This window comes from Metabacillus sp. SLBN-84, assembly GCF_053629595.1.
Map to the genome: position 1 here is coordinate 57672 of NZ_JBRJIP010000001.1, position 57671 is coordinate 115342.

48 protein-coding genes, 5 tRNA genes, 5 rRNA genes, 1 other RNA gene, 1 pseudogene and 1 other annotated feature (2 of these 61 cut by a window edge) are annotated in these 57671 nt (G+C 46.6%); of the genes and pseudogenes, 22 read left to right on the forward strand and 38 right to left on the reverse strand.

Annotation, left to right across the window (positions count from 1 at the left end):
• From RKD52_RS00310 to tadA, 11 genes are all read right to left on the reverse strand, one after another.
• Positions 1-1828, reverse strand: a 23S ribosomal RNA gene (locus tag RKD52_RS00310) (it extends 1103 nt beyond the left edge of the window).
• A 121-nt stretch (positions 1829-1949) separates the two neighbouring features.
• A tRNA-Ala gene (locus RKD52_RS00315) sits at positions 1950-2025 on the reverse strand.
• Positions 2026-2037: 12 nt separating this feature from the next.
• Positions 2038-2114, reverse strand: a tRNA-Ile gene (locus RKD52_RS00320).
• Between the two features lie 151 nt (positions 2115-2265).
• A 16S ribosomal RNA gene (locus tag RKD52_RS00325) occupies positions 2266-3803 on the reverse strand.
• The 16S and 23S rRNA genes sit together here with 2 tRNA genes alongside, the layout of an rRNA operon.
• Positions 3804-4061: 258 nt before the next feature.
• On the reverse strand, positions 4062-4328 hold the full coding sequence (locus RKD52_RS00330) for a pro-sigmaK processing inhibitor BofA family protein (protein ID WP_454098220.1): 267 nt from the start codon (positions 4326-4328) through the stop codon (positions 4062-4064).
• A 64-nt stretch (positions 4329-4392) separates the two neighbouring features.
• The gene (locus RKD52_RS00335) at positions 4393-4614 is read right to left on the reverse strand and encodes a YaaL family protein (protein WP_029286411.1); all 222 of its coding nucleotides are present in this window, start codon (positions 4612-4614) and stop codon (positions 4393-4395) included.
• Positions 4615-4638: 24 nt separating this feature from the next.
• The gene (recR, locus tag RKD52_RS00340; RefSeq protein WP_029286413.1) at positions 4639-5235 is read right to left on the reverse strand and encodes a recombination mediator RecR; all 597 of its coding nucleotides are present in this window, start codon (positions 5233-5235) and stop codon (positions 4639-4641) included.
• A 10-nt stretch (positions 5236-5245) separates the two neighbouring features.
• Positions 5246-5572 carry a YbaB/EbfC family nucleoid-associated protein gene (locus RKD52_RS00345; RefSeq protein ID WP_369736196.1) on the reverse strand — a complete coding sequence of 109 codons (327 nt, stop codon included), beginning with the start codon at positions 5570-5572 and terminating at the stop codon, positions 5246-5248.
• A 17-nt stretch (positions 5573-5589) separates the two neighbouring features.
• Complete coding sequence (gene dnaX / locus RKD52_RS00350) at positions 5590-7296, reverse strand: DNA polymerase III subunit gamma/tau (protein WP_454098221.1); 1707 nt, start codon at positions 7294-7296, stop codon at positions 5590-5592.
• 177 nt (positions 7297-7473) lie between these two features.
• Positions 7474-7739: signal recognition particle sRNA large type (gene ffs / locus RKD52_RS00355), an RNA gene on the reverse strand.
• Positions 7740-7824: 85 nt separating this feature from the next.
• Entirely contained in the window at positions 7825-8316 is a 492-nt protein-coding gene (gene tadA / locus RKD52_RS00360; RefSeq protein ID WP_369736194.1) for a tRNA adenosine(34) deaminase TadA, read from the reverse strand.
• 64 nt (positions 8317-8380) lie between these two features.
• On the opposite strand from tadA, the gene RKD52_RS00365 reads away from it, so the two are divergent.
• Both RKD52_RS00365 and RKD52_RS00370 read left to right on the forward strand, forming a co-directional pair.
• The gene (locus RKD52_RS00365; RefSeq protein ID WP_454098222.1) at positions 8381-8926 is read left to right on the forward strand and encodes an isochorismatase family cysteine hydrolase; all 546 of its coding nucleotides are present in this window, start codon (positions 8381-8383) and stop codon (positions 8924-8926) included.
• Between the two features lie 68 nt (positions 8927-8994).
• Complete coding sequence (locus RKD52_RS00370; protein ID WP_369736192.1) at positions 8995-10281, forward strand: LysM peptidoglycan-binding domain-containing protein; 1287 nt, start codon at positions 8995-8997, stop codon at positions 10279-10281.
• 36 nt (positions 10282-10317) lie between these two features.
• Here RKD52_RS00370 and RKD52_RS00375 read toward each other — a convergent pair whose 3' ends face one another.
• From RKD52_RS00375 to hppD, 4 genes are read right to left on the reverse strand one after another with little or no spacing between them, the layout of a single operon-like run.
• Positions 10318-11466 carry a homogentisate 1,2-dioxygenase gene (locus RKD52_RS00375; protein WP_454098223.1) on the reverse strand — a complete coding sequence of 383 codons (1149 nt, stop codon included), beginning with the start codon at positions 11464-11466 and terminating at the stop codon, positions 10318-10320.
• Positions 11467-11470: 4 nt separating this feature from the next.
• The gene (locus RKD52_RS00380) at positions 11471-12382 is read right to left on the reverse strand and encodes a fumarylacetoacetate hydrolase family protein (RefSeq protein ID WP_454098224.1); all 912 of its coding nucleotides are present in this window, start codon (positions 12380-12382) and stop codon (positions 11471-11473) included.
• Positions 12383-12386: 4 nt separating this feature from the next.
• Positions 12387-12995 (reverse strand): flavin reductase family protein, encoded by a 609-nt coding sequence (locus RKD52_RS00385; protein ID WP_454098225.1) that lies wholly within the window; start codon positions 12993-12995, stop codon positions 12387-12389.
• 18 nt (positions 12996-13013) lie between these two features.
• Entirely contained in the window at positions 13014-14129 is a 1116-nt protein-coding gene (gene hppD / locus RKD52_RS00390; protein ID WP_454098226.1) for a 4-hydroxyphenylpyruvate dioxygenase, read from the reverse strand.
• 256 nt (positions 14130-14385) lie between these two features.
• On the opposite strand from hppD, the gene RKD52_RS00395 reads away from it, so the two are divergent.
• The 3 genes from RKD52_RS00395 to RKD52_RS00405 all read left to right on the forward strand — a co-directional run bounded on the left by RKD52_RS00395 (position 14386) and on the right by RKD52_RS00405 (position 16850).
• Positions 14386-15027 (forward strand): deoxynucleoside kinase, encoded by a 642-nt coding sequence (locus RKD52_RS00395; RefSeq protein WP_282035412.1) that lies wholly within the window; start codon positions 14386-14388, stop codon positions 15025-15027.
• A complete protein-coding gene (locus RKD52_RS00400; RefSeq protein ID WP_029286435.1) occupies positions 15024-15692 on the forward strand; it encodes a deoxynucleoside kinase in 669 nt (222 codons plus the stop codon). Before RKD52_RS00395 ends, RKD52_RS00400 begins: the two co-directional genes overlap by 4 nt.
• Positions 15693-15833: 141 nt before the next feature.
• Complete coding sequence (locus RKD52_RS00405; RefSeq protein WP_454098227.1) at positions 15834-16850, forward strand: hypothetical protein; 1017 nt, start codon at positions 15834-15836, stop codon at positions 16848-16850.
• 124 nt (positions 16851-16974) lie between these two features.
• On the opposite strand, the gene RKD52_RS00410 is transcribed toward RKD52_RS00405, so the two are convergent.
• The 6 genes from RKD52_RS00410 to guaB all read right to left on the reverse strand — a co-directional run bounded on the left by RKD52_RS00410 (position 16975) and on the right by guaB (position 23469).
• Positions 16975-17067, reverse strand: a tRNA-Ser gene (locus RKD52_RS00410).
• Between the two features lie 120 nt (positions 17068-17187).
• Positions 17188-18465: a serine--tRNA ligase gene (serS, locus tag RKD52_RS00415; protein ID WP_454098228.1), complete on the reverse strand. Its 1278-nt coding sequence runs from the start codon at positions 18463-18465 to the stop codon at positions 17188-17190.
• Positions 18466-18516: 51 nt separating this feature from the next.
• Positions 18517-18737: a binding site (T-box leader), on the reverse strand.
• Between the two features lie 52 nt (positions 18738-18789).
• A complete protein-coding gene (pdxT, locus tag RKD52_RS00420; RefSeq protein WP_369736184.1) occupies positions 18790-19380 on the reverse strand; it encodes a pyridoxal 5'-phosphate synthase glutaminase subunit PdxT in 591 nt (196 codons plus the stop codon).
• A gap of 21 nt (positions 19381-19401) precedes the next feature.
• Positions 19402-20286 carry a pyridoxal 5'-phosphate synthase lyase subunit PdxS gene (gene pdxS / locus RKD52_RS00425; RefSeq protein ID WP_029566299.1) on the reverse strand — a complete coding sequence of 295 codons (885 nt, stop codon included), beginning with the start codon at positions 20284-20286 and terminating at the stop codon, positions 19402-19404.
• A gap of 189 nt (positions 20287-20475) precedes the next feature.
• The gene (locus RKD52_RS00430) at positions 20476-21831 is read right to left on the reverse strand and encodes a serine hydrolase (protein WP_454098229.1); all 1356 of its coding nucleotides are present in this window, start codon (positions 21829-21831) and stop codon (positions 20476-20478) included.
• 171 nt (positions 21832-22002) lie between these two features.
• The gene (gene guaB, locus RKD52_RS00435) at positions 22003-23469 is read right to left on the reverse strand and encodes an IMP dehydrogenase (RefSeq protein WP_454101111.1); all 1467 of its coding nucleotides are present in this window, start codon (positions 23467-23469) and stop codon (positions 22003-22005) included.
• 114 nt (positions 23470-23583) lie between these two features.
• On the opposite strand from guaB, the gene RKD52_RS00440 reads away from it, so the two are divergent.
• Entirely contained in the window at positions 23584-24546 is a 963-nt protein-coding gene (locus RKD52_RS00440) for a YaaC family protein (protein WP_454098230.1), read from the forward strand.
• Between the two features lie 450 nt (positions 24547-24996).
• On the opposite strand, the gene rrf is transcribed toward RKD52_RS00440, so the two are convergent.
• From rrf to RKD52_RS00520, 16 genes and pseudogenes are all read right to left on the reverse strand, one after another.
• Positions 24997-25112, reverse strand: a 5S ribosomal RNA gene (gene rrf / locus RKD52_RS00445).
• Positions 25113-25202: 90 nt separating this feature from the next.
• Positions 25203-28133, reverse strand: a 23S ribosomal RNA gene (locus RKD52_RS00450).
• A 119-nt stretch (positions 28134-28252) separates the two neighbouring features.
• Positions 28253-28328, reverse strand: a tRNA-Ala gene (locus RKD52_RS00455).
• 12 nt (positions 28329-28340) lie between these two features.
• Positions 28341-28417 (reverse strand) — tRNA-Ile (locus tag RKD52_RS00460).
• Positions 28418-28568: 151 nt separating this feature from the next.
• Positions 28569-30106: ribosomal RNA gene (locus tag RKD52_RS00465) — 16S ribosomal RNA — on the reverse strand.
• 265 nt (positions 30107-30371) lie between these two features.
• A complete protein-coding gene (locus RKD52_RS00470; protein ID WP_454098231.1) occupies positions 30372-31421 on the reverse strand; it encodes an HD-GYP domain-containing protein in 1050 nt (349 codons plus the stop codon).
• Positions 31422-31527: 106 nt separating this feature from the next.
• Complete coding sequence (gene gyrA / locus RKD52_RS00475; RefSeq protein ID WP_454098232.1) at positions 31528-34047, reverse strand: DNA gyrase subunit A; 2520 nt, start codon at positions 34045-34047, stop codon at positions 31528-31530.
• Between the two features lie 285 nt (positions 34048-34332).
• Entirely contained in the window at positions 34333-35706 is a 1374-nt protein-coding gene (locus RKD52_RS00480) for a copper amine oxidase (RefSeq protein ID WP_454098233.1), read from the reverse strand.
• Positions 35707-35833: 127 nt separating this feature from the next.
• Positions 35834-36088, reverse strand: coding sequence for a spore coat protein (locus tag RKD52_RS00485; RefSeq protein ID WP_203289294.1), 255 nt, complete (start codon positions 36086-36088; stop codon positions 35834-35836).
• A gap of 136 nt (positions 36089-36224) precedes the next feature.
• Positions 36225-38147, reverse strand: coding sequence for a DNA topoisomerase (ATP-hydrolyzing) subunit B (gene gyrB / locus RKD52_RS00490; protein ID WP_454098234.1), 1923 nt, complete (start codon positions 38145-38147; stop codon positions 36225-36227).
• A gap of 56 nt (positions 38148-38203) precedes the next feature.
• On the reverse strand, positions 38204-38458 hold the full coding sequence (gene remB, locus RKD52_RS00495) for an extracellular matrix regulator RemB (protein WP_454098235.1): 255 nt from the start codon (positions 38456-38458) through the stop codon (positions 38204-38206).
• A 19-nt stretch (positions 38459-38477) separates the two neighbouring features.
• Positions 38478-39588, reverse strand: a pseudogene (gene recF / locus RKD52_RS00500) (DNA replication/repair protein RecF).
• A 45-nt stretch (positions 39589-39633) separates the two neighbouring features.
• Positions 39634-39852 carry a S4 domain-containing protein YaaA gene (yaaA, locus tag RKD52_RS00505; RefSeq protein WP_029282910.1) on the reverse strand — a complete coding sequence of 73 codons (219 nt, stop codon included), beginning with the start codon at positions 39850-39852 and terminating at the stop codon, positions 39634-39636.
• Positions 39853-40057: 205 nt separating this feature from the next.
• The gene (gene dnaN / locus RKD52_RS00510; protein WP_454098236.1) at positions 40058-41194 is read right to left on the reverse strand and encodes a DNA polymerase III subunit beta; all 1137 of its coding nucleotides are present in this window, start codon (positions 41192-41194) and stop codon (positions 40058-40060) included.
• 256 nt (positions 41195-41450) lie between these two features.
• Positions 41451-42797, reverse strand: a complete 1347-nt coding sequence (gene dnaA, locus RKD52_RS00515; RefSeq protein ID WP_029282914.1) for a chromosomal replication initiator protein DnaA — start codon at positions 42795-42797, stop codon at positions 41451-41453.
• Positions 42798-43058: 261 nt separating this feature from the next.
• Positions 43059-43670, reverse strand: coding sequence for a hypothetical protein (locus RKD52_RS00520; protein WP_454098237.1), 612 nt, complete (start codon positions 43668-43670; stop codon positions 43059-43061).
• A 68-nt stretch (positions 43671-43738) separates the two neighbouring features.
• Between RKD52_RS00520 and rpmH the strand changes: the two genes are divergently transcribed.
• The 11 genes from rpmH (at position 43739) to RKD52_RS00575 (ending at position 53799) form a co-directional block, all read left to right on the forward strand.
• Positions 43739-43873 (forward strand): 50S ribosomal protein L34, encoded by a 135-nt coding sequence (rpmH, locus tag RKD52_RS00525; protein WP_029282916.1) that lies wholly within the window; start codon positions 43739-43741, stop codon positions 43871-43873.
• 166 nt (positions 43874-44039) lie between these two features.
• Positions 44040-44414 carry a ribonuclease P protein component gene (gene rnpA / locus RKD52_RS00530; RefSeq protein ID WP_454098238.1) on the forward strand — a complete coding sequence of 125 codons (375 nt, stop codon included), beginning with the start codon at positions 44040-44042 and terminating at the stop codon, positions 44412-44414.
• 106 nt (positions 44415-44520) lie between these two features.
• Positions 44521-45297, forward strand: a complete 777-nt coding sequence (gene spoIIIJ / locus RKD52_RS00535; RefSeq protein WP_454098239.1) for a YidC family membrane integrase SpoIIIJ — start codon at positions 44521-44523, stop codon at positions 45295-45297.
• Positions 45294-45914, forward strand: a complete 621-nt coding sequence (gene jag / locus RKD52_RS00540; protein WP_454098240.1) for an RNA-binding cell elongation regulator Jag/EloR — start codon at positions 45294-45296, stop codon at positions 45912-45914. The genes spoIIIJ and jag overlap by 4 nt, the downstream gene beginning before the upstream one ends.
• A gap of 259 nt (positions 45915-46173) precedes the next feature.
• Positions 46174-47559 carry a tRNA uridine-5-carboxymethylaminomethyl(34) synthesis GTPase MnmE gene (gene mnmE / locus RKD52_RS00545; RefSeq protein ID WP_454098241.1) on the forward strand — a complete coding sequence of 462 codons (1386 nt, stop codon included), beginning with the start codon at positions 46174-46176 and terminating at the stop codon, positions 47557-47559.
• A 60-nt stretch (positions 47560-47619) separates the two neighbouring features.
• The gene (gene mnmG, locus RKD52_RS00550) at positions 47620-49509 is read left to right on the forward strand and encodes a tRNA uridine-5-carboxymethylaminomethyl(34) synthesis enzyme MnmG (protein ID WP_454098242.1); all 1890 of its coding nucleotides are present in this window, start codon (positions 47620-47622) and stop codon (positions 49507-49509) included.
• 19 nt (positions 49510-49528) lie between these two features.
• The gene (gene rsmG / locus RKD52_RS00555; RefSeq protein ID WP_369734857.1) at positions 49529-50245 is read left to right on the forward strand and encodes a 16S rRNA (guanine(527)-N(7))-methyltransferase RsmG; all 717 of its coding nucleotides are present in this window, start codon (positions 49529-49531) and stop codon (positions 50243-50245) included.
• Positions 50246-50372: 127 nt separating this feature from the next.
• Complete coding sequence (noc, locus tag RKD52_RS00560) at positions 50373-51239, forward strand: nucleoid occlusion protein (RefSeq protein WP_342826968.1); 867 nt, start codon at positions 50373-50375, stop codon at positions 51237-51239.
• Positions 51240-51414: 175 nt separating this feature from the next.
• Complete coding sequence (locus RKD52_RS00565; RefSeq protein WP_029282932.1) at positions 51415-52176, forward strand: ParA family protein; 762 nt, start codon at positions 51415-51417, stop codon at positions 52174-52176.
• Positions 52169-53023 (forward strand): ParB/RepB/Spo0J family partition protein, encoded by an 855-nt coding sequence (locus tag RKD52_RS00570; RefSeq protein ID WP_369734858.1) that lies wholly within the window; start codon positions 52169-52171, stop codon positions 53021-53023. Before RKD52_RS00565 ends, RKD52_RS00570 begins: the two co-directional genes overlap by 8 nt.
• 74 nt (positions 53024-53097) lie before the next feature.
• Complete coding sequence (locus RKD52_RS00575; RefSeq protein WP_454098243.1) at positions 53098-53799, forward strand: DUF554 domain-containing protein; 702 nt, start codon at positions 53098-53100, stop codon at positions 53797-53799.
• Positions 53800-53801: 2 nt separating this feature from the next.
• Here the strand turns inward: RKD52_RS00575 and yyaC are convergent, their stop codons facing one another.
• Entirely contained in the window at positions 53802-54425 is a 624-nt protein-coding gene (gene yyaC, locus RKD52_RS00580) for a spore protease YyaC (protein ID WP_454098244.1), read from the reverse strand.
• A gap of 172 nt (positions 54426-54597) precedes the next feature.
• Between yyaC and RKD52_RS00585 the strand changes: the two genes are divergently transcribed.
• The 5 genes from RKD52_RS00585 to ssb form a co-directional block, all read left to right on the forward strand.
• Positions 54598-55488, forward strand: coding sequence for a mechanosensitive ion channel family protein (locus RKD52_RS00585; RefSeq protein ID WP_454098245.1), 891 nt, complete (start codon positions 54598-54600; stop codon positions 55486-55488).
• Entirely contained in the window at positions 55485-55682 is a 198-nt protein-coding gene (locus tag RKD52_RS00590; protein WP_029282942.1) for a DUF951 domain-containing protein, read from the forward strand. The genes RKD52_RS00585 and RKD52_RS00590 overlap by 4 nt, the downstream gene beginning before the upstream one ends.
• A gap of 234 nt (positions 55683-55916) precedes the next feature.
• Positions 55917-57017: a redox-regulated ATPase YchF gene (gene ychF / locus RKD52_RS00595; RefSeq protein WP_454098246.1), complete on the forward strand. Its 1101-nt coding sequence runs from the start codon at positions 55917-55919 to the stop codon at positions 57015-57017.
• A gap of 113 nt (positions 57018-57130) precedes the next feature.
• Positions 57131-57418, forward strand: coding sequence for a 30S ribosomal protein S6 (gene rpsF, locus RKD52_RS00600; protein WP_369734863.1), 288 nt, complete (start codon positions 57131-57133; stop codon positions 57416-57418).
• Positions 57419-57456: 38 nt separating this feature from the next.
• Positions 57457-57671, forward strand: the start of a protein-coding gene (gene ssb, locus RKD52_RS00605; RefSeq protein WP_426864868.1) for a single-stranded DNA-binding protein. The gene runs 319 nt beyond the window's last position; 215 of the gene's 534 nt are visible here — the first part of the coding sequence; its start codon is at positions 57457-57459; its stop codon lies off the right edge, out of view.

The following is a 57671-nucleotide window of genomic DNA, read 5'->3' on the forward strand; positions in this document are numbered from 1 at the left end:
AGACCTGTGTTTTTGCTAAACAGTCGCCTGGGCCTATTCACTGCGGCTTTTCAGGGCTATTCACCCTAAAAAGCACCCCTTCTCCCGAAGTTACGGGGTCATTTTGCCGAGTTCCTTAACGAGAGTTCTCTCGCTCACCTTAGGATTCTCTCCTCGCCTACCTGTGTCGGTTTGCGGTACGGGCACCTCTCACCTCGCTAGAGGCTTTTCTTGGCAGTGTGGAATCAGGAACTTCGGTACTAAATTTCCCTCGCCATCACAGCTCAGCCTTATATGGGAAGCGGATTTGCCTACTTCCCGGCCTAACTGCTTGGACGCGCATATCCAGCAGCGCGCTTGCCCTATCCTCCTGCGTCCCCCCATTGCTCAAATGGTGAGGAGGTGGTACAGGAATATCAACCTGTTGTCCATCGCCTACGCCTTTCGGCCTCGGCTTAGGTCCCGACTAACCCTGAGCGGACGAGCCTTCCTCAGGAAACCTTAGGCATTCGGTGGAGGGGATTCTCACCCCTCTTTCGCTACTCATACCGGCATTCTCACTTCTAAGCGCTCCACCAGTCCTTCCGGTCTGGCTTCGACGCCCTTAGAACGCTCTCCTACCACTGTTCGTAAGAACAGTCCGCAGCTTCGGTGATACGTTTAGCCCCGGTACATTTTCGGCGCAGAGTCACTCGACCAGTGAGCTATTACGCACTCTTTAAATGGTGGCTGCTTCTAAGCCAACATCCTGGTTGTCTAAGCAACTCCACATCCTTTTCCACTTAACGTATACTTTGGGACCTTAGCTGGCGGTCTGGGCTGTTTCCCTCTTGACTACGGATCTTATCACTCGCAGTCTGACTCCCGAGGAGCAAGTCTTTGGCATTCGGAGTTTGACTGAATTCGGTAACCCGATGAGGGCCCCTAGTCCAATCAGTGCTCTACCTCCAAGACTCTCATACTCGAGGCTAGCCCTAAAGCTATTTCGGAGAGAACCAGCTATCTCCAAGTTCGATTGGAATTTCTCCGCTACCCACACCTCATCCCCGCACTTTTCAACGTGCGTGGGTTCGGGCCTCCATTCAGTGTTACCTGAACTTCACCCTGGACATGGGTAGATCACCTGGTTTCGGGTCTACGACCACGTACTAATTCGCCCTATTCAGACTCGCTTTCGCTGCGGCTCCGTCTCATCAACTTAACCTTGCACGGGATCGTAACTCGCCGGTTCATTCTACAAAAGGCACGCCATCACCCGTTAACGGGCTCTGACTACTTGTAAGCACACGGTTTCAGGATCTTTTCACTCCCCTTCCGGGGTGCTTTTCACCTTTCCCTCACGGTACTGGTTCACTATCGGTCACTAGGTAGTATTTAGCCTTGGGAGATGGTCCTCCCGGATTCCGACGGGATTTCACGTGTCCCGCCGTACTCAGGATCCACTCTGGAGGGAACGAAGTTTCGACTACAGGGTTTTTACCTTCTATGACAGGCCTTTCCAGGCCGCTTCATCTACCCCGTTCCTTTGTAACTCCGTATAGAGTGTCCTACAACCCCAAGAGGCAAGCCTCTTGGTTTGGGCTGATTCCGTTTCGCTCGCCGCTACTTGGGAAATCGCATTTGCTTTCTCTTCCTCCGGGTACTTAGATGTTTCAGTTCCCCGGGTCTGCCTTCAGTACCCTATGTATTCAGGTAAAGATACTGTTCCATTACGAACAGTGGGTTTCCCCATTCGGAAATCTCTGGATCAAAGCTTACTTACAGCTCCCCAAAGCATATCGGTGTTAGTCCCGTCCTTCATCGGCTCCTAGTGCCAAGGCATCCACCGTGCGCCCTTCATAACTTAACCAAAAATTGGTCAATCGTTTGTTTAGACTGTAAAGTCTAAGAAAAATCACTATGGTAAGCGTAAATCTCAGTGAATTACTTGTTATCAATTACGTTATCCAGTTTTCAAAGAACAACTTTCTTGGTGGAGCCTAGCGGGATCGAACCGCTGACCTCCTGCGTGCAAGGCAGGCGCTCTCCCAGCTGAGCTAAGGCCCCGTATTAAAGAGATGGTGGGCCTAAATGGACTCGAACCATCGACCTCACGCTTATCAGGCGTGCGCTCTAACCAGCTGAGCTATAGGCCCATCTCATATAAGGATAAAAGAGACGATTGCGACGAACAAAAAAGCACGCGCATGACGTTCTCGCTTACTTGTAAAGTAAACTTCCTATTTAAATGGAGAACAAAGTTCTCTCAAAACTAAACAAAAACCAAAAGCGACCTCATATCCTTAGAAAGGAGGTGATCCAGCCGCACCTTCCGATACGGCTACCTTGTTACGACTTCACCCCAATCATCTACCCCACCTTAGGCGGCTGGCTCCTTGCGGTTACCCCACCGACTTCGGGTGTTGCAAACTCTCGTGGTGTGACGGGCGGTGTGTACAAGGCCCGGGAACGTATTCACCGCGGCATGCTGATCCGCGATTACTAGCGATTCCAGCTTCATGCAGGCGAGTTGCAGCCTGCAATCCGAACTGAGAATGGTTTTATGGGATTGGCTAAACCTCGCGGTCTCGCAGCCCTTTGTACCATCCATTGTAGCACGTGTGTAGCCCAGGTCATAAGGGGCATGATGATTTGACGTCATCCCCACCTTCCTCCGGTTTGTCACCGGCAGTCACCTTAGAGTGCCCAACTGAATGCTGGCAACTAAGATCAAGGGTTGCGCTCGTTGCGGGACTTAACCCAACATCTCACGACACGAGCTGACGACAACCATGCACCACCTGTCACTTTGTCCCCCGAAGGGGAACCTTCTATCTCTAGAAGTGGCAAAGGATGTCAAGACCTGGTAAGGTTCTTCGCGTTGCTTCGAATTAAACCACATGCTCCACCGCTTGTGCGGGCCCCCGTCAATTCCTTTGAGTTTCAGTCTTGCGACCGTACTCCCCAGGCGGAGTGCTTAATGCGTTAGCTGCAGCACTAAAGGGCGGAAACCCTCTAACACTTAGCACTCATCGTTTACGGCGTGGACTACCAGGGTATCTAATCCTGTTCGCTCCCCACGCTTTCGCGCCTCAGCGTCAGTTACAGACCAGAGAGTCGCCTTCGCCACTGGTGTTCCTCCACATCTCTACGCATTTCACCGCTACACGTGGAATTCCACTCTCCTCTTCTGCACTCAAGTTTCCCAGTTTCCAATGACCCTCCCCGGTTGAGCCGGGGGCTTTCACATCAGACTTAAGAAACCGCCTGCGCGCGCTTTACGCCCAATAATTCCGGACAACGCTTGCCACCTACGTATTACCGCGGCTGCTGGCACGTAGTTAGCCGTGGCTTTCTGGTCAGGTACCGTCAAGGCACCGGCAGTTACTCCGGCACTTGTTCTTCCCTGACAACAGAGTTTTACGATCCGAAAACCTTCATCACTCACGCGGCGTTGCTCCGTCAGACTTTCGTCCATTGCGGAAGATTCCCTACTGCTGCCTCCCGTAGGAGTCTGGGCCGTGTCTCAGTCCCAGTGTGGCCGATCACCCTCTCAGGTCGGCTACGCATCGTTGCCTTGGTGAGCCGTTACCTCACCAACTAGCTAATGCGCCGCGGGCCCATCTGTAAGTGACAGCCGAAACCGTCTTTGAATGTCAAACCATGCGGTTTGACATAGTATCCGGTATTAGCTCCGGTTTCCCGGAGTTATCCCAGTCTTACAGGCAGGTTGCCCACGTGTTACTCACCCGTCCGCCGCTGATCTCCGAAGAGATCCGCTCGACTTGCATGTATTAGGCACGCCGCCAGCGTTCGTCCTGAGCCAGGATCAAACTCTCCGAAGAAAATTTGTGACTCATAAATGTTGCTGACTTAAAAAATTTAAAACGTTTGGTACGCTTTTGGTTTTGTTTAGTTTTCAAAGAACTTTTGATGTCGCATCGTCTTGAAGCGACCTCCTTAATATATCACGCGATGTCCTACTAAGTCAATAACTTTTTTGAAGAAGTTTTTGTTAATGTCATCAGCGACGTTTATTAATATACCACCGTGTCATCGGGGTGTCAACAAAAAAATAGAACAGGCAGTTTATTTTGCCCGTTCTACGTTAAGATCACCATTTTGATTACGATAAGCGCCGCCACTCCGGGCAATCCGAGCAAGCCCGAGATGGCTGCTGTTGTCCAGTTAATAGGAATGTGCAGGTCAATGCTTGTACCGAATGCATTAATAAAAAATAGAAACAATGCGCCTACAACAATCTTAGCCATCGCCTGCCCGATCCATCTCATTGATTTCATCGGGGCGCCTGCCACAAGAAGCAGAACGATGATGCCTCCAAGAATGGAAAAAACATATACAGGTTCCATTCCACCACTCACTTTCATCGTTACTTTCTACATATCTATGAAAGGATGGTAAAAATAGAACAAGCTATTTCTTTCCGATGGTGATATTTCTTTTCTTGGCTTCTCTTAATAAGAAGAAGTATTTAGACTGGGAAACCTTAAGTTCATAAAGGATTTCCGGCGAGGGCTCCACGCTTTTGTCAACAAGCTGCTTTCTGTGATTCCATTCACTTTTCATATGGAGGAGGTCGTCAATAAGCAGCTGATCATATTCTTTTCTGAGCCAGCCTTTTCTGCGAAAAAACATTGAAAAATTCCCCTTCCTCCTGTTTTAAAGCTCCCGTCTGCCTTCAAGCGCTTTAGAGAGTGTCACTTCATCTGCGTATTCCAGGTCTCCTCCCACAGGAAGACCGTGTGCGATTCTCGTCATTTTAATCCCTGCAGGCTTCAAAAGCCTTGAGATATACATAGCCGTCGCTTCTCCCTCAATGTTGGGATTGGTCGCCAGTATGATTTCCTGGACAGAATCATCCTGCAGCCTTTTAAGCAGTTCAGGAATTTTAATATCCTCCGGACCAATTCCGTCCATTGGAGAAATGGCTCCTTGAAGGACATGATAAAGGCCTGTGTATTCTTTCATTTTTTCCATGGCAATGACATCTTTCGGGTCCTGCACGACACAAATCACAGATTTATCTCTTCTTTGATCCTCGCAAATGTAGCAAGGGTCCTGATCTGTGATATGTCCGCATACAGAGCAGTACGTCAGATTCCTTTTTGCATTAACAAGCGCTTTTGCAAAATCCAAAACGACGTCTTCCTTCATGTTCAGGACGAAAAAAGCCAGGCGGACCGCCGTTTTGGGGCCGATTCCTGGCAATTTCATAAAGCTGTCAATCAGCTTTGATATAGGCTCTGGATAATGCATCCCATTCCTCCTAGAACATGCCTGGCAAGTTCATGCCTTTTGTGAATTTGCCCATTGTTTCGTTCGTCAGATCATCCATTTTTTTGAGTGCATCGTTTGTAGCTGCAAGCACAAGGTCCTGAAGCATTTCGATGTCATCCGGGTCCACGACTTCCGGCTTGATGTTTACATCAGTGACTTCTTTGTTGCCGTTGATTGTCACAGTGACCATACCGCCGCCTGCAGATCCTTCAATCGTTTTTGTTACAAGCTCTTCCTGTGCTTTTGCCATGTCTTTCTGCATTTTCTGCATTTGTTTCATCATCTTCTGCATGTTTCCCATTCCGCCACGGTTCATTAATAATCTCCTCCAAATCAGTCTTTTATTTCAATGAGGTCTGCACCCACTAATTTTTTCGCCTCGGCGATCAGCGGGTCCTCGTTTTCATCAGGGGTATTGCCGTCATCATTCTGACGCTGATCACGTATGTAATCCTCTCTTATTTTACCCCATTCCTGCTCAGGAACGCCAACCATTTCCAAGGTCCGTCCTGTAAGAGAAAGCAAAATGGCTTCCATATTGCTGCGGACACCGTTATTATCGTCCGCCACCATCTTGCAGTGGATTTCATATTTAAATTTTAGCACAAACGCAGTCTCTGATGCTGCGACAGGTTCACTGTCCGTCAGAAGCGCTGCATGGGATACTTTATTTTGTCTTCGGAGCTCTTCAAGGAGTTCTCCCCACTTGCCCTTAATGGCAGCAAGGTTTGGCTTTGTTGCATCTTTCAGGATTTCCTGAATCCGGCCAGAAGGGACTTTATATCCGCCGCGGATTGTCTTAGATGCTTTTTGCTCTCCCTGCTGCGCCTGCTGCTGCCCGCCTTGTGGCACGCCCTGCTTTTTCAGGAGTTCAAGTTCCCCGGACAATTTCTTCACCATGGCCTGAAGTTCGCTGTAATCGCCGCCTCCGCCTTCGCTGCCCGCTCTGCCTTTGCCCTCAAACTCTGAAAGCTTCACAATGGCAACCTCAAGGAAGATGCGCGGATGGTTTGTCCATTTCATTTCCTGCTGGCTCTTGTTCAGCACATCAATCGCATGGTAGATGGCATCAGTCTGAATTTCTTTCGACAGGCTGACAAACTGATCATCAGCCGTCACTCTTTCAAGTACCTCTTCAAGCTGCGGAGCTGTCTGGTAGAGGAGCAGATCCCTGTAATAGTAGATAAAGTCTTCTGTAAGCTTTGATGCATCCTTCCCCTGGTTCATCAGCTCATCGAGTGTCTGCAGCGCACTCGATACATCTTTTTCATGCATGGAATGAATCAGGTTTCCAATCATCGCCTGGGATACAGAGCCTGTAATGAGCAGGGCATCATCAAGCGTCACTCTTTCATCACTGAAGGAAATCGCCTGATCAAGCAGACTGAGCGCATCACGCATTCCTCCGTCTGCAGCGCTTGCAATGACCTGAAGTGCAGACTGGTCTGCGATTATCTTCTGATCATCAATAATCTCCTGCATCCTTCCCACAATTGAAGCTGCCGTGATCCGTTTAAAATCAAACCGCTGGCACCTTGAAATGATGGTGAGAGGAATTTTGTGGGGTTCTGTTGTCGCCAGAATAAAGATGACATGTTTCGGAGGCTCTTCAAGCGTCTTTAACAGGGCATTGAACGCGCCGATTGAAAGCATGTGAACCTCATCGACGATATAGACTTTATATTTAACCGATGATGGTGCATATTTTACTTTATCCCGGATATCCCGGATTTCATCTACTCCGTTGTTTGAAGCAGCGTCAATTTCAATTACATCAGAAATAGAGCCATCTGTGATTCCCCGGCATGCTGAGCATTCATTGCACGGCTCTGCAGCTGGCGCTTTTTCACAGTTGACTGTTTTAGCAAAAATCTTGGCAGCGCTCGTTTTACCCGTTCCCCTCGGCCCGGAAAAAAGATACGCGTGCGAGAATTTATCTTGCAGCAGGGCATTTTGAAGCGTTCTGGTAATATGTTCTTGACCTACGACATCATGAAATTGCTGCGGCCGCCAAACACGGTATAAAGCCTGATAACTCACATAACGCCCTCCTTCAAATTCATCCTTTCTATTATACCTTATGGAAACAGGAATTTACAAAGCCCAAAAAGGGGTCAGTCCCGCACTGCATTAATGCAGTGCGGGACTGACCCCTTTTTGAAAAAAATAAAAAACCCATCCTTCATCAGGATGAGCTGATTATTATAAGTTAAACTGCCGTGCACCTTCCGTCGATTAGTGCCCATAAGCGTTACTTAAGCAGTTAGCTCGGCCCAGGCAACCCTGCGGCACATGAGAGATTCCACTTAATGCTGCTTCCTTCCGGACCTGACATGGTTCATGGATTCCCATTGCGCAGGACCCAGACGTCAACACCACTTACTTAAGGCAGGCCCTACAGACAGCTAACCTCGGGAAAGGGATTCGGCCTCGCTAGAGCGGATTGCGAGTACAGGGCACCGCTACCTCCCCGCTTAGCACGGCAAAATTGATACCTAGTTTAGGTGCGCCGTTTAGTACGACGCATAACCTAGTATATAAGGTTTTACCGAAAATTGCAATCTCCAGCTACTGTAAATTTTTTGAAGAAGCCTTCAGCGCTTTTTTCTTTTCACGCAGTTCTCTGAAAAAATCACTGAGCAGACGCCCGCATTCTTCTTCAAGTACACCCCGGGTCACTTCTGACTGATGATTAAATCTGCTTTCATCCAGAAGATTCATCAGTGTTCCGGCACAGCCGCCCTTCGGATCTGCAGCGCCGTAAACGACCCGCTTCACTCTTGAGAGCACAATCGCACCTGCACACATCGGACAAGGTTCAAGAGTAACGTACATTGTCGCATCTTCCAGTCTCCATGATCCTGTCCGTCTGCATGCTTCATCGATGGCAATCATCTCGGCATGGGCAATTGAGCGCTGGTCCGTTTCTCTCAAGTTATATCCTGTGCCAATCACTTCATCGTTCAGAACAATGACAGCACCGATCGGCACCTCTCCAATTGCTTTTGCCTTAAGCGCTTCTTTGACCGCCAGTTCCATGTACATCTGATCTTTATCCATTATGTGCTCCTTATAGATTCAGGCAGGTTGGCACAAGCTAGGTTTAGTAAAGGAGTGAATGGCTTTGGATAAAAAAGCAGCCTGTGCCCTGCTGATTATTGATATGATAAATAATTTCGACTTCAAGCACGGCGAAACGCTCGCCGCTGAAGCAAAAACAGTGTCGCAAAACATTTATACTCTGAAAAAGAAGCTGCAGCAGCAAAATGTTCCTGTCGTCTATATAAATGATCATTATAAATTATGGCAGGCCGATTTTCAAAAGATATCGGAGACCTGCACAAATGAACGGAGCAAACCGATTATCGACCAGCTCTATCCGGATGATACCGACTATTTTTTAATCAAGCCCATGCACTCCGCCTTTTACGGAACCGCATTAAATGTACTCCTTGATCACCTTCAAGTTAAGCATCTCATTTTAACAGGCATTGCCGGAAACATTTGCGTGCTTTTTTCAGCCAATGATGCCTATATGCGAGGCTATCGGCTTTCCGTCCCCGCAGACTGCATTGCATCAAATGATAAGCACGACAACGAATATGCCCTGCGGATGATGAAGAATGTCCTGCAGGCGGATATATCCGCTTCCCCTCATATAAAAATATAACATGCTCCCGCTCATTTCCTCATAGAATGTAACAGAGAAAGTATGACGAATGAGTGAGGGGATTCAATATGCAGATACATATTGTCCGGGAAGGACAAACATTATACGGCATTGCCCAGGCGTACAGCACGACTGCCGAAGAGATCATTCAGACAAACGAGATCCCAAATCCCGGCCAGCTTGTCGTCGGCCAGACTATTGTTATTCCGATCAGGGGGCGTTTCTACTGGGTGCAGCCCGGCGATACCCTCTGGTCCATCAGCAAAAAGTTCGGCACTACCCCAAAAGAGCTTGCAGAAATAAACGGGATCCAGCTCAACACCCAGCTTCAGATCGGATTCAGGCTCTATGTTCCCGAACGCCCTAAACCAAAAGCAGAGTTTAACGCCTATATAGAGCCGTCCGGCAATCAGGTCAGCCCGAACCTGGAGGAAAGCGCCAGAGAAGCAGCTCCTTATTTAACATACCTCGGCCCGTTCAGCTTCCGCATCCAAAAAGACGGAACACTGAAAGAACCTCTATTAAATGATTTTGCCAATATCGCAAAGAAAAACAAAGTCACGCTGATGATGATTGTAACGAACCTGGATGATGACGGCTTCAGTGATGAGATTGGACGGATTGTTCTCAACAATCAGGATGTCCAGAATAAGCTTTTAAACAACATCGTTGCGACAGCAAAGAAATACGGATTCAGGGATATTCATTTTGACATGGAATATTTGCGTCCGGCAGACAGAGAAGCCTATAACCGTTTTTTGAAAAAAGCAAAAGCAAGATTCAAGAAAGAAGGATGGCTGATCTCAACCGCTCTTGCACCGAAAACAAGTGCAGATCAAAAAGGCAAGTGGTATGAAGCCCATGACTACAAGGCTCATGGGGAAATTGTTGATTTTGTCGTCGTCATGACATATGAATGGGGATACAGCGGGGGACCTCCTATGGCAGTGTCTCCGATCGGCCCTGTCCGCGAAGTGCTCGACTATACGCTTACAGAAATTCCTGCGGGAAAGGTCATGATGGGGCAGAATCTCTATGGCTATGACTGGACGCTTCCGTTTAAGCCGGGAGGACAGTTTGCAAAAGCCATAAGCCCGCAGCAGGCCATCCGTCTCGCAAGCCGGTATAACGTCCCGATTCAATATGATATGAAAGCTCAGGCGCCGCACTTTAATTACCGTGCAGAGGACGGCAAAGAACATGAAGTCTGGTTTGAAGACGCACGATCCATCCAGGCGAAATTCGATTTGATGAAGGAACTGAAGCTGCGCGGTATGAGCTATTGGAAGCTCGGGCTTTCCTTCCCGCAGAACTGGCTTTTGATTACCGACAATTTCGAGGTCGTGAAACGTTAAAAAGCAGCCGCCAGGCTGCTTTTTCTGATTGCTTTCCTATTCAATCCATGTATACATATAGTCTTTATCTTCAATTTCCTGTGCTTTCTTCACAACGTTAAGCGGCCGGAACGTATCAATCATGACAGCAAGCTCCAGGGTATCTTTTTTCCCGATGCTTGCTTCCGTCTTCCCTGGATGAGGCCCATGGGGAATGCCGCTCGGATGAAGCGTGATCGATCCACGCTTAATTCCTTTTCTGCTCATGAAATTTCCTTCAGCATAGTAAAGAAGCTCATCACTGTTCACATTGCTGTGATAATAAGGAGCCGGAATGCTCTCCGGATGATAGTCGTACATCCGCGGCACAAAGGAACAGACAACAAAATTGTGCCCTTCAAACGTCTGGTGAACAGGCGGCGGCTGATGGATACGGCCTGTAATCGGCTCAAAATCTTCAATGTTAAACGCCCATGGATACAAATAGCCGTCCCACCCGACGACATCAAAAGGGTGATGCCCCAGGATGTGCCTGTGCATATATCCTCTGGATTTTGTCAGAACTTCGAACTCTCCCCGCTCATCAAAGGTAATGAGTTCCTCAGGACCGCGAAAATCCCTCTCGCAAAACGGGCTGTGCTCAAGCAGCTGACCGTACTCGTTTCTGTACCGCTTCGGCGTCGTAATCTGACTGCACGATTCAACGACGAGAAAGGCTGTCTCTGTCTCAGGTTGAATTCTGTAAATCGTCCCGATGGGAATCAAGATGTAATCTCCTGAACGATAGGTGATCACACCGAACATCGTCTCCACTTTTCCGCTCCCTTCGTGGACAAAAAACAGCTCGTCGCCATCTCCGTTGCGGTAAAAAGAGGACATTGGCTTATCTGCTTTGATGACGCCTATTAAAAGATCGTCATTTCCCAGAAGATACTCCCTGGCACTCAGGGCATCCCCCTTCTCTGTCACAGCATCTGTGAAAAAGTGCCTGTGCTTTAATGAATCTGTCTTTTCATATTCCGGCATGCACGGCTGCAGCAGCTCAGATTTCACCACTTCAGTCGGCATATAATGATGATAGAGAATCGACTGCACCCCTGAAAAGCCTTTCGTTCCCATCACCTGTTCCCTGTACAGGCTGCCGTCTTCTTTTTTAAACATTGTGTGCCTCTTATGCGGGATCGTGCCAAGAGTCCGGTAATACATCCTCTCACCTACTTTTAGCTGTGATTTTGTTTTTCAGAGAACCAAGGCCCTCAATTGTCAGTTCAACTTCATCCCCAGGCTGCAAATAACGGTGCACCTCTTCTCCAAGCTCAAGAATACAGCCTGTGCCCACAGTGCCTGAACCAATGACCTCTCCCGGATACAGCGTCACTCCGGCTGATGCCCGTTCAATCATTTCGCCAAACGAATAATAGCAATCCCGTACGTTGCCCCTTGAGAGCTGCTTACCATTAACAGCTGCTTTCATCTCGAGATCAAGCTTTGGTCCGAGTTCATCCGCGGTTACAAGAAAAGGACCGAGCGAGGTCGCAAAATCCTTTCCTTTTGCAGGACCGAGGCCGACTTTCATCTCTGCCTGCTGAAGATCGCGTGCACTCCAGTCGTTCATAATAAAGTACCCGAATATATACTCACCTGCGCGCTCAGCCGGAATATCACAGCCTTCTTTTCCAATCACGCAGGCAATCTCAAGCTCATAATCCAAAGCCCCGCATCCGGGAGGAACTTCGATGGCATCCCCCGGCCCTTTAACAGCCAGATGATTTGAAAAATAAAAAACCGGAAACTGATACCATTCAGGCACAACGTCAAGCCCTCTTTTCCCCCGTGCTGTTTTCACGTGCTGCTCAAACGCATAAAAATCACGGATGCTCAGCGGCCTTGGAAGAGGAGCTGCAAGCCTTTCCTCCTCAAGCTCATAAACCCCTGCATCCCCGGCACGAAATGGTTTAAGACTCCTGATGAAATCAGTATACCGTTCATAGTCCGCTATCAGACGGAGAAGATCCCGAGGCAAATACCCCCCGCTTGCCGCATGCATATCGATGATCAAATCTCCCTGTATCCATCCTGCCCTCAGTTGTTGATCACCCGTTTGAAAGGTCACAAATTTCATCCCATCACCTTCTGACAATTTCAAATGTGTCACTCATCGGCTTTGTATACTGATTCCCCGCCAGGCGGCCAATCGGATTCAGCTTCCCTGTATCAATTTTGCCGTCATAGAAAAGGGCATCGTCAACATGGACGTGAACGACCTTGCCGATTACAAGACTTCCGGCCCCGGCATGCTCTCCAAAGTGAAGGACGTCATGAAGAATGCACTCCAAGTGCACAAGACTTTCCTTTACCCTTGGAGGCGAAACAGCAGCGCTGGTTATTTTCGTCAGCCCGCTCTCCTCAAATTCGTCCGCATCCCGCGGGAATTCTCCGGCACACAGATTCATCTGTTCGCCAATCTCTTCGCTGACGATATTAATGACAAACTCTTTCGTCTGTTCAATGTTAAGAAGTGTATCTTTTTTCGTTCCGTCTGTCCCCCTTCTCATGGGAGAAAAACAGACCATCATCGGTTCTGCTGAGATCGCCGTGAAAAAGCTGAACGGTGCGAGATTGGCCGTCCCGTTTTCATCTAATGTAGAAACAAACGCAATCGGCCTCGGCAAAATCGAACCGATCATGAGCTTATAGGCATCTTTCCAATGGAGCGAGTCAGGCTTTACATCCATGTCCATCACCTTCCGCGTTTACAGATTTCCCCGCCGCTCCTGCTCTCTTTCAATCGACTCAAAGAGCGCTTTGAAGTTTCCGTCTCCGAAACCTTTTGCCCCTTTTCTCTGAATGACTTCAATGAAAACCGTTGGACGGTCGACAATCGGCTTTGTGAAGATCTGCAGCAGATATCCTTCATCATCGCGGTCTACCAGAATGTTCAGTTCTTTCAGCTTATCAATTTCTTCGTCTATATCCCCTACCCGCTCGCTCAGCGTTTCATAGTAAGCATCAGGAGTATTCAGGAACTCAACACCATTTTTCTTCAGGATGGCGACTGTTGAAACAATATCCTCCGTTAAAATAGCCAAATGCTGCACGCCCGGTCCTTTGAAGAACTCAAGGTATTCCTGGATTTGAGATTTTCGTTTTCCTTCAGCCGGCTCGTTAATCGGAAACTTGATCCGGCCGCCGTTGTGCATCACCTTTGACATAAGAGAAGAATATTCTGTACTGATATCCGAATCTGTGAAATGCCTCATTTCCTTAAAGCCCATGACTTTCTCATAATAGGAAACCCATTCCTGCATGCTTTCTACATTTCCAACGACATGATCAACCCCGATAATGCCGGCTTCTGTATAAGGAATCCTCATTTCCGCTTTTTCATACCCCGGCATAAAAACACCCTTGTACTCTTTTCTCTCAATAAGAGAATGAATGGTGTCCCCGTACGTGCCGATAACAGCTTTTTTTACTATTCCATGGTCATCCTTTAATTCAAATGGAGGGGTGATCGAAATGGCTCCCCGCTCAACAGCCCCTTTGTAAGCCTTTTCAACATTATCCACGACAAGGGCAATATCCCTTACTCCGTCACCATGTTTTTTAACAAATTCAGCGACACGTGAGGTATCATTCAAAGAACCTGTAATCATCAGACGGACTTTTTGCTGCTGCAGGACGTAGGAGACTGTCTCTCTGTTGCCGGTTTCAAGACCGGAGTAGGCGACAAGCTTAAATCCGAAAGCCGTACAGAAATAATGCGCAGACTGCTTGGCATTTCCTGAATACATTTCCAAATAATCAACATCTTTTACCGGAAAAAAATCCTCTGTCACTGCATCCATTGCAACTGTTTCCTCACGCATAAAAATCCCTCCATTTTATGAATATTAGTACTATTCCGAATCTATCATACGGAAAATGAAACAAATGAGGCAAGAGTTCAAAGTAAAGCTAGAACGCTTTTCTGCAGTGATGCGGACCGGCATAATTCCCTCCTTTCCATGGCAGGATAATTGGAAACTTTTCTTTTTTGGGAAATGCCCGCTCTTTTCCTATTAACACTGTGATACAATGAAATTTGTCTGTTTTGATAGATTTTTTTGCGTAGGAGGACACGTGATGAATGGCGTACCGTTTATTACTGTGGAAGGACCGATTGGCGTAGGGAAAACTTCACTTGCAAAGGCGATAGCAGAACACTATCACTTTCATTTGCTGAAAGAAATTGTGGATGAAAATCCGTTTCTCGGCAAATTTTATGAAAACATCGAAGAGTGGAGCTTCCAGACAGAAATGTTCTTCCTCTGTAACCGATATAAGCAGCTAGAAGATATTGCCCAGTTGTTTTTGAAAAAGAGTCAGCCGGTTGTGGCAGATTACCATATCTATAAAAACCTCATTTTTGCAAAGCGCACTCTTAAAAAAGAACAATACGATAAATACCTCGACATATATTCCATTTTGACAAGCGACATGCCAAAACCAAACTTGATCATATACTTAGATGCAAGTCTTGAAACGCTTCTCGCGAGAATCGACAAGCGCGGAAGAGAGATCGAGAAAAAGATAGAACCGGGATACCTGAAGCAGCTGTCCGAGGATTATGAAGTGGCCATGTCACAATGGGAAAAGGAACACCCGTCCATCCCTGTACTGAGGTTCAGCGGGGACGAGCTTGATTTTGTCCAAAACGAAAAAGATTTGGCCTATATCTTTAAGCGTCTGGATGAATCTTTACACGAAGGAGCTAAAGCTAAATGAATTTGAGAGAAAAATACAGCATACCGAACAATGCTGTGATTACTATAGCGGGCACTGTCGGCGTCGGCAAGTCGACGATGACCAATGCGCTTGCAAATGCCCTGAACTTCCGCACCTCATTTGAAAAAGTAGATACAAATCCGTATCTTGATAAGTTTTACGCAGATTTTGAAAGATGGAGCTTCCACCTGCAGATCTACTTCCTCGCAGAACGCTTCAAAGAGCAAAAGCGCATCTTTGAATATGGCGGCGGATTTATTCAGGACCGTTCCATTTATGAAGACACAGGCATTTTCGCAAAAATGCACTACGAAAAAGGGACGATGACAGAAGTTGATTATGAAACCTACACGAATCTTTTCGATGCGATGGTCATGACGCCTTACTTCCCTCACCCTGACCTTCTGATTTACCTCGAAGGCAGCCTTGACGACATTCTGTCCCGCATCAAAGAGCGCGGACGCCCGATGGAGCAGCAGACACCTGTTGCCTACTGGGAAGAAATGCACCGCCGCTATGAAGACTGGATCAACAACTTCAATGCGTGCCCGGTGCTGCGCCTGAACATCAATGATTACGACATCATGAATGACGAAGGTTCCATCGAGCCGATCGTTGAGCGCGTTGCCCATTTTATTGAGCAGACCAGACTGCTGAAAAAATAACCGATTTAAGCCTTTTTCGAAAGGCTTTTTTTGTTGCCGAATTACAGGCAAAAAACCAACTGCTCCTCACTCCGGCACTTGTGCGATACAGGTGAATATCTTAATAGACGAATGCTGGTATTTAAAAAGGAGAAGCGAGACATGGGAAAGGTAAACTTTAATAAATCCGTAAAATCCGGGCATAGAATGGATCAATTCCAAGAAAAGGACCAGACCGGGCACACCCAGGATCAGTCTCAGACAGCTATGCAAAATCCGTTTCTTGAAGGAACTGAACAGGACCTGCAGCAAAATGCCAATCAAAATCCTATTTTAAATCCTAATCAGGAGCAAACGCTTGAAAGTCAGACTCAGCGGCAGCGCCATGGAGATCAGACTCAGGGAGCACAAACAATAGGAGGGCACACCAATCATTCTCCTCTGACTAACAACCAGACCATCACAACTGATGTCAGCGGTGTTACGGTAAATGTGACTTGCTGCTGCGAAAAGGAGAAAAAACCTTTGAAAGAATACTGCGAGAAGGGCTGTACATGCAAAGATTGCAAAGAAAAGAGAGACTGTGGATACTCGGGCAGTAAAAAAGAGGAAAAATGCAATGATGACTGCGACTGCTGCACAAGAGATCTGGCTGCACTGCTTGAAAGCCTGAGGGTCTTTCAAACTACAGCAGAAGATACTACCGGTATTGATATTTATCTGACTGGTTCCCCATCGCTGGTCAATCCCTTTAGAGATCAGATTATCACAAGTGTAAACGAATGCGGAGCTTTTACATTCCGGGGACTGGGTCAACTTGCCCCCCGGCCAAATACGACCGTTCAGATTTGTAAAACAGCAGGAGTCAGTGCTGCTGCCGGCAGCCCTGAGTTCAGCTTCCTGCAGAGCGCGGGGGCGGCATGCCTGAATTCTTTGGACAGGAAAAAGAGAACGTGCTGCGGGTGCTGTGCAGAAAACATAGCAGAAGACCTTTTATTTGCCTCAAGATTTGGTTTGAATGTCAGCTTGCTCGTTGACGGTCTGACGGGTCTTAATAACCTGGTCGTTTTAAACGTGTGCGGCTGTCTTGCATTCTTTACAACAGTCAGTATTATCGGAGTGCCATCGGAGATTTATGCTTTTAGTGTGTGTTCCATTACAGGATTTACTGTTCTTTGATAGCGAACCCGCCTAAACTCTGAACAAAACATTGAATAGATACAAAAAGACCGCTGCAAAAGCAGCGGCCTTCAATTCAATCTCCAATTATTATGCGCGTAATAACCGGAATTTATATTTAAAATGGAGGAGGTAGAGGGATTCGAACCCCCGCGGGGTTTGACCCCCCTGTCGGTTTTCAAGACCGATCCCTTCAGCCAGACTTGGGTATACCTCCGTACTGACAAGAATTAATATATCATATAGAAAATATGCCTGTCAACGTTTCTAAAAAACTTTTTTCGAAAAAAATCAGAGGGCCAAAACGGCTGTTTGGGCCCTCCAGTATAACAAACCATTATCTTGATAGAACTTCTCTGTTACCCATGTATGGACGCAGAACTTCAGGGATGATGACTGTCCCGTCTTCCTGCTGGTAATTTTCAAGAATCGCTGCAACCGTGCGTCCGATGGCAAGTCCTGAACCGTTCAGTGTGTGAACAAACTCAGGTTTTCCTTTAGGCTCGCGTCTGAAGCGGATGCCTGCACGGCGTGCCTGGAACGCTTCAAAGTTACTGCAAGAAGAAATTTCGCGGTATGTTTCCTGGCTCGGAATCCATACTTCGATGTCGTATTTTTTCGCAGCCGTAAATCCGAGATCAGCTGTGCACATTCTCAGAACGCGGTACGGAAGTCCAAGAAGCTGCAGAACCTTTTCAGCGTGTCCTGTCAGTTTTTCAAGCTCATCGTAAGAGTCTTCCGGTTTTACGAATTTCACAAGCTCTACTTTGTTAAATTGATGCTGGCGGATCAGACCTCTTGTATCTCTTCCCGCAGAACCTGCTTCAGAACGGAAGCAAGAGCTGAACGCTGCATAGTTGATCGGCAGCTGATCGACAGACATGATTTCTTCGCGGTGCATGTTCGTAACCGGTACCTCAGCAGTCGGGATCAGAAAGTACTCCTCGTCTGCAATTTTGAATGCATCTTCCTCAAACTTCGGAAGCTGTCCTGTACCCGTCATGCTCGCTCTGTTGACGATGTACGGAGGAAGAACTTCCGTATAGCCGTGCTCATCAATATGAAGATCAAGCATGAAGCTGATCAGCGCACGCTCAAGACGGGCACCAAGACCTTTGTAAAAAACAAAGCGGCTTCCTGTTACTTTTCCTGCACGCTCAAAATCAAGGATTCCCAAATGGTCGGCTACATCCCAGTGAGGCTTCGGCTCGTATGCAAATGACGGAACTTCGCCCCACTCGCGGTGAAGAATGTTATCATCCTCCGTTTCACCGACCGGCACACTTTCGTGGGGAATGTTCGGGATAGACAGCATCAGGTTTTCAAGCTCAGCTTCTACTTGTCTGAGCTCTTCATCCATTTCCTTCACCTTGTCGCCAACTTCACGCATCTCTTTAATCAGGTGATCGGCATCCTGCTTTTCGCGCTTCATGACGGCAATTTGGCCGGAAACCTCGTTGCGTTTGCTTTTATAAACCTCAACCTCAGAAATCAGATCACGGCGTTTTTGGTCAAGCTCTTCAAATTTGGCAAAGTCGCCTAAATCTTCTCCGCGATGAGAGAGCTTTTCTTTTACCTCTTCAAAATTAGCCCGCAAGTATTTAATATCCAGCATCCTAAACACTCCTTTATCTTTTTTTTGCAAATAAAAAACTCCCGTCCCTGGTAAAGGGACGGAAGTTGTATCCGCGTTGCCACCCTAATTGAAGGCAGAATCCTGCGCCTTCCTCTTAGCAGGATAACGGCCTGTTCCGGACATATCTAGTCTCCGAAGATTTCAATACATCATTCAAGGATGGATTCACAAGGCTCTCACACCGGTTCGCACCTGCCACCGGCTCTCTTTGGAAAGAAACACTTGCTACTGGTTCCTGTCATCACGTTGTGCTTATTTAAGTAATTCATAATTTACTACAAGTTTGATACGGTTGCAAGGGTTTTATACGCTTAATTTTTCTTTTGCCTGTTCCGCCATGCGGACAAAAAGACCTGTCATCCTGTGATCATCCGTTAATTCCGGATGGAAGGAGCAGCCAAGGAACTGGCCCTGTCTTGCAGCGACAATGCGTCCATCGTGTTTAGAAAGGATCTCAACGTCTTCTCCAACCTCCACAATATGAGGGGCTCTGATGAAAACCCCGGTGAAGTCTTCTGCTACATCCGTGATGTTAAGCTCCGCTTCAAAACTGTCGCGCTGACGCCCGAAGGAATTCCGTTCGACGGTTACATCCATGACACCAAGATGGCCTTCTTCATATCCGACAATGTTTTTCGCAAGAAGAATCAGGCCTGCACACGTTCCGAACATCGGTTTTCCTTGTGCAGCAAACGTTTTTAAGGGACCCATGAACCCGTATTTATCAATCAGGCGTCGCATCGTCGTGCTTTCACCGCCCGGAATAATCAGACCGTCAAGCTCATCAAGCTGCTCAGTCCGTTTGACAACGATCCCTTCAGCTCCGCTTTCCTCAATGGAGCGGATGTGCTCTCTGACGGCACCCTGAAGGCCAAGTACACCAATTTTAAGCATGACTCTTCTACTCCTTTGTGATTACCAGCCGCGCTCCTGCATTCTGTTTTCAGGAAGCAGTGTTGAGATCTCGATGCCTTTCATTGCCGTTCCAAGACCTTTAGAAAGGCTTGCAATCAACTCATAATCTTCAAAATGAGTTGTTGCTTCAACAATCGCACGTGCAAATTTAGCAGGATTTTCTGACTTGAAGATACCAGATCCGACAAATACTCCGTCAGCACCAAGCTGCATCATTAGAGCAGCATCTGCAGGTGTTGCCACTCCGCCTGCTGCAAAGTTAACTACCGGAAGGCGTCCTTCATGTTTAATTTGAAGAAGAAGCTCATAAGGCGCACCTAACAGCTTCGCTTCTGTCATCAGCTCGTCTGTGCTCATGCTTGCGATTCTGCGTACTTGTCCATTTACTTTGCGCATGTGGCGGACAGCCTCAACAATGTTGCCTGTTCCCGGCTCGCCTTTTGTGCGGAGCATAGAAGCTCCTTCTGCAATACGTCTTGTCGCTTCGCCTAAATCACGGCATCCGCAGACAAACGGTACAGTGAAGTCGCGCTTGTTCAAGTGATATTCTTCATCAGCAGGAGTCAATACTTCACTCTCATCGATATAATCAACACCCATAGCTTCTAATACGCGTGCTTCTACAATATGTCCGATGCGCGCTTTTGCCATAACAGGAATGGATACTGCTCCCATAACCGCCTCAACAATTGTCGGATCTGCCATGCGGGCAACTCCGCCTGCTGCGCGGATGTCCGCAGGAACGCGCTCAAGCGCCATAACGGCAACTGCGCCTGCTTCCTCTGCAATTTTAGCCTGTTCAGCGTTCACAACATCCATGATGACGCCGCCTTTTTGCATTTCTGCCATGCCGCGCTTTACGCGGTCAGTACCTGTATTGTTCATTCTATATCCCCCTCGTAATAGATAAAAATTGATCTAGCACATATAGCTTATTCTAAACTAAGTTATCAAAAAATCCTATCAAAATTAACGGAATAATAGTAACATTTCAAACAAACGGCTGTCATATTTCCTTTAAAAGAAATTATTGTAAAAAAAGAGATTTGCCCGATTTGAGCAAATCTCTTTCCTTTAAAACCAGCCAGTTACGGTATCTGTCACTGTGCCCCATAATCCTGCAAAGAATCCTCCGATTCCTCTCATGGAAAGGACAAACCAGTTCGCTTTCTCAACGCTGCTCTTTGTGACAAGGTCAACGCTTGCTTCGCTTTTTTCTTCAAGGAAACCAAAATCCTGGCCTTCACCGCTGTATTGAACGGTCATAGAGCCGATCTTTTCGCCTTTTTTCACCGGCGCCTGGACTTCATTTTCAGCATTAACTTTCTTCTCATCAAAAACGTAGCTTGGCTTGTACGCATTTTTTTCGCCGTTTTTAACAACTAGAGACAACGGCTCATTTGTTGCAACAGCCACTTCTTTTTCTTTTCCTTTCACAACAGAAAGGTTTGATTTGTCTTTGATTTGATAGTTTTCAGGATATACTTCTTCCATCTTGAAGTTATTGTACGCATAATCAATCATCTTTTTTGTTTCTTTAAAGCGCGGAGTGTGAAGTCCGTCGCTGCCCTGTGCATTTAAAACAACCGTAATGACACGCATGTCATTTCGTTCAGCTGTAGCAGTGAAAGATGAACCTGCAGATTTCGTGGAACCCGTTTTCAGGCCGTCAACGCCTTCTGTTTCAAAAAGAAGGCCTTCAAGCATCCAGTTCCAGTTATCCATTTTAATCGCATCATCTGTTCCTTCTCTGAAGGTTTTTCTTGGAATGCTTGCTGTTTCAAGCACTTCCGGATAGTCATTAATGAGTTTTTGTGAAAGAAGAGCCATGTCGCGTGCTGACATTTTGTTTTCAGCATCTGCACTCGTTCCTTCAGGATGCTGTCCAATCAGGTCTCCATTATCAAGACCAGTTGAGTTTACAAATTCATAGTTTTTAAGACCAAGATCTTTCGCTTTTTCATTCATCAATTTAACAAAATTCGATTCAGATCCTGCTACAATTTCAGCAAGACCGATCGCTGCACCGTTTGCAGAGTAAATGCTCATTGCTTCAAAGAGTTCTTTTACATTGTATGTACCGTCTTTTCGCAATGGAACATTTGAGAGGCTGCGGTTTTGGGAGATGCTGTAAACATAGTCACTCGGTGTATAGGTTTGATCCCACTTGATTTTCCCTTCGTTTACAGCTTCAAGAACAAGGTATTCTGTCATGATTTTTGCCATACTTGCGATCGGCAGAAGCTCATCGGCATTTTTGCCGTACAGGATCTTTCCTGTAGATGCCTCTACTAAAATGGCTCCTTTTGCATTTACTCCAACTGGATCGTTCTCTGCCGCTTTTGCTCCTGTACCCGGCAATACTGCAGTCACTGCCAGAACAGCCGCAAGAAAAACAGACAGCAGGCATTTTACTTTCATGTTGCTCAACTTCATAACCTCCACCGTTTTTTATCTATTTTTTTATTCAATAATTGACCTTATTTACAAACAACAAAGTCGATTTTATCACACTATGATTAAAAAAAATAGACAGAGTCTGAGACTCTGTCCTAAAGATTGAACATTGTATTACATTTCAGGTCAAACGGCCTAAAAATCTTATGATAACGAGTAGTTAGGTGATTCTTTTGTAATCTGAACATCATGCGGGTGGCTTTCGCGGAGACCTGCGCCGGTCATGCGGACAAACTGGGTGTTTTCGCGAAGCTCTTCAAGATTGGCTGTTCCGCAGTAGCCCATGCCTGAGCGGATGCCCCCGACAAGCTGATAAATCGTATCTGAAAGAGGTCCTTTATAAGGCGTTCTGCCCTCAATGCCTTCCGGAACAAACTTCTTGTTGTCTTCCTGGAAGTAGCGGTCCTTGCTTCCTTTTTCCATGGCGCCGACAGACCCCATGCCGCGGTAGACTTTAAAGCGTCTGCCTTGGTAGATCTCTGTTTCGCCCGGGCTTTCAGATGTTCCTGCAAGAAGGCTTCCGAGCATAACAGCATGTCCGCCTGAAGCAAGTGCTTTTACGATGTCGCCTGAATATTTAATGCCGCCGTCTGCGATAATAGTAATGCCGAGGTTTCTTGCTTCTGTCGCACAGTCGTATACAGCCGTGATCTGAGGAACACCTACGCCTGCAACAACACGTGTTGTACAGATTGATCCAGGTCCGATTCCGACTTTTACAACATTCGCTCCGGCTTCAGCAAGAGCTCTTGTCGCTTCTGCAGTCGCCACGTTTCCGGCGATAATATTCAGTTCAGGGAACTCGCTTCTGATCGTTTTGACCATGTCGAGAACGCCTTTTGAATGACCGTGTGCCGTATCAACTACAATCGCATCAACATTGGCTTCAACAAGTTTTCTAACGCGGGTCATCGTATCTGACGTCACACCTACGGCTGCACCTACAAGAAGGCGGCCGTGTTCATCTTTTGCAGAGTTTGGGAACTCGATGACTTTTTCAATATCTTTAATCGTGATTAATCCTTTTAAAACACCTTCATCATCAACAAGAGGAAGTTTTTCGATTTTGTGTTTTTGAAGAATGCTCTCTGCATCCTTTAACGTTGTTCCGACAGCTGCCGTTACAAGGTTATCTTTTGTCATAACCTCTGAGATCTTGATGGAGAAATCCTGAATAAAACGCATATCCCGGTTTGTAATGATGCCGACTAGCTTTTGCTCGTCTTCATTGTTGACGACAGGAACACCTGAAATGCGGTATTTTCCCATCAAATGCTCCGCATCATATACCTGGTGGTCAGGAGTTAAAAAGAATGGGTTTGTAATAACACCCCGTTCAGAACGCTTTACCTTATCAACCTGTTCTGCCTGCTGCTCAATGGACATGTTTTTGTGGATAATGCCCATGCCGCCCTGTCTTGCCATCGAAATCGCAAGCTGAGCTTCCGTCACCGTATCCATGCCTGCACTGATAATCGGAACATTAAGCTTAAGAGTCGGTGTTAAGCTGACACTTAAATCTACATCCCTTGGCAGTACTTCAGATTTAGCCGGAACAAGCAATACATCGTCAAACGTCAAACCTTCTTTAACAAATTTACTTTCCCACATCATGAAATCCCCCTCTTTACGGCAAAATATTATTAGTAGATTAACAACTTGCCTAGCCACTGTCAAGAACAGGTAAAAGAGTTTAAAAATTTCGACAATAAGGAGGTCTGCAAAGTGACTGCAGCAAACGCGTGGAATCAGCTTAAATCCTACCAAACAACAGAAACGGTCCAAAAATTCCTGGAAAAATGTTATCAAAAATCCAGCCAGTCACTGCCGGCAGAACTCTCTTATCAAAACAGCTACCCGTTTGTGTATCATCTGAAGCATGCAGAAAACTTTTATCTCTCAGCTGAAAACGCGTCACTGCCCGTAAAGCCCATGCTGCTTTTCTACGGTATGGCCCAGCTCATAAAGGCCTGCATCCTGACAAAAGATCCGGAATACCCTGCTGCATCCTCTGTCCTTGCACACGGAGTATCTTCTCGCAAACGCAAAAAACAGCACTACCGTTTTCTGCAGGACGAAGTGAAAATACAAAGGAACGGCCTGTTTGCCCATGCTGCCTCCCACCTTTACAGCCTTCAGCACGTGGAGAATGACAAGTACTCCATGCACGAGCTTTTGAAAAGAGTGCCAGAGCTCGGTGATCTGTTTAAAATGCATAAACAAAAAGACGTACATATCGAAATTCAGGTGAACGATCAACACATTCATCTTCCGAAAGATGCGGCAGTTTCCTTTCACATGACACCGGAGAGGATGACTGACTACTTGCAGCATCACTTTCAGCTTGATAAAGCCGGTGAGACAGATGAGGTTATCTCATTGCTTCTGCCGGGGTCTTTTAACGCTTTCAGCAGCCCGCCCTTCTTATATAACCAGCAGACGTACACGTACAGTTTGCCGGCATCGCTGAATGATCTGGCCGGTCTGCCTGAGTTTCTTGCGCACTATCTCCTGCTGTACAATCTCAGCATGATCTCAAGATATGAAACAGAGTGGTGGTACGAACTGATGCTCAGCCATTCCCAGGATGACTATGTCTTCATCGTCCGTTTCCTTGAAGCCACAAAGGATAAAATCCCACGGATGGCACTGACCTTTTTGAATCAGATGCGGGAGCAGAGTATGTAGGGGTATGTTCCAAGCTGCTTGGTTACCCTCAGATATCGTTTTACAGTTTGGAGGGTACGATTGCAGGCTTTGCATATACTCTAATATCGTTTTACGGTTTTGCAGGGTAAGATTCGGGCGGTTGCTTACCCTCGGATATCGATTTACGGTTTTACAGGGTACGATTCGAGACTTTGCTTACCCTCTAATATCGATTTACGGTTTTACAGGGTACGATTCGAGACTTTGCTTACCCTCTAATATCGTTTTACAGTTTTACAGGGTACGATTCGGATGTTTGCTTACCCTTTGATATCGTTTTACGGTTTAGCAGGGTACGATTCAGGTGATTGATTACCATCACTCATTATTTCTGGCGCAAATAACCTTGCCCAGGTTAAATTTACCTACATCCTATTCTTTTCCGAACAACAAAAAAGAACAGCATCTCTGCTGTCCTCTTTTCTGCGTGCCTGGCAACGTCCTACTCTCACAGGGGGAAACCCCCAACTACCATCGGCGCTAAAGAGCTTAACTTCCGTGTTCGGCATGGGAACGGGTGTGACCTCTTTGCCATCATCACCAGACAATATGCAATTGGTTGAAAGAAGTTATTCTTTCAAAACTGAGTAACGTTTGATAACAAGATTCACGTGCAATTTACGCTTAGTTATACTGTGGTTAAGTCCTCGAACGATTAGTATCTGTCAGCTCCACACGTCACCGCGCTTCCACCTCAGACCTATCAACCTGATCATCTTTCAGGGTTCTTACTCACAAATGTGATGGGAAATCTCATCTTGAGGGGGGCTTCATGCTTAGATGCTTTCAGCACTTATCCCTTCCGCACATAGCTACCCAGCGATGCCTTTGGCAAGACAACTGGTACACCAGCGGTGCGTCCATCCCGGTCCTCTCGTACTAAGGACAGCTCCTCTCAAATTTCCTGCGCCCACGACGGATAGGGACCGAACTGTCTCACGACGTTCTGAACCCAGCTCGCGTACCGCTTTAATGGGCGAACAGCCCAACCCTTGGGACCGACTACAGCCCCAGGATGCGATGAGCCGACATCGAGGTGCCAAACCTCCCCGTCGATGTGGACTCTTGGGGGAGATAAGCCTGTTATCCCCGGGGTAGCTTTTATCCGTTGAGCGATGGCCCTTCCATGCGGAACCACCGGATCACTAAGCCCGACTTTCGTCCCTGCTCGACTTGTAGGTCTCGCAGTCAAGCTCCCTTGTGCCTTTACACTCTGCGAATGATTTCCAACCATTCTGAGGGAACCTTTGGGCGCCTCCGTTACATTTTAGGAGGCGACCGCCCCAGTCAAACTGCCCGCCTGACACTGTCTCCCAGCCCGGTAAGGGCTGCGGGTTAGAATTTCAATACAGCAAGGGTAGTATCCCACCAATGCCTCCACCGAAGCTGGCGCTCCGGTTTCCAAGGCTCCTACCTATCCTGTACAAGCTGTACCAAAATTCAATATCAGGCTGCAGTAAAGCTCCACGGGGTCTTTCCGTCCTGTCGCGGGTAACCTGCATCTTCACAGGTACTATAATTTCACCGAGTCTCTCGTTGAGACAGTGCCCAGATCGTTACGCCTTTCGTGCGGGTCGGAACTTACCCGACAAGGAATTTCGCTACCTTAGGACCGTTATAGTTACGGCCGCCGTTTACTGGGGCTTCGGTTCAAAGCTTCGCTTGCGCTAACCTCTCCCCTTAACCTTCCAGCACCGGGCAGGCGTCAGCCCCTATACTTCGCCTTGCGGCTTCGCAGAGACCTGTGTTTTTGCTAAACAGTCGCCTGGGCCTATTCACTGCGGCTTTTCAGGGCTATTCACCCTAAAAAGCACCCCTTCTCCCGAAGTTACGGGGTCATTTTGCCGAGTTCCTTAACGAGAGTTCTCTCGCTCACCTTAGGATTCTCTCCTCGCCTACCTGTGTCGGTTTGCGGTACGGGCACCTCTCACCTCGCTAGAGGCTTTTCTTGGCAGTGTGGAATCAGGAACTTCGGTACTAAATTTCCCTCGCCATCACAGCTCAGCCTTATATGGGAAGCGGATTTGCCTACTTCCCGGCCTAACTGCTTGGACGCGCATATCCAACAGCGCGCTTGCCCTATCCTCCTGCGTCCCCCCATTGCTCAAATGGTGAGGAGGTGGTACAGGAATATCAACCTGTTGTCCATCGCCTACGCCTTTCGGCCTCGGCTTAGGTCCCGACTAACCCTGAGCGGACGAGCCTTCCTCAGGAAACCTTAGGCATTCGGTGGAGGGGATTCTCACCCCTCTTTCGCTACTCATACCGGCATTCTCACTTCTAAGCGCTCCACCAGTCCTTCCGGTCTGGCTTCGACGCCCTTAGAACGCTCTCCTACCACTGTTCGTAAGAACAGTCCGCAGCTTCGGTGATACGTTTAGCCCCGGTACATTTTCGGCGCAGAGTCACTCGACCAGTGAGCTATTACGCACTCTTTAAATGGTGGCTGCTTCTAAGCCAACATCCTGGTTGTCTAAGCAACTCCACATCCTTTTCCACTTAACGTATACTTTGGGACCTTAGCTGGCGGTCTGGGCTGTTTCCCTCTTGACTACGGATCTTATCACTCGCAGTCTGACTCCCGAGGAGCAAGTCTTTGGCATTCGGAGTTTGACTGAATTCGGTAACCCGATGAGGGCCCCTAGTCCAATCAGTGCTCTACCTCCAAGACTCTCATACTCGAGGCTAGCCCTAAAGCTATTTCGGAGAGAACCAGCTATCTCCAAGTTCGATTGGAATTTCTCCGCTACCCACACCTCATCCCCGCACTTTTCAACGTGCGTGGGTTCGGGCCTCCATTCAGTGTTACCTGAACTTCACCCTGGACATGGGTAGATCACCTGGTTTCGGGTCTACGACCACGTACTAATTCGCCCTATTCAGACTCGCTTTCGCTGCGGCTCCGTCTCATCAACTTAACCTTGCACGGGATCGTAACTCGCCGGTTCATTCTACAAAAGGCACGCCATCACCCGTTAACGGGCTCTGACTACTTGTAAGCACACGGTTTCAGGATCTTTTCACTCCCCTTCCGGGGTGCTTTTCACCTTTCCCTCACGGTACTGGTTCACTATCGGTCACTAGGTAGTATTTAGCCTTGGGAGATGGTCCTCCCGGATTCCGACGGGATTTCACGTGTCCCGCCGTACTCAGGATCCACTCTGGAGGGAACGAAGTTTCGACTACAGGGTTTTTACCTTCTATGACAGGCCTTTCCAGGCCGCTTCATCTACCCCGTTCCTTTGTAACTCCGTATAGAGTGTCCTACAACCCCAAGAGGCAAGCCTCTTGGTTTGGGCTGATTCCGTTTCGCTCGCCGCTACTTGGGAAATCGCATTTGCTTTCTCTTCCTCCGGGTACTTAGATGTTTCAGTTCCCCGGGTCTGCCTTCAGTACCCTATGTATTCAGGTAAAGATACTGTTCCATTACGAACAGTGGGTTTCCCCATTCGGAAATCTCTGGATCAAAGCTTACTTACAGCTCCCCAAAGCATATCGGTGTTAGTCCCGTCCTTCATCGGCTCCTAGTGCCAAGGCATCCACCGTGCGCCCTTCATAACTTAACCAAAATTGGTCAATCGTTTGTTTAGACTGTAAAGTCTAAGAAAATCACTATGGTAAGCGTAAATCTCAGTGAATTACTTGTTATCAATTACGTTATCCAGTTTTCAAAGAACAACTTTCTTGGTGGAGCCTAGCGGGATCGAACCGCTGACCTCCTGCGTGCAAGGCAGGCGCTCTCCCAGCTGAGCTAAGGCCCCGTATTAAATAGATGGTGGGCCTAAATGGACTCGAACCATCGACCTCACGCTTATCAGGCGTGCGCTCTAACCAGCTGAGCTATAGGCCCATCTCATATAAGGATAAAAGAGACGATTGCGACGAACAAAAAAGCACGCGCATGACGTTCTCGCTTACTTGTAAAGTAAACTTCCTATTTAAATGGAGAACAAAGTTCTCTCAAAACTAAACAAAAACCAAAAGCGACCTCATATCCTTAGAAAGGAGGTGATCCAGCCGCACCTTCCGATACGGCTACCTTGTTACGACTTCACCCCAATCATCTACCCCACCTTAGGCGGCTGGCTCCTTGCGGTTACCCCACCGACTTCGGGTGTTGCAAACTCTCGTGGTGTGACGGGCGGTGTGTACAAGGCCCGGGAACGTATTCACCGCGGCATGCTGATCCGCGATTACTAGCGATTCCAGCTTCATGCAGGCGAGTTGCAGCCTGCAATCCGAACTGAGAATGGTTTTATGGGATTGGCTAAACCTCGCGGTCTCGCAGCCCTTTGTACCATCCATTGTAGCACGTGTGTAGCCCAGGTCATAAGGGGCATGATGATTTGACGTCATCCCCACCTTCCTCCGGTTTGTCACCGGCAGTCACCTTAGAGTGCCCAACTGAATGCTGGCAACTAAGATCAAGGGTTGCGCTCGTTGCGGGACTTAACCCAACATCTCACGACACGAGCTGACGACAACCATGCACCACCTGTCACTTTGTCCCCCGAAGGGGAACCTTCTATCTCTAGAAGTGGCAAAGGATGTCAAGACCTGGTAAGGTTCTTCGCGTTGCTTCGAATTAAACCACATGCTCCACCGCTTGTGCGGGCCCCCGTCAATTCCTTTGAGTTTCAGTCTTGCGACCGTACTCCCCAGGCGGAGTGCTTAATGCGTTAGCTGCAGCACTAAAGGGCGGAAACCCTCTAACACTTAGCACTCATCGTTTACGGCGTGGACTACCAGGGTATCTAATCCTGTTCGCTCCCCACGCTTTCGCGCCTCAGCGTCAGTTACAGACCAGAGAGTCGCCTTCGCCACTGGTGTTCCTCCACATCTCTACGCATTTCACCGCTACACGTGGAATTCCACTCTCCTCTTCTGCACTCAAGTTTCCCAGTTTCCAATGACCCTCCCCGGTTGAGCCGGGGGCTTTCACATCAGACTTAAGAAACCGCCTGCGCGCGCTTTACGCCCAATAATTCCGGACAACGCTTGCCACCTACGTATTACCGCGGCTGCTGGCACGTAGTTAGCCGTGGCTTTCTGGTCAGGTACCGTCAAGGCGCCGGCAGTTACTCCGGCACTTGTTCTTCCCTGACAACAGAGTTTTACGATCCGAAAACCTTCATCACTCACGCGGCGTTGCTCCGTCAGACTTTCGTCCATTGCGGAAGATTCCCTACTGCTGCCTCCCGTAGGAGTCTGGGCCGTGTCTCAGTCCCAGTGTGGCCGATCACCCTCTCAGGTCGGCTACGCATCGTTGCCTTGGTGAGCCATTACCTCACCAACTAGCTAATGCGCCGCGGGCCCATCTGTAAGTGACAGCCGAAACCGTCTTTGAATGTCAAACCATGCGGTTTGACATAGTATCCGGTATTAGCTCCGGTTTCCCGGAGTTATCCCAGTCTTACAGGCAGGTTGCCCACGTGTTACTCACCCGTCCGCCGCTGACCTCCGAAGAGGTCCGCTCGACTTGCATGTATTAGGCACGCCGCCAGCGTTCGTCCTGAGCCAGGATCAAACTCTCCGAAGAAAATTTGTGACTCATAAATGTTGCTGACTTAAAAAATTTAAAACGTTTGGTACGCTTTTGGTTTTGTTTAGTTTTCAAAGAACTTTTTGTGTCGTTTCATCTCGAAGCGACCTAATCAGTATATCACTCTAAAGCCCATTAAGTCAATAACATTTTGAAAATGTTTTTTTGCTAAACTCGCTTATGTAGTGGCTTTCTTACTGACTTTTAGAATTATATCAGCATTCTTTTAAATAAGCAATAAAAAAAGAGCAAAAAATTGCTCTTATAGTATTTCTTCTATATATAGCTGTCTGTATTCTTTTAGAGCAATCATTTCCCCGCTGTCCTGAAGCTTCACAAGAGGTCTTGCAGGCTGGTGATCTTCTATAAAGACAATTTCTGCTGTTCGCCCATCAGACAGCCTGACGATTGTCCCGCTGCTGAATGTCAGCAGTCCTTTTCTCAATGATTTAAGAGCTGAGAGGTCAAATCTGCCAAACTCATCTTCCATCAGCTGCTCTAGAACGTGAAATGGAGACTGGCGGTCTCTGTACGGCCTGCTGCTGACCATGGCCTGATAGGCGTGGGCAAGCGCTGCAATCCTCCCGTAAGGATGAAGCTGGTCTCCTTTAGTGCCGAGGGGATACCCGCTTCCGTCCATTCGTTCATGATGCTGCAGGACGCCGATTTTGACAGCTTCTTTTAAAGATACAATGTTTTTGAGCATTTTATAGCTGTGTACAGGATGCTGTTTGATTTCGTCAAATTCTTTTGCGGTCAGAGCTCTTTTTTTCTGAATAAACCCCTGATCAAGCTTAGTCAGTCCGCAGTCGCAAAGCAGTCCTGTCATTGCAATCTGAATCACGTCACCGTGCGGGAAGCCTGAAGATTTGGCGAGGCTTGCGCTAAGAAGCGCCGCTGATACAGATTGATGGTAGAGATAGTCTTCTTCTCCTGAATATCCGGTTGTTTTAAACACTTCTGACGGGTGTTGCAGGATATGTTCCACAGCAGGAATCAGAAGATTTCTAACCTTTGAGATGTCAACTGAAGCACCTGAATGCCAGTCCGCATACAGTTTTTTAAAGCCATTGACTGCAGCATGGTAGACAGTCCCAAACGAGGTAACAGACTTGTCCGCCGGAACGTTTTTGTCCTGCTCGGTCTCGCTGGATGATTCTATTTCTACTGTCTCTATTAAAAATGCATGCAAAACATCGATCAGTTCCCGTTTAAGGACAGTATGTTTCCGCATAAGCGGTTTACCCGATGCTGAAAGAACATCCTTCAGCAAGATGTTCCCCTCATTTATCTGATTGATATGGACCCTCACATGAATCCCTCCCAACCTGATTATAACCCAATCTTTTTAGAAGGATATGGATTTATTGAATAAAAAAGACAGAAAAAAAGTACAGCTTAAGCTGTACTTTTCCTCCTTATTCTTCAGTGCCTGATGGATCTTCCGGCGGTGCTTCAGATTCAGGATCCTGAATCTGTTCTTCTGTCAGATCCTCTTCAGGTTCCAGTTCTTCTTTTTCCACTACCGCTACTGTTGCAACGTGTTCTTCGCCACCAAGCTTAATCAGCTTGACGCCCTGTGTGTTTCGTCCCGTTGTCGAGATGCTGTCAATCGCCATCCGGATCAGAACGCCGCTTGCTGTAATCAGCATCAGGTCCTCTTCTCCTGTTGAAGGCTTAACAGATATGACAGTACCGTTCTTTTCGGTTACATTACATGTTTTAATCCCTTTTCCGCCACGGCTTTGCACGCGGTATTCAGCTGCAGGCGTCCGCTTGCCGAATCCGTTTCGCGTGACAGTCAGAACGTCTGCGTCCTCTTCCAGGATCTCCATGCCGACAACTTCGTCATCCGCATCAAGCGTAATGCCTTTTACACCTGTAGCCGTCCGGCCCATTGAGCGGACGTCTGTTTCAGGGAAGCGGATCAGCATTCCCTTTTTCGTTCCGATCATGATGTGTTTCGTTCCGTCCGTCAGCCTTACCGAAATCAGCTCATCTGCTTCGCGCAGATTGACAGCAATCAGGCCGCCTTTTCTGATGTTGGCAAATTGAGAAAGGGGAGACCGTTTTGAGATTCCTTCTTTCGTTGTGAAGAAGAGTGACCAGTCATCTGCAAATTCTGAAACAGGAATGATGGCATTGACCCATTCCCCTTTTTCAATCTCAAGCAGGTTAATGATCGGCAGACCTTTTGCCGTTCTTCCGTACTCAGGAATCTCGTAGCCTTTTGTACGGTAAACCTTTCCTTTGTTCGTGAAGAACAGAATCGTGTCATGGGTTGAGGTTGTGAGCAGATGTTCGACGAAATCATCTTCATTCGTGCCCATTCCCTGAATCCCCCGTCCGCCCCTTCTCTGGCTTCGGTATGTCGAGATTGGAAGTCTCTTGATATAGCCGTTGTGCGTCAGCGTGATCACGATGTTTTCAACAGGAATTAAGTCTTCGTCTTCAATCATTTCGATGCCGCCGGTTACAATCTCCGTACGGCGCACATCATTGAAGCGCTCCTTAATTTCTTCCAGCTCCTCGCGGATGATTTCAAGAACTTTCTCATCATCTGCAAGAATCGCCTTCAGTTCTGCGATCAGTTTAACAAGACTCTGGTATTCTTCTTCAATCTTTTCGCGCTCAAGTCCAGTTAAGCGCTGAAGACGCATATCAAGAATAGCCTGTGCCTGTTTTTCAGAAAGAGAGAAGTTGTCCATCAATCCCTGTTTAGCGATATCTGTTGTCTGCGAGGCACGGATAAGTGCGATCACTTCATCCAGATGATCAAGTGCAATCCGGAGACCTTCCAGGATATGCGCACGCGCTTCCGCTTTGCGCAGCTCAAAGGCTGTGCGGCGGCGGATAATCACCTTTTGATGGTCCAGATAATAGACAAGGAACTGCTTCAGGTTCAGAACCTGAGGCTGTCCTCCTACAAGGGCAAGCATGTTGATGCCGAAGCTTGTCTGAAGAGCCGTCTGTTTAAAAAGATTGTTCAAAAGGACATTTGAATTTGCATCTTTGCGGACTTCAATGACAATACGCATGCCGTTTCGGTCTGATTCGTCCCTTAAGTCAGTGATGCCTTCGATCTTTTTGTCGCGTACAAGCTCTGCAATTTTTTCGATCAGCTTCGCTTTGTTCACCTGATAAGGAAGCTCTTTAACGATAATGACTTCCTTGCCTGACGCTTTTTGTTCAATTTCAACTTTTGCTCTGATGGTGATCGATCCCCGGCCGGTCTCATACGCTTTGCGGATGCCGCTTCTGCCGATAATCTGTCCTGCAGTAGGGAAGTCCGGGCCCGGAATGATTTCCATAAGCTCCTGTATGCTCACTTCCGGATCTTTGCTGACAGCAAGCACCCCGTCGATGACTTCTCCAAGCTGATGAGGCGGAATGTTTGTCGCCATGCCGACAGCAATCCCCGCTGCTCCGTTTACCAGAAGATTAGGGAACCTTGAAGGAAGCACGACAGGTTCACGTTCAGACCCGTCATAGTTGTCCTGATAATCGATGGTGTCTTTGTTAATATCGCGGAGAAGCTCCATCGCGATCTTCGACATGCGGGCTTCTGTATAACGCATCGCTGCCGCACCGTCACCGTCAACTGAACCAAAGTTCCCGTGACCGTCGACAAGCATATAGCGGAAGTTGAAATCCTGCGCCATCCGGACCATAGAGTCGTAAACGGCGCTGTCGCCGTGCGGATGATACTTCCCGATTACTTCACCGACGATACGTGCAGACTTTTTGAACGGTTTGTCCGATGTCATGCCAAGGTCATTCATCGCGTAGAGAATCCGGCGGTGAACAGGCTTCAGGCCGTCACGAACGTCCGGAAGAGCGCGCGAAACGATAACGCTCATCGCATAATCGAGAAAAGAAGAACGCATCTCGTGACTGATATTAATCTCTTTCACGTTAGGTGTTTTGTTTTCTTCCATGAGTTGAACCTCCCTAATCTATCTAGCTCCATAAAAAACGGGAGTTAAAAGTTTTTGTAATGATGTTCATGCTGAAATATATAAGACCTTAAATATGTAAGTCTTTCCGATAATTGAATAATAGCCTACTCTCCATTATATCAATAAACCTATGACATTACACGTCAATTTCATAGAAATATCCCGAAAAACCGAATAATCCCTGCCTTTTCGGCAGGGATCACAGTTCTTTTACTCTTATTTTTCAAATAAGGCGGACCTTGCTTAAAACTTCCGCTCCAGCCCTTAGTTTTTCACTGATTTTTTGCGTGCAATCATTGCGATCGCTGCAGAGGCTAAGATAAATCCGAATACAGCCCACATAATGACGCTGCTGTTTGACTGGCTCATGCCGCCCATGCCTGTTTTCGGCATGTCAGAAGGCTTTTGCCCTTCAAACTTTTCAGGGAATTGATCCGTAATGGCGCCTGACAGGGCCTGGCCTACTCCGAACATGTGCGAATACGCAACATGGATATTTTCATAGGCTGCAGGATAGTCTTTTCCTGTGTAGCTGTTAAATGCGGCAAGAAGCTGGTCAACATGCTCTTTGAGACCCGCCTCGAGGTCGGCCGCTTTCAGTCTGCCTTCTGTTGCAGCGTCAAGGAATGCCGCCTGTTCTGCACGGTAAGCATCAAGCTCCGCTACCGCTTCTTCCTTACCCGCTTCATTGTTTTCGGCAGTTGCTGTCACATAGTCAACAAAGTAGCCGATGTGGCTGCTCCAGATTTCTTTAAACTGTGCAGCTCCTTCAGCACCGTAGACAGATTCAACAGCCGCTGTCAGATCATCTGTGTTTTCGTTCAGTGCTGCCGCCGCCGCATCAAAGTCTTTTGCTCCGTCAATTCCTTTTTGCATTGTCAATGCCGCAAGTGCTGCATGTTCAGAAAATACTTGATTCAAATTTGCGCGCAAGTCAGCAGCAGGTGTGTCAGGAGATGTATTTTCAAATTTCTCAGGGAACTGGTCAGTGATGGCCCATGAAAGACCTTTGCCCACTCCAAACATATGGTGCATAGATTCTGTTACATCATCATATGCTTTATCATACTCGCCCGCTCTGTAGCTTTCAAAAGCCCCGATCAGCTGGTCAACGTGAACTTTAAGACCTGCTTCAAGATCTGCTGCTTTCAGGCGGCCTTCTGTTGCTGTATCGAGAAACTTCGCTTGTTCTGCACGGTATTCGTCAAGTTCAGCAAGTGCCTGTTTTCTGCCTTCTTCATTGTTTTCAGCTGTTGCCGTTACATAGTCCACGAAATAGCCGATGTGGCTGCTCCAAATCTCTTTGAATTGATTTCCGGCTTCTTCACCATAAACAGATCCGACAGCTGCCGATAAATCTTCTGTATTCTTATTAAGCTGTCCCGCAGCCGCTTCAAAATCTTCCTTGCCGTCAATGCCTTTTTGCATCGCAACAACCGCTAAGTATGCATGCTCTGAGAGGATTGCATCAAGGGATGCCCGAAGATCAATCGCAGGGTTTGAAACCTCTGCTGATGCCATGCCGCTGTGGCTTCCGCCGTGGCTGCCTCCGTGATCTTCTGCGTTCACTGTTCCAAAAGCCGGAATCAGCAGGGAAAAACTGAGCGGTACAGCAATCAGTGCTTTTTTCATCTTCATGTTATTCTCTCCTTTTATTTATGTTTATTTGACGTTTACATCATGACTAACGGAGAGAATTTAAGCATGGATCATTTATTTTTTTAAAAAATTAAAAAACATCCTGCCCGGATGTTTTTTAAAGAACTTAATAATACGGATAGTACGGGTACGGCGGATAATATGGATAAGGATATCCGTAGCCGTAGCCCGGCGACAGCAGCGCTCCTGTCGCAAGACCGCCGACAAACCCTGTTGCAAACGGAAAGCCGAAGCCCGGTCTCCCGAACCCGAATCCAGGTCTTCCAAATCCGAAGCCTGGTCTTCCAAAGCCAAAGCCCGGTCTCCCGAAGCCTCCTCCAAATCCGAATGGACGCCTCATGTCATATTGCTGATTATTCATTTTCACGCCTCCTGCTTAGATAAGTTGCCTACTTTCTTTACAAAGATATGCAGGGACATGTGAAATGTAGTGGGCTATGACGGAATTTCAGACAAAAAGAAAAGGCAAAGCCGGGATCCGGTTTGCCTTTTTGAACTTAGATATCAAGGTTTTTAACATACTGGGCGTTGCCTTCAATAAAGTTCCGGCGGGGTTCGACTTTGTCGCCCATCAGAATATCAAAGGTTTCATCTGCTTCCATCGCATCTTCAAGGGTAACCTGAAGGAATGTCCGCGTGTTCGGATCCATTGTTGTCTCCCAAAGCTGCTCAGGATTCATCTCACCAAGACCTTTGTAGCGCTGAATTCCAGGCTTAGGAGTTGCAGGCAGTTCTGCCATAAGCTTCTCCATCTCTCTGTCATTGTACGCATATTCAATCCGTTTTCCCTGCTGCACCTTGTAAAGAGGCGGCTGGGCAATGTAGACATATCCGCTTTCGATGATCTGTCTCATGTAGCGGTAGAAAAACGTCAGAAGCAGTGTGCGGATATGGGCTCCGTCAACGTCTGCATCTGTCATAATAATGATTTTATGGTAGCGTGCTTTTGAAAGATCAAAGTCTTCCGCAATTCCTGTTCCAAGAGCCGTAATAATAGTCCGGATCTCATTGTTGGAAAGGATTTTATCAAGACGCGCTTTTTCTACGTTGATGATTTTTCCTCTAAGCGGCAGAATCGCCTGGAAATGACGGTCGCGCCCCTGTTTTGCAGAACCGCCGGCAGAGTCACCCTCAACGACGTAGAGTTCTGAGATAGACGGGTCTTTAGACGAACAGTCGGCAAGTTTCCCAGGCAGGTTGGAGATCTCAAGCGCACTTTTACGGCGCGTCAGCTCGCGAGCTTTTTTGGCTGCAAGACGCGCTCTTGATGCCATAACCCCTTTTTCAACAATTTTCTTTGCTGTTGAAGGATTTTCAAGCAGGAACTTTTCAAACGCATCTGCAAAGACATTATCCGTTACAGTCCGCGTTTCTGAGTTGCCGAGCTTCGTCTTCGTCTGGCCCTCAAACTGCGGGTCCGGATGTTTAACAGAAATAATGGCTGTCAAACCTTCGCGCACATCATCACCTGTAAGGTTGGCATCATTGTCTTTAAAAGCGCCGCTTTTGCGGGCATAGTCATTGATGACGCGTGTAAGAGCCGTTTTGAATCCGGCTTCATGCGTTCCGCCTTCATAAGTGTGAATATTGTTGGCGAACGAATAAATGTTGCTTGTATAGGAATCATTGTACTGAAGGGCAACCTCGACTGTAATGCCGTCCTTTTCGCCTTCCATGTAGACAGGCTCTTCATGGATGACTTCTCTTGTGCGGTTTAAATGCTCAACATAGGATTTAATGCCGCCTTCGTACAGATATTCTTTTTTGCGTTTCGTTTCACGTTTGTCTTCAATTGTGATTTTAATATTTCGGTTTAAGAAGGCAAGCTCTCTTAAACGGTTTGCAAGCGTGTCAAAATCATATTCTGTCGTCTCCGTGAAAATTTCCGGATCCGGGACAAAATGAGTGGTTGTTCCGGTTACTTCTGTTTCGCCGATCACTGCCAGGTCAGCAGCAGGCACACCGCGCTCAAACTTCTGATAATGAATTTTGCCGTCGCGGTAAACAGTGACTTCAAGATACGTAGACAGGGCATTTACGACAGATGCACCTACGCCGTGAAGACCGCCTGACACCTTGTATCCGCCGCCGCCGAATTTTCCTCCGGCATGAAGCACCGTCATAATCACTTCAACCGCAGGACGTCCCATTTTTTCATGGATTCCAACCGGAATTCCGCGGCCGTTGTCTTTTACGGTAATGCTGTTGTCTTCTTCAACGATAATATTAATCTCATCGCAGTAGCCTGCAAGAGCTTCATCGATACTGTTATCGACAATCTCCCAGACCAGATGGTGGAGACCTTTCACCGCAGTTGAGCCAATATACATTCCGGGACGTTTCCGGACAGCCTCTAAGCCTTCTAGTACTTGTATCTGGTTTTCATCATATGATTGCTGTTCCATTTGTTTTTGTTCCATCGCCACTATGATCACCTACACTTTTCTTAAGGGCTTATAGATTGGGTTCAGAACGTTCATTCTGCCGTCTCTATGTCAAATGAGAATTTTGCACGTTTTTTCAGCGTGCCTGAAGCAAGAGGAGAAAAATAAACCTTGTCTGTCGTCACAACAATCGACTTTGTTTCGCCATTTGCTAGCTTTACCGGCTGATTCTGCTGCTTTTCCAAAAATTCACTGACAATTCCGGACGTCTTTGACGATTGATGATCAATAATCATGACGACTTCCTTTGAAGGAATCACGAAATTGTCTCCCAAGTGGATATACATGAAAAACCACCTCTCTCACTTAAGTAAGCGTGCCTTTTGAAACGCGGTACGTTGTTGCTTCCTTCAGCGTCTTATGGTCAATGCCCTCAACGCTTGTCGTCGTGACAAACGTCTGCACTTTCCCCTGAATTGTATTTAATAAATGCGATTGCCTGTAATCATCAAGTTCAGATAAAACATCATCAAGAAGAAGAATCGGATACTCGCCGATTTCTTCGTGAATCAGATCGATTTCTGCAAGTTTCAGCGAGAGAGCGGTTGTCCGCTGCTGTCCCTGGGAGCCGAACGTCTGGACGTCACGCCCGTTCACAAAGAAAAGAAGATCATCTCTGTGCGGACCGGCAAGAGTTGCTCCGCGCTCAATTTCTTTTTTCTTTTATTTTATCAAACTTCTCTTCATATCCTTCTATCATTTTCGACAAACTTGAGGCTTCTGATACATCAGCGGAGGCTTTATACTCAATCGTCAGTGTTTCAAGCCCCCTGCTGATACCCTCATGGACCGGCTGAGCCCATTTCTGGAGCTTGCCGAGAAACTCCATTCGCTTTTTCACTACTTTTGCAGCGGATTCTGCAAGCTGCGAAGTCAGCACATCAAGCATCGTCCGGTCAGTCTGCCTCTTCATCTGCAGCTGTTTTAAATACTGATTCCGCTGCAGCATGACCTTTTGAAATTTATTTAAATCATGAAGATAGACAGGCGAAACCTGTCCGATTTCCATATCGATAAAGCGTCTTCTGACCTGGGGGCTGCCTTTTACAAGGTTAAGGTCTTCGGGAGCAAACATGATCACGTTCATCGCTCCGACATACTGGCTTAATTTCTGCTGCTCAATGTGGTTCAACTTCGCTTTTTTTCCTTTTTTTGAAATGACGAGCTGCATTGGCACAGAACCGTTTTGTTTTTCTGCTCTGCCTTCTATTTTAGCATATTCCTCGTCCCAGTAGATAAGATCTTTGTCATTTGACGTGCGGTGGGATTTGGCCATGGCCAGGACATAGATCGCTTCCATCACATTCGTTTTCCCCTGGGCATTCTCCCCGAGGATGACATTGACCTTGTTTTCAAACTCCGCAGTCAGTTCTTTATAGTTGCGGTAGTTCCGCAGGGACAGTTCTTTGATAAACAAATCCGTTCACCAACTTTAAGTTGTGTATTTCACATCTTGAAACATTCAGCTTTTAACGATAAATGTTCCGAAATCAGGAATATCAACAAGATCTCCGTCATAAAGTTTTTTGCCGCGGCGGTTCTCAGGCTCCCCGTTTACAAATATCGCATATTCCTGAAGAAACCATTTTGCCATGCCGCCGGTCTGAATCACATCCGCCAATTTTAAAAATTGGCCCAGTGCTATATATTCTGTATCTATTTTAACAGGTTTTCTGGACATTCCGGATCGCCTTCTTTCTAAAATCTCTAACACTTTATTTTACTAAATATACTGGCCATACCACAATAGGCAGCTGCCTGTTCTTTTTAAAGAAAATCGTGTCTTCTCTGCGCGGACACTACGCGTGACAAAAGTCCTTCCCATAACGGATAAGACTGCTGCTAAAAAAAGAAAGCTGCCGGCAGACCGCCGGCAGCTTGTGTCATTAATACGTTCTGACAGGGAGAATCAGCTGAAGGATGGAATCGTCATTTGGAGTGCGAATCAAAAACGGTCTCATCGCACCTGTAAAGCTGATGCTGATTTCTGTTCCCTCAAGTGCCTTTAATGCATCCATCATATATTTTGCACTGAAAGAAATTTTTAATTCCTCTCCCGAGAGTTCCTGTGTCTGCACTTCCTCGATGACTTTTCCGATTTCCGGAGTGTTCGAAGAAACTTCGACAATCCCGTCTTCAAGCGTAGAGAACTTTACGACGTTGTTTCTGCCTTCTTTTGCAAGAAGAGATGCGCGGTCGATGGCCTGAAGAAAATCTTTTGTATTCAGAACCATTTCTGTTTTGCTTTCAGAAGGAATCAGCCTCGTTGTATCAGGGTAGTTTCCGTCAAGAAGTCTTGAGAAGAACAGCAGGTTTTCCGCTTTGAAAAGCACCTGGCTTTCTGTGATCACGATTTCGATTTCTTCGCTCGTATCAGCAAGAATTTTGCTCAACTCATTTAAACTTTTTCCGGGAATGACAACATTGTAGGAAGTGTCAGCTTCCATTTCAATTTTTGCCTTGCGGAGGGCAAGACGGTGGCTGTCTGTTGCGATGCAGATCAGCTCTTTATTTTCAAGCTTCCAGTTAACACCTGTCAAAATCGGGCGGGTTTCGGAAGTTGAAACAGAAAAAACGGTTTGTCTGATCATCGTTTTTAAAAGATCTGTCGGAACTTTGAAGCTGTTGTGCTCTTCCACTTGAGGAAGATGCGGATATTCCTCTGCATCCAGTCCGTTTAAGTTGAACTCTGCTTTGCCTGAACGGATGACTGTCATGTGATGGCCATGAACCTCCATCTCCACAGATTCCTTAGGAAGTTTTTTAACGATTTCACTGAAGAAACGGGCTTGAAGGACGATGCTGCCTGCCTGCTTGATTTCTGCAATCTCTTTTCCGTTTTCTTCTGTAGGAATGAAAGACTCAATCGAGATATCAGAATCACTTCCTGTAAGAGTGACTCCTTCTTCTGTTGCCACAATTTTAATTCCCGTCAGGATTGGAATAGTCGTTCTGGACGAAACAGCTTTCATGACATCCTGTACGCTTTGAACAAGACGGTCTTTTTGAATGACGAATTTCATTAGGGTAAATCCTCCTTTTTTTCGTACGGTGGAATATTTCTTCTGGTGACTTAATATATATATATTTTAAAGAAAAAAATAGTAGAAGTACTAGTAGGGCCTGTTGATATGTGTATAACTCTGTTGAAGAAAGGAAACACAGCCTATCCACATGTGGACAGACTGTGTATGAATCGTATTGGGTTATTCACATTATCCCGGATGCTCTATTTTATTTTGAGATGATTTTGCCCTGTTTATGCTGCTTGAGAGAGAGCTAGTTCTTAAGCATGCTCTCTATTTCTTTCAGCTGTTTAACAAGCTGATCATCAGCCTGAAGGAGCTTGGAGATTTTCTCATGGGCATGAATGACGGTTGTATGGTCACGGCCTCCGAATTCCTCGCCGATCTTTGGAAGAGAGGAATCAGTCAGTTCCCGTGACAGATACATCGCGATTTGCCTTGGAAATGCGACGGATTTTGTTCGTTTCTTTGCTTTAAAATCCTCAAGCTTCACGCTGAAATGCTGGCCTACCATGCGCTGAATATCCGCAATGGTGATCATTTTCGGCTTTGAGCTCGGGATGATGTCTTTTAAAGCTTCTGCAGCAAGATCTGCATTTATGTCTTTATTGATAAGGGATGAATAAGCAACAACCCGAATAAGTGCGCCTTCAAGTTCACGAATGTTGGAATCAATTTGATTGGCGATATAAAGCATGACTTCATTAGGGATATCAAGGCCCTCAGCCTTTGCTTTTTTTCTGAGAATCGCAATACGCGTCTCAAGATCCGGAGGGGTAATGTCCGTAATCAGTCCCCATTCAAATCTGGATCTGAGGCGGTCTTCTAGTGTCGGTATTTCCTTTGGAGGACGGTCGCTGGAAATGACAATCTGCTTGCTTTCTTCATGCAGGGTGTTAAACGTATGGAAAAACTCCTCCTGCGTCTGTTCTTTTCCGGCAAGAAACTGAATATCATCTATAAGCAAAACGTCAACGCTGCGGTATTTGTTGCGGAAATCTTTCGCCTTGTTATCACGGATGCTGTTAATGAATTCGTTCGTGAATTTCTCTGAGGACAGGTAAACGACCTTTGCATTTGGTTTATGATCAATGACATAATGGCCGATTGCATGCATAAGATGCGTTTTTCCAAGTCCTACTCCCCCATAGATAAACAGCGGATTGTAGGCTTTTGCAGGCGCTTCTGCCACGGCAAGCGACGCTGCGTGGGCAAACCTGTTGCCTGAACCGATAACGAATGTATCGAACGTATATTTTGGATTCAGCATATTTTGAGGCAGCTCGATCTGCTCTTCGTCCTTTGCCACCTGCTTAATCGGTGATTTCGGCATAAAATCTGCTTCGTTCTGATTTTGGGGAATAATGAACTTGATCAGCAGCTCCTCGCCTGTCAGTTCATAAATGGTATTGGCAATTAAATGCAGATACCGTGATTCCAGCCAGTCGCGTGCAAATTCATTTGGAGCCGTAATCGTCAGCGTGTCTCCTTTAAGTGCATGGGCCTTCGTCGATTTCAGCCACGTTTCAAAGCTTGGCTTGCTGAGTTTTTTTTCAATTTCAGACAGCGCCTTGCTCCACAGCTCATCAATGTTCTCCATATGAGGCATCTCCCTCCTTCTTTAAAAAAGTAACGTGTATATGTTTTGTACAACCATTCATAGGCATGCGAATAAATATACAAAAAGGACAAAATGTGCATAAATATATAATATAGTAGTAAAACATCTTTTCGACATAAACCATCACGTGTGGACAAGTTTTTTAACAGGGTGTTTATAATCTTTCCACATGTTATCCACAATGTGTGGATAATTGATTTTATACCGTTTGATATTCAGAGTGAAAACACAAATATAATATCAAATTAAACGAAGCGGCGCAATGGTTTTGAAAAACTTATCCACATACCTGCTTTCCTGTTGAGAAAAATTGTCCACATCTGTTTGTTCTGTGAGAAACCTGTCGATAACGGGTGTGGATAAAAAATATTGTCGAAAAAATTGTGCACAGGGCGGTGCCACGGGAAAAAATTGAACACGCTGCAGAAGGTGTTTCAGATCTAATCCAGAATTGTTTTTGTCTTTGAAATTGAAAATGAGCTGAAATCCAGTGGACTGCAGCGGAAGAAACTTGACTCCTTGTCCAGCTGCAGCGCCCAACTCCTCTGTCAGAACAAAATCCCCCAAAAAGTCAAACCCGGACTTTTCGGGTGATTTCTTATCTGACTGCCGGAGCAAAACGGGCGCTTCCGCTTTTCTACGGGATGAAGAGGGCACGGGAGACCCCGCAAGCGAAGCGAGGAGGCTCCCGGCGCTCCCCGCGGAAAGCAAGTTTCTGGAGCGGAAGGGAACGGTTTGTCGTGCGGAAAGCAAGTTCTGAAGGGAACGGTTTGCATGAGGCAACCAAGAACCATCAGAAAAAAGAGAACGAAAAACCGCACCATGAAATCTTTTTTGACAGATGGTTGACAATTCGAGGGGTCACTCTCTATAATTAGAAAGACTGTCTTTAACAGCTATTCCTCAGGGAGGTGTCTATAATGAAAAGAACGTATCAGCCAAATAACCGCAAACACAGCAAAGTTCACGGTTTCCGCGCTCGCATGAGCTCAAAGAACGGACGTAAAGTGCTAGCAGCACGTCGTCGCAAAGGAAGAAAAGTATTATCAGCATAGGCCACTGAAAACTATCAGTGGTCTTTTTTACATGGCCCAATCCTTCAAACAGATTGGGCCATGTTTTTAGGAAAACAGCTGTTTAAATAGATTCTTTTAAAGAAATAATGATGGCAGAGCTTTCAGCAGGCTAAAGGAACGTCAGGGAAGGATCCGGAGTGAGGGCATGAAAAAGAAAAACCGCATTAAAAAAAACGAAGACTTCCAAAAAATATTCAAGCAGGGCAAGTCGATGGCAAACAGACAATTTGTGATCTACATGCTGAATCAGCCTGAAGAAAAGGAATTCCGCTTAGGCCTGTCAGTCAGCAAAAAGATAGGAAATGCCGTAACCAGAAACAGGGTGAAGCGTCTAGTCCGTCAAGTATTCCTTGAAGAAAAAGACAGCTTGAAAACAGGCATGGACTACATTGTCATTGCCAGAAAACCCGCGTCTGAAATGGACTATCATGAAGTGAAAAGCAGTCTCCTGCACCTTTTCAGAAAAACGAAAATCCTAAAGCCCGGCATTCGCCGTGAAAGCGCCATAAAAAATACATAGAAATGTCTAGAACAAATTTCGATTTCTTATCTAAAGATGTTAGAATATAGGTTGGATACACCGGCAAAAATAGCCGGTTCAGTTAGATTGTTAGGAGGAATACCGGTTGAAAAGGAGAATATTGTTAGTGCTTGGCTTAGTGAGCATGGTGATGCTTCTTGCAGGATGTACAGAAGTCAATCAGCCAATCACAGAAGAAAGCCAGGGGTTCTGGAATCAGTACATTGTCTATCCGTTGTCATGGCTTATCATATATTTCGCAGAATTAACGGGTGAAAATTATGGAATCTCCATTGTCATCGTAACGCTTATTATCCGCTTTGCCATTCTGCCTCTGATGATCAAGCAGATCAAAAACTCCAAAGCGATGCAGGAACTGCAGCCTGAAATGCAGAAGCTGCGTGAAAAGTACAGCTCGAAAGATCAGAAAACACAGCAGAAGCTTCAGCAGGAAACGATGGCTCTTTTCCAGAAGAATAAGGTAAATCCTCTTTCAGGATGTTTTCCTTTACTTGTGCAGATGCCGATTCTTATCGGATTCTATCATGCCATCATGAGAACAGAAGCAATTGCCGATCACAACTTCCTGTGGTTTGACCTTGGTGCACGTGATCCATTATTCCTTCTGCCGGTCATTGCCGGTATTACAACATTCATTCAGCAGAAATTAACGATGGCAGGAACAGCAAGTCAAAATCCGCAAATGGCCATGCTTCTTTATATCATGCCAATTATGATCGTCATCTTTGCTGTCAGCTTCCCGGCTGCACTTTCCCTGTACTGGGTTGTAGGTAACTTGTTCATGATCGTGCAGACTATGATCATCTACGGACCTGATATTAAAAAGAATGCCCTTTTGAAATCGGGAGGAAAGAAAAAGTGAGAGAAATAACTGCTGAGGGACTTAGCGTCAAAGAAGCAGTACAATCCGCTTTAAACCAGCTTCATGCAACTGAAAATGAAGTAGAAATCACCGTGATTGATGAAGGAAAAAAAGGTTTTTTGGGCCTGTTCGGCTCAAAGCCGGCAAGGGTGAAAGCTGTTAAACGGCCGAACCCCGCAGAAGAAGCGCATCGCTTTTTAATGGATGTTGTCAGAAACATGGGCGTGGACGCAACTGTTGAAATGAAGCAGGACGGGAAAAATGTGACGTTTCAAATTGAAGGAGAGAAAGTGGCTCTTTTAATCGGAAAACGAGGACAAACCCTCAATTCCCTGCAGTATTTAACGCAGCTTGCGGCAAACCGCCATGCCAATCACTATCTGAACATTACCGTTGATGCGGAAAACTACAGATCCCGCCGCAAAGAGACCCTGATCCAGCTCGCCCACAAGCTTGCCCATCAGGCAATCCGGACGAGGAAAGAGGTTCCGCTTGAGCCGATGCCTTCCTATGAACGGAAAATCATTCATGCTGCACTGGTCAGCCAGCAGCATAAAATCAAAACCTACTCTGTAGGTGAAGAACCTCACCGCCATTTGGTGATTGCGCCTAAATAGCAAAACCCCGCTGATACTCATTCAGCGGGGTTTTTTCTGTCTTCAGGAGGACTTAGATGAAGCGTGATTGGAAATATTGTTATTAACATGTGGATAAGTTAAAATAATAGGTAACTGAATGTGCGGAAAATCAGACTGTGGATAAATTGAACTTTTTTCCTTTCAAATAAGAAATAACTGTGATATCTTATAAATTTGACTGCGTATTTAATAGAACATGCCATTATAGATTAATTTTGAAAGAAGCGGGGTGAAACGCATGGATTTCGATACGATTGCGGCTATATCCACACCGATGGGAGAGGGAGCGATCGCCATTGTCAGACTGAGCGGCGATGAAGCCATCGCGGTAGCTGACCGGCTTTACTCCGGACCATCCGGAAAAAGACTGCGTGACGTTGAAAGTCATACCATTCATTATGGACATATAAAGGATCCTGATACAGGCCAGATTGTAGAAGAAGTGATGGTGTCTGTATTAAAAGGACCAAAAACATTCACCAGAGAAGATATTGTTGAAATCAACTGCCACGGCGGCATTGTTTCGGTTAACCGTGTCCTGCAGCTTGCCCTGAACGGAGGAGCAAGACTTGCAGATCCTGGTGAGTTTACAAAACGTGCGTTTTTAAACGGAAGAATTGACCTGTCCCAGGCTGAAGCGGTGATGGACCTCATCCGCGCCAAAACGGACAGAGCCATGAACGTAGCGCTTGGCCAGATGGAAGGAAGACTTTCCAAGCTGATTCAAAAGCTGCGCCAGGAAATACTTGAGACACTGGCACACGTTGAAGTGAACATCGATTATCCTGAATACGATGACGTTGAAGAAATGACGCACAGTGTGCTCATTGAAAAAGCGACGTATGTGAAGCAGGAAATTGAAAAGCTGCTCCAGACTTCCCAGCAGGGGAAAATTTTACGGGAAGGCCTTTCGACTGTTATCGTAGGCCGTCCGAATGTAGGGAAATCCTCGCTGCTTAACAGCCTCATCCATGAAAATAAAGCGATTGTCACAGATATTCCGGGAACGACGCGAGACGTGATTGAGGAGTACGTGAATGTAAGGGGCGTGCCTCTCAGGTTGGTCGATACGGCAGGAATCCGCGAGACGGAAGACATCGTAGAGCGGATCGGTGTTGAAAAATCCAGACAGGTGCTGAAAAAGGCCGACCTTATTCTGCTTGTCATGAACTTCAGCGAAGTTCTTTCACAGGAAGATGAACAGCTGTTTGAAGCTGTCAGCGGGATGGATGTCATCGTGATTGTCAATAAAACAGATCTGCCTCAGCAGATTGATTTGGACCGGGTAAAAGAGCTTGCCGGAAACTCGCCGGTTGTCACGACGTCACTGCTTGAAGAACAGGGCATTGACCAGCTTGAAGAATCCATCAGCTCCCTCTTTTTTGAAGGGGCAGTCGGTCCTTCGGATTTAACCTATGTTTCAAATACAAGACACATTGCCCTGCTGTCGCAGGCAAAACGGTCAATTGGTGATGCTCTTGAAGCCATTGATGCAGGCGTTCCGATTGATATCGTTCAAATTGATCTGACGCGCACATGGGAGCTTCTCGGCGAAATCATCGGGGATGCTGTTCATGAAAGCCTGATTGATCAGTTGTTTGCCCAGTTCTGTCTCGGAAAATAAGCTGCACGATTTTACATTTTGCTTTTTTTTATAAATGACTTTTTTTAAGGAGGAACTGCCGTGGGATATCACGCAGGTGATTATGATGTTGTTGTCGTAGGCGCCGGCCATGCGGGAGTTGAGGCTGCTCTCGCTTCTGCAAGAATGGGCGCCAAAACGCTGTGTTTGACGATTAATCTCGATATGGTCGCGTTTATGCCGTGCAATCCGTCTGTTGGCGGGCCGGCTAAAGGAATTGTTGTCCGCGAGATTGATGCTTTGGGCGGAGAAATGGCAAAAAATATCGATAAAACACATATTCAAATGAGAATGCTGAATACAGGAAAAGGACCGGCTGTCAGAGCGCTTCGTGCTCAGGCAGACAAGTTTACGTATCAGCATGAAATGAAAAAAACAATGGAAAATGAACGGAATTTGACGATGCTTCAGGGAATGGTCGAGCGACTGATCATGGAAGACGGCGAATGCCGCGGGGTCATCACGCAGACAGGTGCAGAATACCGCGCCAAAACGGTTGTGCTGACAACAGGCACATTCCTTAGAGGGGAAATCATTCTCGGGGAGCTTAAATACTCAAGCGGCCCGAACAATCAGCAGCCTTCTATTCAGCTGTCTGAGCACCTTCAGGAAATTGGCCTTGATATGGTCCGTTTTAAAACAGGCACGCCTCCGCGGGTCAACAGCCACTCCATCGACTACAGCAAAACAGAGATTCAGCCGGGAGACGACGTACCCCGAGCTTTTTCCTATGAAACGACAAAATACATCACAGACCAGCTTCCTTGCTGGCTTACTTATACAAGTGAAGAAACGCACCGGATCATCGACGACAATCTGCACCGTTCGCCGATGTACTCAGGCATGATCAAAGGAACGGGTCCGCGCTATTGCCCGTCCATTGAGGATAAAGTGGTGCGCTTCAACGATAAGCCGCGCCATCAGATTTTCCTTGAGCCTGAAGGCAGAAACACTCAGGAAGTGTACGTGCAGGGACTTTCAACAAGTCTTCCTGAAGATGTGCAAAGACGCATTCTTTCATCAATCCCTGGTCTTGAAAAGGTAGAAATGATGCGCGCAGGCTACGCAATCGAATACGATTCGATCGTTCCGACGCAGCTGTGGCCGACCCTTGAAACGAAAAAGGTGCCGGGACTTTTCACTGCCGGACAGATCAACGGCACATCCGGCTATGAAGAAGCCGCCGGACAGGGACTGATGGCCGGAATTAACGCCGCCAGCAAAGCCCTTGGCAAAGAAGAGGTCATTCTGAGCCGTTCGGACGCTTATATCGGAGTTCTGATTGATGACCTTGTCACAAAAGGCACGAATGAGCCGTATCGTTTATTGACCTCAAGAGCAGAGTACCGTCTCTTGTTAAGACATGATAATGCGGACCTGCGTCTTACAGAAACCGGCCATAAAATCGGTTTGATTAAAGAAGAGCGCTATCAGTCGTTCCTTCTGAAAAAAGACGAGATTGAAAAAGAGAAGAAACGCTTAAGCACCGTGATCATCAAGCCGAATCAGCAAACTCAGGACGTCATCAGACAGGCTGGCGGAAGCGAGCTCAAAGACGGCATCCGTGCAGCTGATCTCCTCAAAAGACCGGAAATGAACTACAATCATATTCAGGCGCTTGTTCCGGCAGATGAAATTATTTCCGGAGAAATAGCTGAACAGGTTGAAATTCAAATCAAGTATGAAGGCTATATTGAGAAATCTCTTCAGCAGGTGGAAAAGCTCAAGAAAATGGAAAACAAAAAAATTCCTGAAAATATCGATTATGACGCAATCTCAGGGATTGCATCAGAAGCGCGCCAGAAGCTGAAAGAGGTCAGACCGCTTTCAATGGCACAGGCTTCGCGGATCTCAGGGGTTAATCCTGCTGATATCTCCATTCTTCTTGTTTATCTAGAACAGGGCAAGATCGCCAGAGTGGCGAACGAATAGCATCAGAAAGGTTTTGACTATGGACATTTCGTTATTTAAGGCAAGTCTCGAAGAAAAAGGAATCACCCTGACAGACACGCAGCTTCAGCAGTTTGAGACATACTATGATCTGCTTGTAGAGTGGAATGAAAAAATGAACCTGACTTCGATTACGGAAAAAAAGGAAGTCTATTTAAAGCATTTTTACGACTCCATTTCCGCTGCTTTTTATTTTGACTTTACAAAGCCGCTTTCCATATGTGATGTAGGGGCAGGCGCCGGTTTTCCGAGCCTGCCGATCAAAATCTGCTTTCCGCATCTGAACGTGTCGATTGTGGACAGCCTGAATAAACGCATCACGTTTCTCGACCACCTCTCAAAATCTCTGAATCTGTCCGGTGTATCCCTTTATCACGACAGAGCCGAAACGTTCGGCAAAAAGAAAGAACACAGAGAGTCGTATGACGTTGTGACAGCGAGAGCGGTAGCGCGCCTTTCCGTATTAAGCGAGCTTTGCCTCCCGCTTGTCAAGCCGGGCGGACATTTTGTGGCCATGAAGGCTGCAAGTGCGGAAGATGAACTTTTAACAGCGAGAAAAGCCATCAGCACTCTCGGCGGAAAAACAGAAAATAAATATGCTTTTGAGCTGCCTCTTGAAGAAAGTGAGCGCTCAATCATCGTCATCCATAAGCAAAAACCGACACCTGCAAAATATCCGCGAAAACCGGGTACACCGAATAAACTTCCTCTTGAGTAGAGGCTCGCCTGAAGACAGCGGGTTCTTCAGTGAAGCGAATCAGGAGGAAAGTTTGATTTGCATGCAGGAAAAAAGAGACTTGAAAGAGAAATAATATGATGGCAGTTTCTAAAGGTGGTGTAGGCTCATGAAGCATCCATTCTCTCGTTTTTTCGGCTTGGGAGAAAAAGAAGATACAGCAGAAAAAACAGCAGGAATAGATACAGAAGAAATTGATGATTCAGTATATGATGAGGTAAAGAAGATTCCGGTTGCGGACATCGTCCCGAACCGTTTTCAGCCGCGTACTGTATTTGCTGATGAAAAAATTGAGGAACTCTCTCTTACAATACACACACATGGCATCATTCAGCCGATTGTTGTGCGCCAGGCAGACGGCAACTATGAAATTATTGCCGGGGAAAGAAGATTCAGAGCTGTTCAAAAACTTGGCTGGGAAACGATTCCTGCCATCATCAAGGATTTCAACGATACGGAAACGGCATCTGTTGCGCTGATCGAAAATCTTCAGCGGGAAGAGCTTTCTGCCATTGAAGAGGCTGTTGCCTATGCAAAGCTGCTCGAGCTTCATAACCTGACGCAGGAAGCCCTTGCACAGAGACTTGGAAAAGGACAGTCTACTGTAGCGAATAAGCTCAGGCTACTGAAACTTCCGGATGAAGTGCAGCAGGCGCTGCTTCAGAAGAAGATCACAGAAAGGCATGCGAGAGCGCTCATTCCTCTTAAGAAACCTGAACCTCAAATCCTTTTGCTTGCAGAAATTATGGAAAAGCAGCTCAATGTGAAGCAGACAGAAGACCGTGTTGTGAAAATGCTCGAAAAAACGGCGCCAAAAGCAAAAGCGAAACGAAAAGCGTTCAGCCGTGATACGCGCATCGCCATGAACACAATCCGCCAGTCGCTCTCAATGGTTGCAGACACAGGCGTCAAAATTAATGCCGAAGAAGAAGAGTTTGAAGAATACATTCAATTTACGATAAAAATCCCGAAATAAGCTCTCCTGCGTCCGTTGCAGGCGGGCTTTTCTTTTGCGGACAGAACCTGATAAAACAGGGTTTACGGCCTATCGGCGCATTTTTTTAAATTCCTAAAAAGTTCAAACTATTGTCCATATTTCATGATAGAATAAAGAGATGATAGAGTTCATGTCTAGTGAATGAGGTGACACTGTGGGGAAAATTCTTGCCATTGCGAACCAGAAAGGCGGAGTTGGCAAAACAACAACTTCCGTAAATCTTGGCGCTTGCCTGGCTTATATTGGAAAACGGGTTTTGCTCGTTGATGTTGACCCACAAGGAAATGCGACAAGCGGTATTGGAATTGAAAAAGCAGATGTTGAACTATGTGTTTATGATATTTTAGTAGATGATGCAGATGTAGTAGATGTCATAAAGCCGACTGCTGTCGAAAATCTGGATGTTATTCCGGCCACGATCCAATTAGCGGGTGCCGAAATTGAACTTGTCCCGACCATTTCCAGGGAAGTCCGTCTGAAACGTGCGCTTGAAAAAGTAAAACATAACTATGATTATATGATTATCGATTGTCCGCCTTCTCTCGGGCTTCTGACAATCAACGCTCTGACGGCCTCTGATGCCGTCCTCATCCCTGTGCAATGCGAATATTATGCTCTTGAAGGGCTGAGCCAGCTTTTGAACACAGTAAGGCTTGTCCAAAAACATTTGAATACCGATTTAATGATTGAAGGCGTTCTCCTGACAATGCTTGATGCCAGGACCAACCTGGGCATACAGGTCATTGAAGAAGTGAAAAAGTATTTCCGCGATAAAGTTTACAGAACGATTATTCCCCGTAATGTGCGTTTAAGTGAAGCACCAAGTCATGGAAAGCCGATTATCATTTACGACCCGCGATCAAGAGGCGCAGATGTATATTTAGAATTGGCAAAGGAAGTGGTAGTGAATGGCTAAAGGGTTAGGAAAAGGACTTAACGCTTTTTTTACGAATATAGAAGCCGGCAAAGATGAATCTTATCAGGAAATCAAACTGAAGGATTTGCGTCCCAATCCCTATCAGCCCCGAAAAACATTTGCACCCGGTGCGATTGAAGAACTGAAGGAATCCATCCTTCAGCATGGCATTCTCCAGCCGATCGTTGTGAGAAAAAGCATAAAGGGCTATGAAATTGTTGTCGGTGAAAGACGGTACCGCGCGGCGAAAGAAGCAGAACTTGAGGTTGTGCCTGCCGTTGTGAGGGAGCTGACCGAGCAGCAGATGATGGAGCTTGCTCTCCTTGAAAACCTTCAGCGAGAAGACCTCTCTCCGATTGAAGAGGCTGCTGCATATCAGTCCCTGCTTGACCACCTGCACATTACGCAGGAGGAACTCGCCAGGCGGCTCGGCAAAAGCAGACCTCACATTGCCAATCATTTGAGGCTTCTTTCCCTTCCGGCAGCCATTCAGCAGCATATATCCGATGGCAAGCTCTCAATGGGCCACGGAAGAACGCTGCTTGGACTGAAAAACAAAGAGAAAGTGAAGCCGCTCGCTGAAAAAATCATGAAGGAACAGCTGAATGTCCGCCAGGTGGAACTTCTGGTGCAGCAGCTGAACGAAAACGTTCCACGTGAAACGAAAAAGAAGGCTGTCAGCAAAGATGTGTTTATTAAAGAGAGAGAATCCTACTTGCGGGAGTATTTCGGTACATCTGTCACCATCAGGCAGCAAAAGAAAAAAGGTAAAATTGAAATTGAATTTTTCTCAAAGGAAGATCTCGAGAGAATTCTGGAATTGCTTGAAGCGGAGCAATCATCTTAGGAAGCCATCTTGCCCATAAGGCGGCTTCTTTTGCTTTGGCTGACAGTACATACAGTTAAACGGAGTGATATAAATTGGTTTTAACAGGAAGTTTGGTTAACGCAGCGGGTATCATTGCAGGGGCCCTGTTAGGCCTTCTGCTGAGGAAAATACCTGAGACGATGAAACAGACCGTCATGGCTGGAATCGGTCTGTTTGTGATGGTTTTAGGGCTTGATATGGCGCTTGAGAGCAAGCAGCTTTTCATCGTGATCATCAGCCTAGTGCTTGGAGCCGTCATTGGGGAAGCGATTGATATTGAACAAATGCTTCACCGGGTCGGACGCCTGCTTGAACGGAAATTCAGCAGGGATCAGACCGGAAACTTTGCGCAGGGCTTTGTGTCGGCCACACTTATTTTCGTTATCGGGGCTATGGCGATTGTCGGATCGCTTGACAGCGGTCTTAGACAGGACCATGACATTCTGTATACGAAGTCCATGATAGACGGCTTTACGAGTATGGTTCTTTCGAGCACGCTTGGCATAGGCGTACTGTTTTCAGCCGTGCCGGTCTTTTTGTATGAAGGCGGCATCGCCGTGTTTGCCAATGTGATTCATCAATATATCCCTGAGAGTTTGCTTGATGATCTTATTTCAGAAATTACAGCAGTCGGCGGAATCCTGATTTTTGCAATCGGCTTGAACATGCTCTCGATTAAAGCCATCCGCGTGGCAAATCTGCTTCCGAGTCTGGCTGTCGTTGCTGTGATCATCACTGTGATGAAACTTGTATAATCTTACTGTATAGACCTGCTGGCATCCTTTACCTGGTTCAGCCAGGAGGTTTTTTTCTTTGTCGGCGCTGCGTTCATTTCGCGGTCAATGGATGCAATGCTGTCCGCAATAATCGAGGCCATCGACATCACAAGATGCAGCCTTGTGTTCTGAAGGACAAAAAACTCCATAAATCCGCTCACATTGACAATGCCATTAATGTGGATGTCTCCGACTTCAGGAAGAACCTTGTTGACACCTGCGCCAGGCTTGATCGGGCCAGCCCCAACCTGAAACGTCCCGACGCTTTTTAACCTGCCGAGGCATGCATCTACAGCTAAGATAAACGGCTTATGGAAGACGCGTTCAATCGCCTCTATGGTTTCTTCTAAATTAACTGCATGGACAGGGTTTGCAAGTGTTCCGTATATATGAAAATGGCGCAGGCCTGCTTCCTTCAGCTTTGTTCCGACTAAAGGCCCCAGGGAATCGCCTGTTGAACGGTCTGTTCCAATGCAGAGCACAACAACCGGTTTCCGTACAGAATGAAGGAGTTTCAGTTCAGCTGACAGCTGCTCGGCCGCATGTTCATCTTCATAATGGATACGGTCACGCGACGGTTTTAAAAAGCCAGGTTTAAAATTCATCCTTTCACTCCCTCATTTTAGTAGTATCAGTATACGGAAGAATTCAGAATTCTATACATGATTACGTGATTGCGGGAGTTTTGGGTCAGGACTGTCATTTCCTATGAAAAGTTGCTAAAATAAATTTTATCTTTAGGAATGTTTTATCTTTCATTAGAAAGGTTGATAAATAGTGGACTTTGCCAACAAGCTGATAAATAAAATGACAGATTCTTTTTTTAATGAAGATATGTGGCTCAGTGCAGGACAAGGCCTGCTGAAAATCATCGGGATTCTGATTCTTGCCTCCATCCTGATCAAGATCGGCAATGTGGTGATCGGAAAGATTTTCATGCTCCGCACCAAATCGCCGCTCAGGATTTCAGAGCGGAGAGAAAACACCCTTGTTAAATTGCTGGACAATGTTCTGACCTATCTTGTTTACTTCATTGCTCTCCTCATGATTCTTGAGACGCTGAGCTTTGATGTAAAGGCGCTTCTTGCAGGAGCGGGAATTGTCGGTCTTGCCGTCGGCTTTGGCGCGCAAAACCTTGTACGGGATATTATCACGGGTTTCTTCATTATTTTTGAGGATCAGTTTTCTGTAGGGGATATGATCCGTGTAGGGCAGTTTGAAGGAACGGTTGAAGAAATCGGCCTGCGGACGACAAAAATCAAAAGCTGGACCGGTGAAATCAATATTCTTCCAAACGGGAACATAACGGAAGTGACAAACTTCTCGATCAACAACAGCGTGGCGTTTGTCGATGTCAGCATTGCCTATGAGGGAGACATCCCGAAGGCTGAAAAAGTCATTGAGGACCTTCTGCTTGAGCTTACTGATAAATATGAAGAAATGGTCGCGCCGCCTGAACTGCTCGGTGTGCAGAATCTCGGACCGTCTGAAGTTGTACTCCGGGTTGTAAGCGAGGTTCTCCCGATGAAGCATTTCCATATTTCAAGGGTGCTCAGAAAGGAAATTAAAATGAGGCTTGATGAGCACGGAATTGAAATTCCATATCCGCGCATGGTGATGTACTCAAGAAACGAGGAATCAAGGACAAAAGAAAGGATGACGGAATAGTGGATAAAGAGTTCGGCTTAAATGACGTTGTCGAAATGAAAAAACCCCATCCGTGCGGAGAGAACCGCTGGAAAATTATCCGAATGGGCATGGACATCCGCATCAAATGCGAAGGCTGCTCCCACAGTGTCATGATTCCGCGCCGGGAATTTGCCCGGAAGATGAAAAAAAGATTAGTAAAACATGAAGAATAAGTTTTTCTAAAGGGAAAACACGGATTTACAAGCCGGTTTTCCTTTTTTTAGTGGAGAAAATGCCATTTCAGCATTCCGGGCCTCTCCCTCTTTAGCTTGTCATTTCCTTCTTTACTATCTATAATTGTTGAAGATTGGTTTAGAAACGAGGACTTGTCTTTTTTTTGTCCAGAAGATAAAACGCAAAGCCCTTTTTGATAAGGGCCATTTAAATATAGAGGAGTGGAATTCATTATGGCTTTAACAGCTGGAATCGTCGGTCTTCCGAACGTCGGGAAATCGACTCTTTTTAACGCCATCACACAGGCTGGAGCAGAATCAGCCAACTACCCGTTCTGCACAATCGATCCGAACGTAGGGATCGTTGAAGTGCCGGATGAGCGTCTTCAAAAGCTGACAGATCTTGTTCAGCCTAAAAAGACGGTTCCGACTGCATTTGAATTTACCGATATTGCAGGAATCGTAAAAGGCGCAAGCAAAGGAGAAGGCCTTGGAAACAAGTTCCTTTCCCATATTCGTCAGGTAGATGCAATCTGCCACGTTGTCCGCTGCTTTGCAGATGACAACATCACTCACGTTGCAGGAAAAGTGGATCCGATTGATGATATCGAAACGATCAACCTTGAACTGATCCTTGCAGACCTTGAATCAGTAGACAAACGTGCAGACCGCGTCGGCAAGCTTGCAAAACAAAAAGACAAAGATGCCGTTTATGAGCATGAGGTTCTGTTAATGCTTAAAGAGGCGCTTGAAAATGACAAACCAGCCCGTTCTGTCGAATTTACAGACGAACAGATGAAGATCGTAAAGCATCTTCACCTGCTTACAAGCAAGCCGGTTCTTTATGTAGCAAACGTTTCTGAAGACGAAGTGGCAGATGCGTCAAACAATGAATATGTAAAGGCTGTCCGCGAATTTGCAGCAGACGAAAAAGCAGAGGTTATTGTTGTCTGCGCCAAGATTGAATCTGAAATTGCAGAGCTTGACGGCGAAGAAAAAGAAATGTTCCTTGAAGAGCTCGGAATTCAAGAATCAGGCCTTGATCAGCTGATCAAAGCATCATACAACCTGCTTGGCCTTGCTACTTACTTCACGGCAGGCGTTCAGGAAGTGCGCGCATGGACGTTCAAAAAAGGCATGAAAGCACCTCAGTGTGCCGGTGTCATCCACTCTGACTTTGAACGCGGATTTATCCGCGCAGAAACGGTTTCCTATGAAGATCTGCTGAATGCAGGAACAATGGGAGCAGCCCGTGAAGCCGGAAAAGTGCGCCTTGAAGGAAAAGAATACATCGTGAAGGACGGGGACGTTATTCATTTCCGTTTTAATGTCTAATCCCGGGTTGCCTAAAGTCCATTTGTTTGCTATAATTTAAACTTGTGAGTAATTGAAATGTTAATTGCTCCTTGCCCGTTTAGGGCCGTTTAGACCAAAAGGAGGTGTAAGAGATGAATAAATACGAAATCATGTATATCATCCGCCCAAACATTGAAGATGAGGCTAAAAAAGCTCTTGTTGAGCGTTTCAACACAATTTTAGCTGACAATGGTGCGGAAGTTGAAGAAGTGAAAGAGTGGGGCAAGCGCCGTCTTGCTTACGAAATCAACGATCTTCGCGATGGCTACTACATGCTTCTTCAAGTTGCATCAAAGCCTGAAGCTGTTCAAGAATTTGACCGCTTAGCTAAAATCAGCGAAGACATCATGCGTCACATGGTAACTAGAAAAGAAGCGTAATTCATATAGATTAGATATCTCAGAAAAGGATGATTCTGATGATGAACCGGGTTGTTTTAGTCGGCAGACTAACAAAAGATCCAGAACTGCGCTACACTCCAGCCGGAGCGGCAGTTGCTACTTTTACATTAGCTGTAAACCGTGCCTTCACAAACCAGCAGGGCGAAAGAGAAGCGGACTTCATTAACTGTGTTGTATGGCGCCGTCCAGCCGAAAACGTTGCAAACTTCCTTAAAAAAGGCAGTCTTGCGGG

Bases quoted from the DNA above. Each gene is read 5' to 3' on its own strand.
- RKD52_RS00335 (WP_029286411.1), bottom strand. From the start codon at position 4,614: ATGTTTTTTCGCAGAAAAGGCTGGCTCAGAAAAGAATATGATCAGCTG.
- mnmE (WP_454098241.1), top strand. From the start codon at position 46,174: ATGGATTTCGATACGATTGCGGCTATATCCACACCGATGGGAGAGGGA.
- RKD52_RS00385 (WP_454098225.1), bottom strand. From the start codon at position 12,995: ATGGATGTAAAGCCTGACTCGCTCCATTGGAAAGATGCCTATAAGCTC.
- ychF (WP_454098246.1), top strand. From the start codon at position 55,917: ATGGCTTTAACAGCTGGAATCGTCGGTCTTCCGAACGTCGGGAAATCG.
- RKD52_RS00345 (WP_369736196.1), bottom strand. From the start codon at position 5,572: ATGAACCGTGGCGGAATGGGAAACATGCAGAAGATGATGAAACAAATG.
- serS (WP_454098228.1), bottom strand. From the start codon at position 18,465: ATGCTGGATATTAAATACTTGCGGGCTAATTTTGAAGAGGTAAAAGAA.
- RKD52_RS00570 (WP_369734858.1), top strand. From the start codon at position 52,169: ATGGCTAAAGGGTTAGGAAAAGGACTTAACGCTTTTTTTACGAATATA.
- RKD52_RS00480 (WP_454098233.1), bottom strand. From the start codon at position 35,706: ATGAAGATGAAAAAAGCACTGATTGCTGTACCGCTCAGTTTTTCCCTG.
- dnaA (WP_029282914.1), bottom strand. From the start codon at position 42,797: ATGGAGAACATTGATGAGCTGTGGAGCAAGGCGCTGTCTGAAATTGAA.
- yaaA (WP_029282910.1), bottom strand. From the start codon at position 39,852: ATGTCCAGAAAACCTGTTAAAATAGATACAGAATATATAGCACTGGGC.
- RKD52_RS00400 (WP_029286435.1), top strand. From the start codon at position 15,024: ATGAATTTGAGAGAAAAATACAGCATACCGAACAATGCTGTGATTACT.
- pdxT (WP_369736184.1), bottom strand. From the start codon at position 19,380: ATGCTTAAAATTGGTGTACTTGGCCTTCAGGGTGCCGTCAGAGAGCAC.
- RKD52_RS00375 (WP_454098223.1), bottom strand. From the start codon at position 11,466: ATGTATTACCGGACTCTTGGCACGATCCCGCATAAGAGGCACACAATG.
- RKD52_RS00395 (WP_282035412.1), top strand. From the start codon at position 14,386: ATGAATGGCGTACCGTTTATTACTGTGGAAGGACCGATTGGCGTAGGG.
- remB (WP_454098235.1), bottom strand. From the start codon at position 38,458: ATGTATATCCACTTGGGAGACAATTTCGTGATTCCTTCAAAGGAAGTC.
- pdxS (WP_029566299.1), bottom strand. From the start codon at position 20,286: ATGAACAATACAGGTACTGACCGCGTAAAGCGCGGCATGGCAGAAATG.
- hppD (WP_454098226.1), bottom strand. From the start codon at position 14,129: ATGCGTGAGGAAACAGTTGCAATGGATGCAGTGACAGAGGATTTTTTT.
- rnpA (WP_454098238.1), top strand. From the start codon at position 44,040: ATGAAAAAGAAAAACCGCATTAAAAAAAACGAAGACTTCCAAAAAATA.
- rsmG (WP_369734857.1), top strand. From the start codon at position 49,529: ATGGACATTTCGTTATTTAAGGCAAGTCTCGAAGAAAAAGGAATCACC.
- dnaN (WP_454098236.1), bottom strand. From the start codon at position 41,194: ATGAAATTCGTCATTCAAAAAGACCGTCTTGTTCAAAGCGTACAGGAT.
- RKD52_RS00405 (WP_454098227.1), top strand. From the start codon at position 15,834: ATGGGAAAGGTAAACTTTAATAAATCCGTAAAATCCGGGCATAGAATG.
- RKD52_RS00485 (WP_203289294.1), bottom strand. From the start codon at position 36,088: ATGAATAATCAGCAATATGACATGAGGCGTCCATTCGGATTTGGAGGA.
- tadA (WP_369736194.1), bottom strand. From the start codon at position 8,316: ATGGATAAAGATCAGATGTACATGGAACTGGCGGTCAAAGAAGCGCTT.
- yyaC (WP_454098244.1), bottom strand. From the start codon at position 54,425: ATGAATTTTAAACCTGGCTTTTTAAAACCGTCGCGTGACCGTATCCAT.
- RKD52_RS00330 (WP_454098220.1), bottom strand. From the start codon at position 4,328: ATGGAACCTGTATATGTTTTTTCCATTCTTGGAGGCATCATCGTTCTG.
- RKD52_RS00380 (WP_454098224.1), bottom strand. From the start codon at position 12,382: ATGAAATTTGTGACCTTTCAAACGGGTGATCAACAACTGAGGGCAGGA.
- rpmH (WP_029282916.1), top strand. From the start codon at position 43,739: ATGAAAAGAACGTATCAGCCAAATAACCGCAAACACAGCAAAGTTCAC.
- noc (WP_342826968.1), top strand. From the start codon at position 50,373: ATGAAGCATCCATTCTCTCGTTTTTTCGGCTTGGGAGAAAAAGAAGAT.
- gyrB (WP_454098234.1), bottom strand. From the start codon at position 38,147: ATGGAACAAAAACAAATGGAACAGCAATCATATGATGAAAACCAGATA.
- guaB (WP_454101111.1), bottom strand. From the start codon at position 23,469: ATGTGGGAAAGTAAATTTGTTAAAGAAGGTTTGACGTTTGACGATGTA.
- gyrA (WP_454098232.1), bottom strand. From the start codon at position 34,047: ATGGAAGAAAACAAAACACCTAACGTGAAAGAGATTAATATCAGTCAC.
- rpsF (WP_369734863.1), top strand. From the start codon at position 57,131: ATGAATAAATACGAAATCATGTATATCATCCGCCCAAACATTGAAGAT.
- recR (WP_029286413.1), bottom strand. From the start codon at position 5,235: ATGCATTATCCAGAGCCTATATCAAAGCTGATTGACAGCTTTATGAAA.
- RKD52_RS00370 (WP_369736192.1), top strand. From the start codon at position 8,995: ATGCAGATACATATTGTCCGGGAAGGACAAACATTATACGGCATTGCC.